General features: G+C 41.2%; 53 protein-coding genes and 1 riboswitch (2 of these 54 cut by a window edge). Of the genes, 43 read left to right on the top strand and 10 right to left on the bottom strand.

From position 1 onward, the window contains the following. The 16 genes from ACFQZJ_RS17745 to ACFQZJ_RS17670 form a co-directional block, all read left to right on the top strand. On the top strand, positions 1 to 708 hold the 3' portion of the coding sequence (locus tag ACFQZJ_RS17745; RefSeq protein ID WP_379936271.1) for a HEPN domain-containing protein. 1,395 nt of this gene lie to the left of the window's left edge; the window shows 708 of its 2,103 coding nt (coding positions 1,396-2,103); its start codon lies beyond the left edge, outside the window; the stop codon is at positions 706 to 708. Further along, positions 708 to 1,580, top strand: a complete 873-nt coding sequence (gene cobA, locus ACFQZJ_RS17740; RefSeq protein ID WP_379936270.1) for a uroporphyrinogen-III C-methyltransferase — start codon at positions 708 to 710, stop codon at positions 1,578 to 1,580. Before ACFQZJ_RS17745 ends, cobA begins: the two co-directional genes overlap by 1 nt. Continuing rightward, a complete protein-coding gene (locus ACFQZJ_RS17735; protein WP_379936269.1) occupies positions 1,580 to 2,215 on the top strand; it encodes a precorrin-2 dehydrogenase/sirohydrochlorin ferrochelatase family protein in 636 nt (211 codons plus the stop codon). The genes cobA and ACFQZJ_RS17735 overlap by 1 nt, the downstream gene beginning before the upstream one ends. Before the next feature lie 126 nt (positions 2,216 to 2,341). After that, complete coding sequence (locus tag ACFQZJ_RS17730; protein WP_379936267.1) at positions 2,342 to 3,403, top strand: NAD(P)/FAD-dependent oxidoreductase; 1,062 nt, start codon at positions 2,342 to 2,344, stop codon at positions 3,401 to 3,403. A gap of 359 nt (positions 3,404 to 3,762) precedes the next feature. Further along, positions 3,763 to 3,906, top strand: a riboswitch (SAM riboswitch). 101 nt (positions 3,907 to 4,007) lie between these two features. Continuing rightward, positions 4,008 to 5,003 (top strand): homocysteine S-methyltransferase family protein, encoded by a 996-nt coding sequence (locus ACFQZJ_RS17725; RefSeq protein ID WP_379936266.1) that lies wholly within the window; start codon positions 4,008 to 4,010, stop codon positions 5,001 to 5,003. Between the two features lie 2 nt (positions 5,004 to 5,005). Further along, a complete protein-coding gene (locus ACFQZJ_RS17720; protein ID WP_379936264.1) occupies positions 5,006 to 8,167 on the top strand; it encodes a vitamin B12 dependent-methionine synthase activation domain-containing protein in 3,162 nt (1,053 codons plus the stop codon). Between the two features lie 399 nt (positions 8,168 to 8,566). Continuing rightward, positions 8,567 to 9,520, top strand: coding sequence for a methylenetetrahydrofolate reductase [NAD(P)H] (gene metF / locus ACFQZJ_RS17715; RefSeq protein WP_379936263.1), 954 nt, complete (start codon positions 8,567 to 8,569; stop codon positions 9,518 to 9,520). Between the two features lie 185 nt (positions 9,521 to 9,705). Further along, positions 9,706 to 10,806: an acyloxyacyl hydrolase gene (locus ACFQZJ_RS17710; RefSeq protein ID WP_379936262.1), complete on the top strand. Its 1,101-nt coding sequence runs from the start codon at positions 9,706 to 9,708 to the stop codon at positions 10,804 to 10,806. Positions 10,807 to 10,938: 132 nt separating this feature from the next. Further along, positions 10,939 to 11,670 carry a head GIN domain-containing protein gene (locus ACFQZJ_RS17705; protein WP_379936261.1) on the top strand — a complete coding sequence of 244 codons (732 nt, stop codon included), beginning with the start codon at positions 10,939 to 10,941 and terminating at the stop codon, positions 11,668 to 11,670. An 18-nt stretch (positions 11,671 to 11,688) separates the two neighbouring features. After that, a complete protein-coding gene (locus ACFQZJ_RS17700; RefSeq protein ID WP_379936260.1) occupies positions 11,689 to 12,828 on the top strand; it encodes a serine hydrolase domain-containing protein in 1,140 nt (379 codons plus the stop codon). 93 nt (positions 12,829 to 12,921) lie between these two features. Then, on the top strand, positions 12,922 to 14,442 hold the full coding sequence (locus ACFQZJ_RS17695) for a M20/M25/M40 family metallo-hydrolase (RefSeq protein ID WP_379936258.1): 1,521 nt from the start codon (positions 12,922 to 12,924) through the stop codon (positions 14,440 to 14,442). A 75-nt stretch (positions 14,443 to 14,517) separates the two neighbouring features. Beyond that, the gene (locus ACFQZJ_RS17690; RefSeq protein WP_379936257.1) at positions 14,518 to 15,006 is read left to right on the top strand and encodes a hypothetical protein; all 489 of its coding nucleotides are present in this window, start codon (positions 14,518 to 14,520) and stop codon (positions 15,004 to 15,006) included. 422 nt (positions 15,007 to 15,428) lie between these two features. Next, a complete protein-coding gene (locus ACFQZJ_RS17685; RefSeq protein ID WP_379936256.1) occupies positions 15,429 to 16,256 on the top strand; it encodes a prephenate dehydratase in 828 nt (275 codons plus the stop codon). Next, the gene (locus tag ACFQZJ_RS17680) at positions 16,253 to 17,401 is read left to right on the top strand and encodes a pyridoxal phosphate-dependent aminotransferase (protein WP_379936255.1); all 1,149 of its coding nucleotides are present in this window, start codon (positions 16,253 to 16,255) and stop codon (positions 17,399 to 17,401) included. The genes ACFQZJ_RS17685 and ACFQZJ_RS17680 overlap by 4 nt, the downstream gene beginning before the upstream one ends. Before the next feature lie 326 nt (positions 17,402 to 17,727). Next, positions 17,728 to 18,606: a prephenate dehydrogenase gene (locus ACFQZJ_RS17675; RefSeq protein ID WP_379936254.1), complete on the top strand. Its 879-nt coding sequence runs from the start codon at positions 17,728 to 17,730 to the stop codon at positions 18,604 to 18,606. A gap of 101 nt (positions 18,607 to 18,707) precedes the next feature. Continuing rightward, a complete protein-coding gene (locus ACFQZJ_RS17670; protein ID WP_379936253.1) occupies positions 18,708 to 19,790 on the top strand; it encodes a chorismate mutase in 1,083 nt (360 codons plus the stop codon). An 89-nt stretch (positions 19,791 to 19,879) separates the two neighbouring features. On the opposite strand, the gene ACFQZJ_RS17665 is transcribed toward ACFQZJ_RS17670, so the two are convergent. Together ACFQZJ_RS17665 and ACFQZJ_RS17660 are read right to left on the bottom strand one after the other, a co-directional pair. Continuing rightward, positions 19,880 to 20,320 (bottom strand): hypothetical protein, encoded by a 441-nt coding sequence (locus ACFQZJ_RS17665; RefSeq protein WP_379936252.1) that lies wholly within the window; start codon positions 20,318 to 20,320, stop codon positions 19,880 to 19,882. Between the two features lie 387 nt (positions 20,321 to 20,707). After that, positions 20,708 to 21,520, bottom strand: a complete 813-nt coding sequence (locus ACFQZJ_RS17660) for a hypothetical protein (protein WP_379936251.1) — start codon at positions 21,518 to 21,520, stop codon at positions 20,708 to 20,710. Between the two features lie 90 nt (positions 21,521 to 21,610). Here ACFQZJ_RS17660 and rsgA point away from each other — a divergent pair, with 90 nt between their 5' ends. The 10 genes from rsgA (at position 21,611) to ACFQZJ_RS17610 (ending at position 31,011) form a co-directional block, all read left to right on the top strand. After that, positions 21,611 to 22,564 (top strand): ribosome small subunit-dependent GTPase A, encoded by a 954-nt coding sequence (gene rsgA / locus ACFQZJ_RS17655; protein WP_379936249.1) that lies wholly within the window; start codon positions 21,611 to 21,613, stop codon positions 22,562 to 22,564. After that, a complete protein-coding gene (gene dtd, locus ACFQZJ_RS17650; RefSeq protein WP_379936247.1) occupies positions 22,561 to 23,013 on the top strand; it encodes a D-aminoacyl-tRNA deacylase in 453 nt (150 codons plus the stop codon). Before rsgA ends, dtd begins: the two co-directional genes overlap by 4 nt. After that, a complete protein-coding gene (locus tag ACFQZJ_RS17645; RefSeq protein ID WP_379936246.1) occupies positions 23,013 to 23,339 on the top strand; it encodes a nucleotide pyrophosphohydrolase in 327 nt (108 codons plus the stop codon). Before dtd ends, ACFQZJ_RS17645 begins: the two co-directional genes overlap by 1 nt. 36 nt (positions 23,340 to 23,375) lie before the next feature. Next, positions 23,376 to 24,605 carry a 3-phosphoshikimate 1-carboxyvinyltransferase gene (locus tag ACFQZJ_RS17640; RefSeq protein WP_379936245.1) on the top strand — a complete coding sequence of 410 codons (1,230 nt, stop codon included), beginning with the start codon at positions 23,376 to 23,378 and terminating at the stop codon, positions 24,603 to 24,605. Between the two features lie 162 nt (positions 24,606 to 24,767). Further along, the gene (gene queA / locus ACFQZJ_RS17635; protein WP_379936244.1) at positions 24,768 to 25,817 is read left to right on the top strand and encodes a tRNA preQ1(34) S-adenosylmethionine ribosyltransferase-isomerase QueA; all 1,050 of its coding nucleotides are present in this window, start codon (positions 24,768 to 24,770) and stop codon (positions 25,815 to 25,817) included. 127 nt (positions 25,818 to 25,944) lie between these two features. Then, positions 25,945 to 26,985 (top strand): 23S rRNA (adenine(2503)-C(2))-methyltransferase RlmN, encoded by a 1,041-nt coding sequence (gene rlmN / locus ACFQZJ_RS17630; RefSeq protein WP_379936243.1) that lies wholly within the window; start codon positions 25,945 to 25,947, stop codon positions 26,983 to 26,985. Positions 26,986 to 27,230: 245 nt separating this feature from the next. Beyond that, positions 27,231 to 28,208, top strand: coding sequence for a polyprenyl synthetase family protein (locus ACFQZJ_RS17625; RefSeq protein ID WP_379936242.1), 978 nt, complete (start codon positions 27,231 to 27,233; stop codon positions 28,206 to 28,208). Positions 28,209 to 28,520: 312 nt separating this feature from the next. Next, positions 28,521 to 29,084: an RNA polymerase sigma factor gene (locus ACFQZJ_RS17620; protein ID WP_379936241.1), complete on the top strand. Its 564-nt coding sequence runs from the start codon at positions 28,521 to 28,523 to the stop codon at positions 29,082 to 29,084. Next, a complete protein-coding gene (locus ACFQZJ_RS17615) occupies positions 29,071 to 29,832 on the top strand; it encodes a hypothetical protein (protein WP_379936240.1) in 762 nt (253 codons plus the stop codon). Before ACFQZJ_RS17620 ends, ACFQZJ_RS17615 begins: the two co-directional genes overlap by 14 nt. A 102-nt stretch (positions 29,833 to 29,934) precedes the next feature. Further along, entirely contained in the window at positions 29,935 to 31,011 is a 1,077-nt protein-coding gene (locus ACFQZJ_RS17610) for a hypothetical protein (RefSeq protein ID WP_379936239.1), read from the top strand. Positions 31,012 to 31,061: 50 nt separating this feature from the next. Here the strand turns inward: ACFQZJ_RS17610 and ACFQZJ_RS17605 are convergent, their stop codons facing one another. The 3 genes from ACFQZJ_RS17605 to ACFQZJ_RS17595 are packed head-to-tail and all read right to left on the bottom strand — an operon-like array spanning position 31,062 to position 33,682. Continuing rightward, entirely contained in the window at positions 31,062 to 31,304 is a 243-nt protein-coding gene (locus tag ACFQZJ_RS17605; RefSeq protein WP_379936238.1) for a zinc-ribbon domain-containing protein, read from the bottom strand. A 25-nt stretch (positions 31,305 to 31,329) separates the two neighbouring features. Further along, positions 31,330 to 32,415: an aromatic ring-hydroxylating oxygenase subunit alpha gene (locus tag ACFQZJ_RS17600; protein WP_379936237.1), complete on the bottom strand. Its 1,086-nt coding sequence runs from the start codon at positions 32,413 to 32,415 to the stop codon at positions 31,330 to 31,332. Continuing rightward, positions 32,402 to 33,682 (bottom strand): amino acid permease, encoded by a 1,281-nt coding sequence (locus ACFQZJ_RS17595; protein WP_379936236.1) that lies wholly within the window; start codon positions 33,680 to 33,682, stop codon positions 32,402 to 32,404. The genes ACFQZJ_RS17600 and ACFQZJ_RS17595 overlap by 14 nt, the downstream gene beginning before the upstream one ends. A 164-nt stretch (positions 33,683 to 33,846) precedes the next feature. On the opposite strand from ACFQZJ_RS17595, the gene dnaG reads away from it, so the two are divergent. Beyond that, on the top strand, positions 33,847 to 35,826 hold the full coding sequence (gene dnaG / locus ACFQZJ_RS17590; RefSeq protein WP_379936235.1) for a DNA primase: 1,980 nt from the start codon (positions 33,847 to 33,849) through the stop codon (positions 35,824 to 35,826). A 64-nt stretch (positions 35,827 to 35,890) separates the two neighbouring features. On the opposite strand, the gene ACFQZJ_RS17585 is transcribed toward dnaG, so the two are convergent. Next, positions 35,891 to 36,520, bottom strand: coding sequence for a response regulator (locus ACFQZJ_RS17585; protein ID WP_379936234.1), 630 nt, complete (start codon positions 36,518 to 36,520; stop codon positions 35,891 to 35,893). Between the two features lie 169 nt (positions 36,521 to 36,689). Next, complete coding sequence (gene nadE / locus ACFQZJ_RS17580; protein WP_379936232.1) at positions 36,690 to 37,478, bottom strand: NAD(+) synthase; 789 nt, start codon at positions 37,476 to 37,478, stop codon at positions 36,690 to 36,692. Positions 37,479 to 37,567: 89 nt separating this feature from the next. On the opposite strand from nadE, the gene gldB reads away from it, so the two are divergent. Together gldB and gldC are read left to right on the top strand one after the other, a co-directional pair. Next, entirely contained in the window at positions 37,568 to 38,524 is a 957-nt protein-coding gene (gldB, locus tag ACFQZJ_RS17575; RefSeq protein WP_379936231.1) for a gliding motility lipoprotein GldB, read from the top strand. Then, entirely contained in the window at positions 38,525 to 38,863 is a 339-nt protein-coding gene (gene gldC, locus ACFQZJ_RS17570; protein ID WP_379936229.1) for a gliding motility protein GldC, read from the top strand. A 453-nt stretch (positions 38,864 to 39,316) separates the two neighbouring features. On the opposite strand, the gene ACFQZJ_RS17565 is transcribed toward gldC, so the two are convergent. Then, positions 39,317 to 40,852 carry an alkaline phosphatase D family protein gene (locus ACFQZJ_RS17565; protein WP_379936228.1) on the bottom strand — a complete coding sequence of 512 codons (1,536 nt, stop codon included), beginning with the start codon at positions 40,850 to 40,852 and terminating at the stop codon, positions 39,317 to 39,319. Between the two features lie 157 nt (positions 40,853 to 41,009). Between ACFQZJ_RS17565 and ACFQZJ_RS17560 the strand changes: the two genes are divergently transcribed. After that, on the top strand, positions 41,010 to 41,381 hold the full coding sequence (locus ACFQZJ_RS17560) for a GTPase (RefSeq protein ID WP_379936227.1): 372 nt from the start codon (positions 41,010 to 41,012) through the stop codon (positions 41,379 to 41,381). A gap of 174 nt (positions 41,382 to 41,555) precedes the next feature. Here the strand turns inward: ACFQZJ_RS17560 and yihA are convergent, their stop codons facing one another. Further along, positions 41,556 to 42,179, bottom strand: a complete 624-nt coding sequence (yihA, locus tag ACFQZJ_RS17555; RefSeq protein ID WP_379936225.1) for a ribosome biogenesis GTP-binding protein YihA/YsxC — start codon at positions 42,177 to 42,179, stop codon at positions 41,556 to 41,558. Positions 42,180 to 42,306: 127 nt separating this feature from the next. Then, a complete protein-coding gene (locus ACFQZJ_RS17550; protein ID WP_379936223.1) occupies positions 42,307 to 43,071 on the bottom strand; it encodes an alpha/beta fold hydrolase in 765 nt (254 codons plus the stop codon). Positions 43,072 to 43,315: 244 nt separating this feature from the next. On the opposite strand from ACFQZJ_RS17550, the gene ACFQZJ_RS17545 reads away from it, so the two are divergent. The 13 genes from ACFQZJ_RS17545 to ftsZ all read left to right on the top strand — a co-directional run. Next, the gene (locus ACFQZJ_RS17545) at positions 43,316 to 43,774 is read left to right on the top strand and encodes a division/cell wall cluster transcriptional repressor MraZ (RefSeq protein ID WP_379936221.1); all 459 of its coding nucleotides are present in this window, start codon (positions 43,316 to 43,318) and stop codon (positions 43,772 to 43,774) included. Next, positions 43,761 to 44,672, top strand: coding sequence for a 16S rRNA (cytosine(1402)-N(4))-methyltransferase RsmH (rsmH, locus tag ACFQZJ_RS17540; protein ID WP_379936309.1), 912 nt, complete (start codon positions 43,761 to 43,763; stop codon positions 44,670 to 44,672). The genes ACFQZJ_RS17545 and rsmH overlap by 14 nt, the downstream gene beginning before the upstream one ends. Before the next feature lie 5 nt (positions 44,673 to 44,677). Then, on the top strand, positions 44,678 to 45,010 hold the full coding sequence (locus ACFQZJ_RS17535) for an FtsL-like putative cell division protein (RefSeq protein WP_379936220.1): 333 nt from the start codon (positions 44,678 to 44,680) through the stop codon (positions 45,008 to 45,010). Between the two features lie 2 nt (positions 45,011 to 45,012). After that, a complete protein-coding gene (locus tag ACFQZJ_RS17530) occupies positions 45,013 to 47,019 on the top strand; it encodes a penicillin-binding protein (protein ID WP_379936219.1) in 2,007 nt (668 codons plus the stop codon). After that, the gene (locus ACFQZJ_RS17525; RefSeq protein ID WP_379936218.1) at positions 47,016 to 48,479 is read left to right on the top strand and encodes a UDP-N-acetylmuramoyl-L-alanyl-D-glutamate--2,6-diaminopimelate ligase; all 1,464 of its coding nucleotides are present in this window, start codon (positions 47,016 to 47,018) and stop codon (positions 48,477 to 48,479) included. The genes ACFQZJ_RS17530 and ACFQZJ_RS17525 overlap by 4 nt, the downstream gene beginning before the upstream one ends. A 36-nt stretch (positions 48,480 to 48,515) precedes the next feature. Then, on the top strand, positions 48,516 to 49,736 hold the full coding sequence (mraY, locus tag ACFQZJ_RS17520) for a phospho-N-acetylmuramoyl-pentapeptide-transferase (RefSeq protein ID WP_379936216.1): 1,221 nt from the start codon (positions 48,516 to 48,518) through the stop codon (positions 49,734 to 49,736). A gap of 82 nt (positions 49,737 to 49,818) precedes the next feature. After that, complete coding sequence (gene murD / locus ACFQZJ_RS17515) at positions 49,819 to 51,168, top strand: UDP-N-acetylmuramoyl-L-alanine--D-glutamate ligase (protein WP_379936308.1); 1,350 nt, start codon at positions 49,819 to 49,821, stop codon at positions 51,166 to 51,168. Next, entirely contained in the window at positions 51,169 to 52,371 is a 1,203-nt protein-coding gene (locus ACFQZJ_RS17510) for an FtsW/RodA/SpoVE family cell cycle protein (protein ID WP_379936214.1), read from the top strand. Then, positions 52,358 to 53,449: an undecaprenyldiphospho-muramoylpentapeptide beta-N-acetylglucosaminyltransferase gene (murG, locus tag ACFQZJ_RS17505; RefSeq protein ID WP_379936213.1), complete on the top strand. Its 1,092-nt coding sequence runs from the start codon at positions 52,358 to 52,360 to the stop codon at positions 53,447 to 53,449. The genes ACFQZJ_RS17510 and murG overlap by 14 nt, the downstream gene beginning before the upstream one ends. A gap of 31 nt (positions 53,450 to 53,480) precedes the next feature. Continuing rightward, complete coding sequence (gene murC / locus ACFQZJ_RS17500; protein WP_379936211.1) at positions 53,481 to 54,842, top strand: UDP-N-acetylmuramate--L-alanine ligase; 1,362 nt, start codon at positions 53,481 to 53,483, stop codon at positions 54,840 to 54,842. Further along, on the top strand, positions 54,823 to 55,542 hold the full coding sequence (locus ACFQZJ_RS17495; RefSeq protein WP_379936210.1) for a cell division protein FtsQ/DivIB: 720 nt from the start codon (positions 54,823 to 54,825) through the stop codon (positions 55,540 to 55,542). Before murC ends, ACFQZJ_RS17495 begins: the two co-directional genes overlap by 20 nt. Before the next feature lie 6 nt (positions 55,543 to 55,548). Further along, complete coding sequence (ftsA, locus tag ACFQZJ_RS17490) at positions 55,549 to 56,874, top strand: cell division protein FtsA (RefSeq protein WP_379936208.1); 1,326 nt, start codon at positions 55,549 to 55,551, stop codon at positions 56,872 to 56,874. A gap of 45 nt (positions 56,875 to 56,919) precedes the next feature. Further along, a protein-coding gene (gene ftsZ, locus ACFQZJ_RS17485) for a cell division protein FtsZ (protein WP_379936206.1) crosses the window boundary here: on the top strand, positions 56,920 to 57,671 show its beginning. The gene runs 1,156 nt beyond the window's last position; the window shows 752 of its 1,908 coding nt (coding positions 1-752); the start codon lies at positions 56,920 to 56,922; the stop codon falls past the right edge of the window.

The following is a 57,671-nucleotide window of genomic DNA, read 5'->3' as shown; positions in this document are numbered from 1 at the left end:
ACCAAGGACAAATTGGTAGCCCCTGCGCTGCAAGTGTTGTTGGGTGGTGGAAACATTGGCAATGGCGAAGGACTTTTTGCCGATAAAGTGGTAAAGGTACCCAGTAAGCGCGGTCCGCAGGCACTTAGGTTGATCTTAGACGACTATGATACAAATGGCAACGGACTGTCCTACACCGATTATTACAGGCAAAAAGGGCAGATGTATTTTTATGACTTCCTAAAACCCTTAACGGATATAGAAAACCTTGTCCAAGATGACTTTATAGATTGGGGAAATTCCGAGCGGTACGAAAAGGCCATAGGGGTAGGGGAATGCGCGGGCGTAGTAATCGATTTGATAGCTACCCTGCTGTTCGAGAGCGAGGAAAAAATTCAAAAAGCGGAAGAAGCTTTAACCGAGGGGAAATGGGCGGCAAGTATTTACCATGCCTATTCCAGTATGGTAAATTCCGCAAAAGCTTTGCTGACCGCAGAAAAGACCAAGACCAATACCCATAATAGTATCATTGCCGATTTTGATGATAAGTTTGTGGATACAGGTCGGTTTTCCTTACCGGATGGGTTTGCTGCCCTTGTGCTCCAATTAAATAAAAATGAACCTTCGGAAGCATTTGCAAAACACTATTTAAGCGATGCAAACTCATTTTTGAAGCAAGTGGAGCAATTTAGAAAATCAGAATTGGAATCGGTAACACCAAACAGCTAATGAAGAAACCAAACCAACACACAAGGAATGCCGCCCAAGAAAGCATTTTTCCCCATGTAGGGGAGCCAAAGCGAGTCGTCCGAACAGGTGTTCCACCCTTGGGGGTTAGTAGGAATGGACGGCTAACCGTGGTAGGTGCGGGCCCCGGAGACGCAGAATTGATCACGTTAAAAGCAGTGAAGGTCTTGGAAGATGCCGCCGTTGTCCTTTATGATGCTTTGGTGAATCCGGAGCTTTTGGACTATGCCCCGCAAGCAGAGAAAATTTTTGTGGGCAAACGAAAAGGCTGCTATTCGTATCAGCAGGAACAGATTAATGATTTGATCGTGAGCAGGGCCAAAACGCACGGCCATGTCGTTAGGCTTAAAGGAGGTGACCCTTTCGTTTTTGGCAGAGGAGCCGAAGAAATGGAATTTGCCGCCCAACATAGCGTACAGGTGGCCGTTGTGCCCGGTATTTCTTCTGCTCTTTCCGTTCCTGCCAGTCAACGGATACCGGTAACAAAAAGGGGGTCTTCCGAAAGTTTTTGGGTCATTACCGGTACCACAAAAGAACATAGATTATCCCAGGACATTGCCTTGGCGGCAAAATCAAACGCTACGGTCGTTATCCTTATGGGGATGTCAAAATTAAGGGAGATTACAGCGTTGTTCGTAGCGGAAGGAAAAGCTGAGCTGCCCGTTGCCATTATTCAAGAGGGTACCACGGAACGCGAAAAAATCGGAATAGGTACCATACGTACCATAGCGACCAAAGTGGGGGAACTACAGCTTACCAACCCGGCAATTATTGTAATAGGGGAGGTCGTGCACCACAGGACTCGGTTATTGGAGCTTACAAAGAAACAACATGAAGCAACTATTTTGGTCTAATGGAACGAAACAATCTTTACCCTATCTTTTTAAAGACTTCCAATCTGCATGCCCTTATTATCGGTGGGGGTAATGTGGCAGAGGAAAAACTGACCTTCTTGACCAAGTCGAGTCCAGATGCAAGGGTAACCATGGTATCGCCCATGTTCAGAAAAGCTACGGTTGATCTGGCTACGAAGTATCAGGTAGAAATGATAACCGATGTTTATAAGGATACGTATCTAAAGGGAAAACATATCGTGATCGCCACTACCGATGTTCCGGAGGTGAACGTTCAGGTATATACAGATTGTAGGGCGTTGGACAAGTTGGTGAACGTTGCGGACAACCCTCCTTATTGCGATTTTTATATGGGTGGCATCGTAACCAAGGGCAATGTTAAAATAGCGATTTCTACGAATGGAAAATCGCCTACTACCGCCAAACGTTTACGTCAGTTTTTTGAGGAGGTCATTCCGGAGGATATCAGCAAAATGGTTCAAAATCTGAACGAGTACAGAAAGACCATTAAGGGCGATTTTGAAGAAAAAGTAGATAAGATGAACCAGATCACCAGCCCTTTAGCTCCAAGATCACTTGCCCCTAAAAAGGGTATAGGAGCATTTTTTAGAAAGCGAAAGGTGAAGGAAGTATAGGAATCAAGAGAGCGTTCCTATCCGTTTTGGTAGGAAAACGGCACGGGGATACATCCCTGGTCAAAGAGAAAAAAATCTTAAATGCATTCTCGGCTTTCGCTGGAATGAAAGTAAAATTAACCATATATGATAAAAACGGATATATTGATTATTGGGGCCGGGCCAACAGGCTTGTTCACCGTATTTGAAGCGGGATTATTAAAATTAAAATGTCATTTGATAGATGCCTTACCTCAGCCTGGAGGGCAATGTTCTGAAATTTATCCTAAGAAACCTATATATGACATTCCGGCTTTTCCAGAAATCCTAGCCGGGGATCTGGTAGGTAATCTTATGGCCCAAATAAAACCTTTTGAGCCGGGATTTACCTTGGGGGAACGGGCGGAGACCTTAGATAGGCAGGAAGATGGTTCGTATGTGGTTACAACAAACAAGGGAACCGAGCATCACGCACCCGTAGTTGTCATAGCGGGAGGTTTGGGTTCTTTTGAACCCCGTAAACCGCCTATTGATACTATTGCCGATTTTGAAGATGTCGGTGTAAGCTACATGGTCAAAGATCCCGAGGTATACCGCAATAAGAAAGTGCTGATAGCGGGCGGTGGCGACTCTGCCTTGGATTGGGCCATTTTCTTGGCCAATGTTGCAGCTGAGGTGACCCTCGTGCACCGTAGGAACGAATTTAGAGGAGCTCTGGATTCGGTGGAAAAAGCAGCGGAATTGGCGAAATTGGGTAAAATTAAACTGGTAACGGAAGCGCAGGTTACAAAGTTGTACGGGGATGCCCATTTGGAAGCGGTGCTCATCAAACATAATGATGCCGCACTGGGGGAAACCTATCTGGAGGTGGACGATTTTATTCCCTTGTTCGGGCTGTCCCCAAAGCTGGGGCCGCTTGGTAATTGGGGTCTTGAGATTCATAAAAATGCCATCAAGGTAAATAATGCCAAGGATTATCAAACGAACCTGCCAGGGGTATTTGCTATTGGCGATGTAAACACATACGAAGGAAAGTTAAAATTGATCTTGTCGGGCTTTCATGAAGCCGCGGTCATGTGCCAGTATGCGTATCAAATTATCAATCCAGGAAAGAGATATGTGATGAAATACACAACCGTTGGTGGCGTAGAGGGTTTTGACGGCACTAAGAAAGTAGCCAAAAAAGAAGTGGTGCAGGCTATTTCTTAAACCGGCTCCCGTATACTTTTTAGCCATTGACCCCTTGGTTTAGTTTCTAGCTAAAAGGTTATGGCCCTACAATTTTATGGCAGCTACTTTAGTTTCTATAAATAGTTTGGCCACTTTGTTTTTTGGGTTAGTAATTAATGGGTTGTTCTGTAATTCGAAATAACTAACAGAACACCCCATTAACTCAACAACCATTTGCAATTTCATTACTTCATTAAAACCTATGGATTTTCAATCCATCGCGGTTTGGTATTTTTAAGGCTATTATCGATTTAAAACATATCAATAAATAGCTGGTTAAATTTGTTTAGTAACAAACTGTGCTGTTACTTTGTCGTTAGTTCATAAATAAATTGAAATCGTTATCAAGAAAGGCGGAGGGATTAGACCCTATGAAGCCTTAGCAACCCTTTGCGCCGGCCCTGTTCGGCGTCCAAGAAGGTGCTACATTCTAGCTTTATGCTGAACTTGTTTCAGTAACTTGTCGCCAATGCGAATAAAAATATAAAGCATAGATAACCACAAAGAAAGACGCTTCGTCAAAACTTTCCCTTGCTTGATACTTACAACGATATAAATACGTTAATAGCCTAGATATCGTACTATGATCAAAGAAATACTCCAAAAAAGAATTTTGGTATTAGATGGCGCCATGGGCACCATGTTGCAACGGTACAATTTTTCCGAGGAAGATTTCCGTGGAGAACGTTTTAAGGATTGGGAGCATCCTTTACAAGGAAACAATGATCTATTATCATTGACCCAGCCAAAAGCCATTGCCGAGGTGCACCGTAAGTATTTTGCCGCGGGTGCGGATATTGTAGAAACCAATACATTCTCCGGGACAACAATAGCCATGGCCGATTACTACATGGAAGAATTGGTGTACGAGCTTAATTTTGAATCTGCCCGCATCGCAAAGGAAGTGGCCAAAGAATTTACGTTAAAAGAGCCTAATAAACCGCGCTTTGTTGCCGGTAGTATTGGCCCTACAAATAAAACGGCAAGTATGTCGCCCGATGTCAACGACCCCGGTTTCAGGGCTATTTCGTTCGATGAATTGCGTATTGCCTATAAACAACAAGTCGAGGCGCTTTTGGACGGTGGTGCAGATATACTTTTGGTTGAAACTATTTTTGATACCCTGAATGCAAAAGCAGCACTATTTGCTATTGAAGAGGTAAAAGAAGAACGTTCTGTCGATGTGCCGATAATGGTGAGCGGTACTATAACGGACGCCTCGGGCAGGACGCTTTCCGGTCAAACAGCAGAGGCTTTTTTGATTTCTATTTCCCATATTCCCATATTGACCGTAGGTTTTAATTGTGCTCTGGGAGCTAGTCAACTAGTACCTCATTTAGAAGTATTGGCGAACAAAACTCCTTTCGGTGTTTCTGCACACCCCAATGCCGGACTGCCAAATGCCTTTGGGGAGTATGATGAAACTCCATCGCAAATGGCAGCACAAATTAAGGAATATGTAGAGAAAGGCTTGATCAACATTATTGGCGGCTGTTGTGGAACCACTCCGGAACATATTACTGCCATTGCAGAATTAGTAAAGCAATACGAACCAAGATCATTTACTGTTGAAATTTAATAATGGTAGAAATAAAACCCAAATATCTGAAACTAAGTGGTCTTGAACCCCTTGTGGTAACTCCCGAGACTAATTTTATTAATGTCGGAGAGCGTACAAATGTGGCTGGCTCCAAGAAGTTTCTTAGGCTTATTAAAGAAGAAAAGTTTGAAGAGGCCTTGGATGTTGCCCGCGACCAAGTAGAAGGTGGCGCACAGATCATAGATGTTAATATGGATGACGGACTCATTGATGGTAAAGAGGCCATGGTGAAGTTCTTGAATTTGGTTATTGCCGAACCAGATATTTCACGGGTTCCCATAATGATAGATAGCTCTAAATGGGAGATTATCGAAGCCGGATTGCAGGTAGTTCAAGGTAAATGTGTGGTGAATTCCATTAGCCTAAAAGAGGGGGAGGCCGAGTTTATACACCAGGCAAAGTTGATAAAGCGCTATGGTGCTGCGGTGATCGTCATGGCTTTTGATGAGGTGGGGCAAGCGGATAATTATGACCGGCGTATTGAAATAGCCAAACGCTCTTATGATGTTTTGGTGAACAAAGTAGGCTTTCCGCCCGAGGATATCATTTTTGATCTGAATATTTTTCCTGTTGCCACAGGAATGGACGAGCATAAGTTAAATGCACTGGATTTTATTACTGCTACAAAATGGGTTCGTGAAAATCTCCCCCATTGCAGTGTAAGTGGTGGTGTAAGTAACGTATCTTTTTCGTTTAGAGGAAATAATCCGGTGCGGGAGGCCATGCATTCTGTATTCCTTTATCACGCCATAAAAGCAGGCATGAACATGGGGATTGTAAACCCGACCATGCTTGAAATTTATGACGATATTCCCAAGGATTTGTTAGAGCGGGTGGAAGATGTGATGCTCAACCGCCGTGATGATGCTACGGAACGCTTGCTTGATTTTGCCGAATCGGTCGTTGGAAAGGCCAAAGAAAGCAAGGTAGATCTATCCTGGCGCGAAGAACCCTTGCAGGATAGGATTACAAGGGCATTGGTAAAGGGTATAGATCAATTTATAGTCGCCGATGTTGAGGAAGCAAGAAAGGCTGCCAATAAACCTATTGAAGTTATCGAAGTTAGTTTGATGACGGGAATGAACGTGGTGGGTGACCTATTCGGAAGCGGAAAAATGTTCTTGCCCCAAGTGGTGAAGTCCGCACGTGTGATGAAAAAAGCAGTTGCTTACTTATTACCGTACATAGAAGAAGAAAAATTAAAATCAGCCCCCCAACCCCCAAAGGGGGAGCAACATTGGCGAACGGCAAATCCTGTGTTATATGGTTTAATGAAAGATCACGCCAAACGTATGCGAAATCAACCTACCAATGCAGAAAAAATGCTTTGGAACGCTTTGAGCGCGAAGAATTTGGATGGATTTAAATTCAGGCGACAGCATATTATAGGGGAATATATAGCGGATTTTATCTGTTTAAAGGAAAATTTAATTGTGGAGATCGATGGGTCCATTCATCAATTACCTGAAAACAAAACAAGTGATGCCGAACGTACCGCTTGGTTAGAAAAAGAAGGATATAAAATAATAAGATTTAGTAATCATCAAGTTCTTGGAAACCTTGAAATGGTGCTAGAAAAAATACACGCCAAGTTGATGGCTCCCCCTTTGGGGGCGGGGGGGGCTGCTGGTAAAATCTTGATGGCCACCGTGAAAGGTGATGTACACGATATCGGAAAGAATATAGTGAGTGTGGTTCTGGCATGTAACAACTACGAAATAGTAGACCTAGGGGTAATGGTACCCCCGGAGAAAATTATTGCTGCGGCTATTGAACACAATGTAGACGTTATTGGTTTAAGTGGTTTGATTACGCCATCGCTGGACGAAATGGTACATTTGGCCAAGGAGATGGAGCGTAAAAATTTCACTATTCCGTTATTGATCGGTGGTGCCACAACAAGCAAGGCGCATACGGCCGTGAAAATAGATACGGAATATAGCAATGCAGTTGTACATGTTAACGACGCCTCGCGGGCGGTGACCGTGGTGGGCGATTTGCTCCAAAATGAAACTTCCGAAACGTATAAGCATTCTATTAAACAGGATTACGACATATTCAGGGATAAGTTTTTAAAACGTAGGGTAAAGAAAGAATACAAATCTATTGAAGAGGCACGAGCCAATAAGTTCAAGATCAATTGGGACACTTCTATAATCGTAAAACCCAACGCCCTTGGAATTCAGGTGATTGAAGATATGGATTTGGAAAAATTGGTTCCTTTTATCGACTGGACACCCTTTTTCAGAAGCTGGGAACTGCACGGTAAATATCCGGACATTCTTACGGACGATGTGGTTGGCGAACAGGCGACCGACCTTTTTGCCGATGCCCAAAGAATGCTTTCAGAAGTATTGACCGGCAAAAAACTTAAGGCAAAGGGTATTTTTGGTCTTTTTCCGGCCAATACCATCAATGACGATGATATTGAGGTGGAACTCCCCCAGAACGTAGGGCAAGGGTTTTCGGTATCCGATGATAACGAAAAACAATCTGAGGCTCCTTCTGTTGAAGATACTAAAGAACGCTTTGTTTTCAGGACCTTACGACAGCAACTCCAACGAAAGGAAGGCGTACCCGACTATGCCCTGGCCGATTTCATTGCGCCTAAAGAAACAGGAAAACAGGATTACATCGGGTGTTTTTGTGTTTCCACGGGCTTTGGTACTGCGGAACTGGCGGCGGAATATGAAAAAGACCTGGACGACTATAGCTCCATTATGATCAAGGCGCTTGCCGATCGCTTGGCAGAAGCTTTTGCAGAATACTTGCATAAAGAGGTGCGCACCAAACATTGGGGATACGCGGAAAATGAAGATTTAGGGAACGAAGAATTAATAAATGAGAAATATAAGGGCATTAGACCGGCACCGGGTTACCCTGCCTGTCCGGACCACTTGGAGAAATTGACGATTTGGGAAATGCTACAAGTAGAGGAAAATATAGGAGTGAAATTAACGGAAAGCCTGGCCATGTGGCCCGCGGCATCCGTTAGTGGCTACTACTTTGGGAATCCAGAGGCGCGGTACTTTGGACTGGGAAAAATAAAGGAAGATCAGGTTGCGGATTTTGCCGATAGAAAGGGAATGGAATTGGACGAGGCAAAAAAATGGCTGGCGCCGAATATTGCGGAGGCCAACTAGCTACCAAAAGCAAAATACTTTTTAAATGATGAGGAGAACCCTAGAATTTAATAGACGGATAAGGGTATGGGTTTCTTCCTATATAGGGGAATTTAGAGCGAGTGGTGTGCTAGCAAAATGGTTTACGTGACACCGAACATAAAAATGTTGAAACTGTCAACGGATGTGAGTAAAAAAATAGGAGTAAACTAGCGAGCGTTAGGGATTGCAGCGGCATCTTTTTTGTGTCACCCTGAGCGCAGTCGAAGGGCGACACAAAAAAATACAGCGGAAAGCCCGACCCTTGGGGAACACCCAAAAAAAAGAAGAATAACAACTAAAAATGTTTCGGCCTTGGCTCCTTCTACTTTGGAGTGGTCGGGGGGAGAGGACTAAGATACTGATACAAGTTTGGCATAAATGAAAGTAACAGACCACATAGAGAAGGCAAAAGGCGAAACCTTGTTTTCGTTTGAAATTATACCGCCGCTAAAAGGCCGTAATATTCAAGAACTATACGGCAATATTGATCCGTTGATGGAGTTTAAGCCTCCGTTTATTGATGTGACGACATCTAGGGAGGAATATGTATATATAGATCGGGACGGCTTGTTGGATAAAAAGCTTACGCGCATGCGACCGGGTACTGTAGGTATTTGTGCCTCAATTAAACACAAATACGATGTAGATACCGTACCGCACGTACTTTGCGGGGGATTTACGAAAGAGGAAACGGAGTATTTGTTGGTAGATTGTCATTACTTGGGCATAGATAACGTAATGGCGCTGCGTGGCGATGCCATGAGGGAACAGCAGTATTTTGAACCCACAAAAGGTGGACACCCGTTCGCCAAAAGTTTAGTAAAACAGATTCAGGACTTAAACTGCGGCAAGTACCTGCACGAGGTCATAGAAGCCGATGATTGTGCCGATTTCTGCATTGGGGTGGCCGGGTATCCGGAAAAGCACTTGGAGGCACCTTCCTTAAAGACCGATTTAAAACGGTTAAAGGAAAAGGTAGACGCCGGGGCGGATTATATTGTGACACAAATGTTCTTTGATAACAAAAAGTATTTTGAGTTTGTGGCCGCGGCAAAGGATATGGGGATCCATGTGCCTATTATCCCGGGAATAAAGCCCATTGCCGTGAAACGACACCTGCAATTATTGCCCCAGGTGTTTAGGATAGACCTGCCCCAAGATCTAATAGATGCCGTGGACGATTGCAAGAATAACAAGGAAGTAAGGCAGGTGGGTATCGATTGGGCCATACAACAAAGCAAGGAACTCAAGGCAGCGGGCGTGCCGGTGCTTCATTATTATTCTATGGGAAAATCCGATAATATAAAGGCGATCGCTAGGGAATTGTTTTAGGTGTCCGGCATCTGGCGATTCTGGTTTCACATCATAAAGATGAGTAGGTAAGAAGACCTTGTACCGTAATTTATCGGTGTTCTGTTGTCTCTTGGCTCTTGCCTCTTACTTTCTTGTTTTTGCACTCCTGAACTTCCTACTTCAAATATGAGACTTCAGCATAGAAGTGCTTACCTTTGCGCCCCATGAAACGGATTTATCTTTTTTGTGCTTTAACGTCTTTCCTTTTAGGGTTTTCCCAAGACGTTAAGGAAGTAAAAAAACATACCATAGATGCGAATCAGTTTTATGGTTCTATACTCCTGCATAATCCGGATATATCCCACTTGATTACCAACCATCCGGCAGGATTAATTCTCAGCTATAACAGGAAAACTTATGGTTCCAAAAAATGGGAGGCATTGTACGGTTACCCGGATTATGGTGTTTCGTTCATTTATCAAAACATGAACAACGAAACGCTAGGGAACAATTTTGGGCTGTACGCACATTATAACTATTACTTTTTTAAGCGAAATGTTCAGTTTAGGATAGGCCAGGGAATTGCCTATAATACGAATCCGTACAATAGGATAACCAATTTCAGGAACAATGCGTATGGTTCCGACTTCATGAGTACTACGTATTTGATGCTCAATTATCATAAGGAGAATGTTTTCAAAGGCTTAGGGTTTAAAGCAGGAATCTCTGTTGTTCACTATTCCAATGCCAATGTAAGGGCGCCAAATACATCTACCAATACGTTTGCGTTAAATGCGGGATTGATTTATGACTTGGACGGAGGAAAAGAACTAGAGTATGTTCCAAAAGAACCTAAAGAGATAGTAAGGGAACCGGTGCGCTACAACTTGGCCGTGCGCAGTGGTATTAACGAAAGCGATATCATAGGTTCGGGACAGTATGGTTTCTTGATTTTATCGGGTTACGCCGATAAGCGATTGGGTAGAAAAAGGGCCGTTCAGTTTGGGGCAGATGTGTTCTTTTCCAACTTTTTAAAGGAATTGATTCGTTTTCAAGGCACTTCTTTTCCAGAAATGGATGTAAACGTTGACGATGATTACAGAAGGGTAGGGCTTTTTCTAGGGCATGAACTGTTCATTAACAAATTGAGTATAATAACGCAATTAGGCTATTATGTGTATTACCCTTTCGACTTTGAGGGGAGGGTGTACAACAGGGTAGGTATGAAACGTTATTTTGGAAAAAAGGTTTTTGGTGCCATAACGCTAAAATCCCATGGTGCGGCGGCAGAGGCAGTAGAATTCGGTGTAGGAATTAGATTTTGAGAATTAGATTTTAGACGTGAGATGTTAGATTTTAGACGATTTTATAGAGATGTAGTAAGGCCTTACAGGTTGATGTGTTATCGCACGCAACCTAGCACTAGTTCAATTTTAGTAGTACAAATATCTTTGTTCTTGGTTCTTTCCTCTTTATTTTTCTCCTGTAATTCTGAAAATGCACCGGATTGCCTCCAAGGTGAAGGTGAGCTTGTAAGACAAGAAGTTAGTTTGCCCAATTTTGATAAAATCACCGTTTTTGAAAAAGTGGCCTTGGTGCTAAAAGAAGGACCGGAACAAAAGGTTGAAATAGAGACAGGGGAGTTTTTATTGAACGAAGTAAGTGCGGTGGTTGAAGGCGATAGATTGATACTAAGAAACGCCAACGGGTGTAATCTTTTTCGTGAATATGGGATTACCACTGTTTATGTTACCGCTCCCAATGTTTCGGAAATTCGCAGTAGCACTGGTTTATTGATTCGTAGTGACGGGGTATTGGCCTATTCCGATCTCAGTTTAATTTCCGAAAGTTTCAACAATCCCGAATCAGAAACTACCGATGGCTCTTTTGACTTGGAGTTGGCTACGGAAACCGTTTCTATAGTAGTAAACGGAATAGCCTATTTTAAGTTGTCGGGAACTACCACGGATTTTAATATCACCATTGCAGCCGGAGATTCCAGAATTGAAGCTGAGGATTTAATTGCCCGGAATGTGCAGGTAAACCATAGGGGAACCAACGATATTTTGACCAACCCACAAGTAGCTGTCCGTGGTATTATTCGGGGCAACGGGAATGTTATTTGTTTTAACCGTCCGGAAACCATAGCGGTAGAAGAAATTTTTAATGGGCGTTTGTTGTTCAATTGAATTATTGATGCATTCTAAATGGCGAATCCCTTCCTTACATACCTTAAAAATATATTTGCAAGCCAAAGAATTATTGGCGACGATAAGATGTTGAACGGTTTGGCAAAGGTTGACGGTTTGTTGCATGGGTTGATCAATGAAAAGCGAGTGCCCGGACTTTCGATTACGGTGTTAAAGGACGGAAAGCGCTTGTTTGAAAAAGGATACGGGTATGCAGATGTAGCAGATAAAAAATACATTTGTCCTAAAGAAACAATCTTTCGCGTTGCCAGTGTTTCAAAACCGATAGCGGCGACCGCTTTGGCGCATATTGTTGCGGATCGTATTATGACTTTGGATGCTTCATTTTATGAGTATGTGCCTTACTTTCCAAAAAAACAGTGGGATTTTACCATAAGACAACTCGCAAGCCATACAGCCGGAATTCGGAAGTATAAGGGTAAGGAATTTGCGTTGAACAAACCTTATTCCATTAAAGAAAGCATTGCCCTTTTTAAGGAAGACCCCTTACTTTTTGAGCCAGGTACGGGTTATGAGTACACGAGTTTTGATTGGGTGTTGCTCTCCTTGGCCATGCAGGAGGCCAGTGGCATTCCGTTTGAGGCGTATGTGTGGAATAAGGTATTACAGCCCTTAGAAATGAAATATACATTTTCCCCTGACCTTAGGAACCCGGACGAAAATGTTCTTGAGGATACTACCATAAAAAAAACTGCGATTCCGCCAGAACTAAAACGGAATCTTGCAACATGCTATACAAAAGTCCGTCTTGGTTTTAGAGAAGCAGTTCCGGTGCATAATTTTTATAAATTGGCCGGTGGCGGTTACCTAAGCACCTCCGAGGATATCGCCAAACTAGGCCAGGCCTATTTGGAAGGCTATCCCTTGGATAAAACCCTGATAAACGAGTTTTTAACCTCGGTCATGATAGTGGATAGACCCACCTATTACGGTTTGGGTTGGCAGGTAAGTCAGGATAAAATGGGAAGAGCGTACTACGGACATATAGGGAGTAGTGTGGGTGCCTATTCCAACTTTTTTGTTTACCCAGAAGAGCAAATGGTGTTCTCTATATTGATCAACTGTACCGATCCAAACGTGCAGGATGTACTGGATGAGGTGGTGCAGGAATTGCTTGGTTTGCATAAGGTGGGGTAGAACGGTTTATTTAAACCTATATGCTCGTATTCGCGCTATGCTTGAGTTATATTCGCTGCGTATTGATTATTTTTAGATTTCAATCCTTTAGCCATGAGAAACATAATTAAGCCTTTCGCTTTAGCAATCAGTTTGCTGTTTACGTTCATATTTGGTTTCGCTCAGCGCGATATCAATTTGGACAAACTATCCAAAACCTACGCGGACGAACGCCTGCCATTGTTCCTAGAATTGTTAAGCATACCCAACGATGCTTTTTATCCGGAGGATATGGAGCAAAATATACGCTGGTGCGAACAACAATTTGGACAGCGGGGTTTTGCTACCCAGCGAATTGCCACTACCCATGTGCCCTTGCTCATGGCCGAAAGAAAACACCCCAAAGCCAAAAAAACGGTATTGATTTACCTTCAACTGGACGGACAGCCAGTGGACAGTACCAAGTGGTTTCAGGAAAGTCCGTATACCCCTGTCATTAAAGAAAAAAACCATAAGGGCGAATGGAAGGAAGCTACTTGGGAATCTGCCGATTCCTTGGATGACGAGATGCGTATTTTCGCCCGTTCCGCTAGTGATGCCAAAGGTCCTGTGGTCATGTTTTTGGCAGCTTTGGACGCCGCGGCCAAGAACAACATCACCCCTAACTATAATATAAAGGTCATTATGGACTTTGAGGAAGAACTGGGTTCCCCAAGATTACCTGACGCAGTTACCAGAAATGCCGAATTATTGAAAGCCGATATGCTCATTATTTTTGATGGCCCACGGCATATCAGTAATCAACCTACCTTGACTTTTGGCGCTAGAGGTATCGCTACGATAACCCTTACTACTTATGGACCGGTGGTACCTCAGCATAGTGGTCACTTTGGGAATTATGCGCCCAATCCCGCCTTAGGGTTGTCCAAACTGCTGGCCGGTATGAAGGATGATGAGGGCCGTGTAACTATTCCCGGATTTTATGACGGTATCAGCATAGACCCCAAGACCGAGAAGATACTGCGGAACGTGCCGGATAAGGAGAATGAGATTAAAAAGCGGTTGCAAATTGTTTCTGCCGACAAGGTAGGAAGTTACTACCAAGAAGCGATTCAGTACCCTTCCTTGAACATCAGGGGGATGCAGTCCGGTTGGATAGATGAAAAAGTGCGTACCATTATACCCGGTTGGGCCCGCGCAGAGTTGGATGTCCGCCTGGTGTTGGAATCCGACCCGGAGCGATTGATACGTTTGGTAAAAAACCATGTAGCGTCTCAAGGATATTATATAACCGACACAGAACCAACGGAGCAGGAAAGACTTACCCATGAAAAGATCGCGACGTTCACTTCGGAGATTTCATATCAATCGTTTCGAACGGACTTTGATTCGGAAGTAGGGGTATGGCTTACCAACGCTTTGAAGAACGCTTTTGGCGAAGACCCCATTCGTATACGAATGAGCGGAGGCTCCATTCCCATTTCCCCTTTTGTAACGACCTTGAATATCCCTGCCGTTACCGTTCCCACGGTCAATAGGGATAATAACCAACATAGTCCGAACGAAAATTTGAGGATAGGAAATTATAGGGAAGGTGTAAAAACGATGCTGGCTATTCTTAGGGAGAAGTTGTAAATTTTTATGCTTCACAATCAAAAATCAACTATTTTTAACAGCCTTTACTAAAATTAACATTAGAAATAACTAGCTATGAAATCAGTATTTTTATTTTTTATAATTCTATTATCCTTTTTTTCAGTTTCAGGGCAAGAAGTAACCTCTTTTACTGGCTTCTGGAAAACTGAATACTATCAAGATGACAAGGAAATAACCAGAAAGGAATTTACCGCGTTAATGGAGACTAATTCTCAGGTAAATAAGTATTGGAGAAAGTCAAAGACAAACGAAACACTTGCAGGAATTACGCTCTTGGCACAACTAGGATTCTCGGTTTGGATGGCCTCGGAATTAATACGAGATGAACCTTTTTTAACGAATAGGGATAGAGTTCAAAATGCTTTAACTCCTAGTATTGGAGTAATAACGACAGGGATTGCTGGAGGTATTTTCTTGCATTTGTCCAGTAATTCTAAGAAAAAAGCAATACTCACATATAACAAACAATTTGACGATAAAACTACGTATAACCTAGTGCCAATAAGCAATCAAAACGGACTAGGTTTAGCGATACGTTTTTGAATTATTCGTATTTATATATGGTTTATGGCTTTATATTCTTAAGAGATTCAATCTTTAATTTAATATTCGAAAAAATAACTGCTTAGAACATCCTTTTTAAATTTAATTAGTACATTAGCCCCAAGTAAAAAGCAAAATGATAAAGCAATATTTCTGGAACGGTTTCTATTTTTACTTCTTTTTTATAAGAGAAGCGGGACTGTTGTAGTGTATATTCACAAAATATAAACAAATGAAGTCCCGTTGTAAACGGGGCTTTTTTTTTTGTTCAAAATCATTAGGTTTTAAATTATGCTGAACTTGATTCAGAATCTACGCGAAATTGAAAATTGAGTGTAAGATTAGCGAAGGTACTTGTACAGCGCTGGATTTTCGGAGCATTAATAACAATTGCCCTTCTAAGGAGGGGTTAGGGAATGATTATGAGTTTAAAAATAGCCATACAGGGAATACAGGGGTCCAATCACCATCAGGTGGCCTTGGATTATTTTGGCAGCGACATAGCGTTGGCCGAGTGCCTTTCGTTTGATACCTTGGTAGATACCCTGTTAAAAAAGGAAGCGGAAAAAGGCATTATGGCGATAGAGAACTCCATTGCCGGGTCTATTATTCCCAACTACGCCTTGGTCTACCATAACGATCTGCATATTATTGGGGAGCACTATTTGAACATACACCACCATTTGATGGTGCTTAAAGGACAGCAACTTTCGGATATTACCGAGGTTAGTTCACATCCTATGGCTTTACTTCAGTGTAAGGAATTTTTTAAGGCCTACCCCAATATCCGGTTAGTAGAAGACGTGGATACAGCTGAAACGGCCAAGCGTATTCAGGAGCAAAAGTTGACCCATGTAGCGGCCATAGCACCCAAGGTTGCCGCAACATTATACGGGTTGGACATCGTAGCGGACAATATACAGACCATTAAGAATAACGCTACGCGGTTTATCATTGTAAAGACAAAGAACAAGGTGCTTCCGGAGGCCGAAATCAATAAGGCTTCTTTACGGTTCATCACCGACCATAAGCGCGGTAGTTTGGCAGCGGTACTCAATGTAATGAGCGATTGCAGGATGAACCTTACGAAGATACAGTCACTTCCTGTAATAGAGACCCCTTGGAAATACGCCTTCTTTGTAGATATAACGTTTACCGCTTATGCGGATTTTAGCAAATTAAAATCCCTGTTGGATATCATGACGGAGGAATTTAAGGTTTTGGGAGAATATAAAAATGCCATGGTATGATACGGACGGCTCAACGTTTAGAAACAGTACAGGAATACTACTTCTCAAAAAAGTTGCGAGAGGTACGTGGATTAATGGTAGCGGGCAAACCCATTATCAATATGGGTATCGGTAGTCCGGATCTGGCACCATCGCCGGCGGTTATCGCCAGCATGCAAAACGCTATCTTGGAACCGGGAGCACACCAGTACCAGAGCTATCAAGGTTTGCCGGCCCTACGTTCCGCGTTCGCGTCGTTTTATCGGAGTAAGTTTAATGTGGCATTGGAGGCAGATTCCGAGATATTGCCTTTAATGGGGTCCAAGGAAGGTATTATGCACATTAGCATGGCTTTTTTGAATACAGGCGATGCCGTACTTATTCCGGATCCCGGATACCCTACGTATACCTCTGTGACTAAGTTGGTGGGGGCAATACCGCTTATGTACGACCTTACCGAGGAGAACGATTGGTTGCCTAACATGGACGCTTTGGAACAAATGGACCTGAGCAAGGTAAAATTAATGTGGATCAGTTACCCCAATATGCCTACGGGAGCACGTATTAGCATGGAAAAAATGGAGGTGATCGTGGCCTTTGCCAAAAAGCATAATATTTTGTTGGTAAACGACAATCCCTATAGTTTTGTGTTGAACGATACACCCACCAGTATCTTGCAGGTAACTGGTGCCAAAGCGGTAGCGTTGGAATTGAATTCCCTCAGTAAAACTTTTAATATGGCGGGGTGGCGCGTGGGCATGGTCTCCGGTAATGCCGAACATATTAACGCTGTACTTAAGATCAAGAGCAACATGGACTCCGGTATGTTTTACGGTGTACAACAAGGAGCCATTACAGCATTGCAAAGTGGGGAGGCATGGTTTCAGGAATTGGACCGTACCTATGGCAAAAGAAGGGCGTTGATGTTTCAACTGGTAGATCTTATAGGTGCTACCTACGACCCAAACGCAGCCGGTATGTTTATATGGGCAAAGTTGCCGGTGGGTTCAAAGTCATCCGAAGAATGTATAGATGAGCTGTTGCACGAGAAGAATATTTTTATTGCACCAGGGACTATTTTTGGCAGTAATGGAGAAGGGTATATCCGGTTTTCACTTTGTGTGACCGAAGAAAAAATTAAAGAGGCGATTAGTAGATTTGATTAGTAAGATATCAGAAGTGAGAAGTAAGAAGTATGAAATGAGAAATAAGAAATGTGAAGTGAGATTTGAGAAGTGTTTAAAGTTTTGGCTGAGTTTTATTTGAAGGCAAGTTAATTAGAAAAGGAGCTAAATGGGCAGAGAATAATATTGATAGTGTCACAATCAAGGACAAAATCATTTAAAAACGCTTTGTCAATCGTTATGTTGAATAGGATAAATATTTAGAGTTTATGTTTTTAATAGTTCTGCTTTGTTTCGAGTCTCTTTACAATATGAAGTCTAACATCTCAAATCTAACCTCTGATATCTAAGAAATATCTAAAAAAAATATGAACATTTTTGTAATTGGAATCGGTTTAATAGGAGGGTCCTTTGTAAAGGATGTAAGGGCTAAAATGTCCGCTGCTAAAATTTACGGAATAGATGCCAATGCCGCTCATGTAGCCCAGGCACTTTCCTTAGGTCTTATTGATGAAAAAGCAACCTATGAAGATTTGCATTTGGCAGAATTTGTGATGGTGAGCGTTCCGGTAGACGTTATGTTGCAAGAACTTCCCAAGATTTTAGATAAGGTGTCGGACGAATGCGTGGTCTGTGATGCGGGATCAACCAAAGAACTGTTATGTGCCGCATTGGAAGAGCACCCTAAGAGGCGTAATTTTTTGGCCTGCCACCCAATTGCAGGTACAGAATTTTCTGGTCCGTCCGCGGCCATTAACGGATTGTACCATGGGAAGACCAATATCATCTGCGAGATAGAAAAAACGGCTTTCACCTTACAGGAGCGGGCTTTGGAAATCTTTCAATTGTTGGGAATGCGCATTAGGTATATGAATCCAAAAGCGCACGATAAACATATCGCTTATGTATCGCACTTATCGCACATTAGTTCTTTTATGTTGGGAAAAACGGTCATAGAAAAGGAGAAGAACGAACGCGATATATTTGATATGGCGGGAAGTGGATTTGAAAGTACGGTGCGCTTGGCCAAAAGTTCGCCCGCTATGTGGACCCCTATTTTTAAACAGAACAAGGAAAATGTTGTAGAAACATTGGAGGAGTATATTCAAAATTTATCCGAATTCAAAGAAATGCTCTTGAAAGATGATTATGAGGGAATTTACGACCAGATGAACAATACGAATAAGATAAAGGTCATTTTAAAAGGAATGCCGGTAAGTAAAATGGTAGCTAAAGAAAAGAATTAGTAATACGAACATTTAATATTTAAATAGACGAAGTCTAAAAACTGCAAAACTAGAACACCTTTACCCTTTTGCAGTTGTAGGACTTCACCAAAAACAAAGTAATGGAGAATACAAAAGAAATGAGAACATGGTTGGACGATATGGGTTTAGATCATCCACTAGTAATAGCAGGGCCATGCAGTGCAGAAACCGAGGAACAAGTGTTGCGTATAGCGCATGACCTAAAAGATACCGATGTTAATTACTACAGGGCGGGTATTTGGAAACCAAGAACACGTCCCGGAAATTTTGAGGGTGTCGGTGCCCTTGGTCTTAAATGGTTGCAAAAGGTAAAGCAGGAGACCGGCCTTAAGACCGCAACAGAAGTTGCAAACCGCGCACATGTAGAATTGGCCTTAGAGCATGATGTAGATTTATTGTGGATCGGAGCACGATCTACCGTGAGTCCTTTTATTATGCAGGAACTGGCAGATGCCTTGGAGGGTACGGATAAGATTGTTTTGGTGAAGAATCCCGTAAATCCGGATCTGGCCTTATGGTTGGGGGGTATCGAAAGACTGCATACTGCTGGAATCAAGAGATTGGGAGCCATACACAGAGGCTTCTCAACCTACGAAAAATCGAAATATCGGAATATTCCAGAATGGCAGCTGGCCATCGAATTCCAGAACAAATTCCCTGATTTACCATTGATCAACGATCCATCTCATATTACCGGCAAGCGAGATATGATTTTTGATGTATCGCAAACCGCATTGGATCTAAATTTTGACGGGTTAATGATCGAGACCCATTTTGATCCGGACAATGCGTGGAGTGATGCCGCACAACAGGTAACACCTGATACTTTGGTACAGATCATGAGGGATCTGAAAATAAGAAAGGAATCCGATCCAGAGGCCGAGTATAACAGTCAGTTAAGCAACCTAAGAGCTCAGATAGATGTTATTGACAACCAATTAATAGAGACCTTGGGTAAACGAATGAAGATATCCGATGGTATCGGGGCACTTAAAAAGTCCAGAAACGTGGCCGTGCTGCAATCCAATCGTTGGAACGAGATTTTGGGTAAAATGATTTTGGAAGGGGAAAGCAAAGGGCTTAGCGAAGAATTTGTGCTGCGTATGTTCAAGGCGATCCACCAGGAGTCCATAAACCATCAAGAAAAAATAGTAAAGGCATAAATAGAAAACCCCAACTTTGTAAGCTGGGGTTTTTATCACTTGATAGTCAAGGTTTTAACAAAACGTTAAGCCTTGACTTTTTATTGAAATTATTTTTTGAAAATATATCTGGTAATAAAGATACCGGAGCCATCTCCTTTGCCACTGTCGCTTTCGACCGCACTAGTAACAAAAGCAAGTTCCCAACCTTCGGCAACCAGCGCATTTATTTTTGATGTGATGATGGCGTCGTTCGCTGCAATGTTCTGAAAACGTATACCGGCAATATTAAAGAAATTCAATAATTTGGTCTCGTCAAAATCCTTTACCCTTATTTCATCTCTTTTTGACTTGTTTCTGGTATTGTCCTCTTCGGTTTGAGTTGAGGTAAATTGCGCATAGTCTTTTTCTTCATTCCCATCAATGATTCTTGAACGGCCAATACCACTGGAAACAATAGATTCTACACTTGTGATAACTTTGTACTGCTGTGCGTTCATTTCAAACGTACAGGCTAATGCAACGAATGCGATAAAAATAATTTTTTTCATAAATGATTGATTTTTTTGATATAATCGGTTCAATAGATATAAGTAGAACTAAATAAAACGGAATTAATTGTTTAAAGTTCCAGAAGTATTGGTTAGGTGGGTTTTATGTTGCTTATATCTAAAAATAGTATTGCATTAACTCCGTTGATAAATTATTAGAAATGTAAGGTATTGGTAGAAGGTAGTGCTAAGGTGCTATATTGGTAGTTCTAAATAGTATAATATTTGTCCATCGTGCTTTGTTTGCTCATGATGAAACGGAGCTGTTTGGTAAAAGAAAAGTTTGGTGCCACATGGATGATACACTTTATATTTTAAATGTTGATACTGTTTAAAAATTAAAAAATCCCGGGAAACCGGGATTTTTATTATATCGTAGCAGTTTCACTACTGAATCGAAAAATCAAACACAGCTTGGTTATCTCTTCCTTGCGGTACTTGGCCTTGATAGATAAAGCAGTACTCTCCGGGTGCAAGTGAATCTGGCGTTACTTTAAATTTGTTGCCTTCAATCTCTTCGATGCTAAAATTCAAGGCGTATTTTGGATCAATACCGCTACTACTGGTAATCCAGCTACTTTTTCCCGTTATGACCTCTCTAAGATTCTTTTTCTCTTTCACTGTTAGTTTTACTAAAACAAACTCGTTAGGATTACTTGCCATTCTAAACCACCAGTTAAAAACGCCGGCTTGGTTACCTTGGTTGTTTTGCATATTATCTACCTCCGTTACGCTTGGGTCAAAAATAAAGGTGAATTCTGGCTGTGAGTTTTTAATAACGTTGTTGGATTGAGTCTTTGGTAATTGCGCTTTCTGTTTAGAGTTAATAAGTCCGGAAACTAATTTTTGAGCAACTGCATTGGAGTTGGCACCTGAAAATACACTGGGCTGAACCAATCTATCTTCCCCGTCCTCGGCTAAATAATAGATACCGGTTTTCGACTTTGTGTTCTGCCTGGATTTTTCCATGATCAACGAAAGGATCTCTGAGGACACCCCGGCTTTTTTCATACTGCTCAAGGCGGAAATGGACGCGTCAAATTTTACGTCGGAATGGGTGATTTTATCAATGATCATATAGTCGTCAAAACCGAGTTCTACCATTTGGATTACAGATTCATTGGTTACCGTTTCTTGCGCCATAGCACTAGATGTTAGAACAAGAGAAACAATTAAGAGGAATTTTTTTAGTTTTTTCATTGGTTATAGTTTGTATTTGTGTCCTAATTTATAATAATTTTCATAAATAAAGGGGTTACTTTGTACAGATTGAAATATCTAGTGCATAAAATGAAGGGAATAGTTTATAAATCGACAGGAAGCTGGTACACTGTAAAATCGGACGGAGGTGATTTTTATAACTGTAGGATCAAAGGAAAATTTAGGATCAAAGGAATTAAAAGTACCAACCCGGTTGCCGTTGGGGACGCGGTAAATTTTGATGTAGAAACTATTGGTGACGACACGATCGGTATCATAAACAAGATTGAGGAGCGCAAGAACTATATCATTAGAAAATCGGTTAACCTATCAAAGCAGACCCATATTATAGCTGCTAATCTAGACCAGGTTTTTTTGTTGGTTACCTTAAACAACCCACCTACCCATACTATTTTTATAGATCGATTTTTAGTGACGGCGAAGGCATATCAAATCCCCGCTATTTTGGTGTTCAACAAAATTGACACCTATTCGGAAGAAGAACGGGACGAGGTAAAGTACTTGGCGGCTATGTATAGGGAGATTGGGTACACGTGTGTTGGCATTTCTGCCGTAACGGGTAAAAATGTAGATACCATTAAAGAATGGATGGTAGGTAAAACCTCTATGTTTTCCGGACATTCTGGCGTGGGTAAATCAACATTGATCAACGCCATAGATCCCAATTTAAACCTCAAGACCGCTCAGATTTCACAGCAACATCTGCAAGGGCAACATACCACTACGTTTGCGGAAATGTACGATATGGATTTTGGTGCACGGATCATAGATACGCCCGGTATTAAAGGGTTTGGTATCGTGGATATGGAAAAAGAAGAAATAGGTGATTATTTTCCGGAACTCTTTAAATTGAAACAAGATTGTAAGTTTAATAATTGTATTCATATCGATGAACCAAAATGTGCGGTCAAAGATGCTTTGGAGGAAGGGAAAATTGCCTGGAGCAGGTATCAAAGTTACCTTCAGATGGTAAAAGGTGAGGATGAGAATTATAGGGTAGACATACACGAAGAAAAAAAATGAGAGCAGTAGTACAGCGCGTTTCAAGGGCTAGCGTAGGCGTATCCGGAAAGATAATTTCCGCTATACCTACGGGAGTATTGGTGCTATTGGGTATAACTAATGACGATGGAGAAGAGGATATCCGTTGGTTGGTACGTAAAATAGCCAATCTTCGTATTTTTAACGATGCCGATGGTGTTATGAACCTGTCCCTTTTGGATGTAAAGGGCGATGCCATTGTGGTTAGTCAGTTTACCCTTTATGCGGCAACCAAAAAGGGAAATCGTCCTTCCTACATAAAAGCGGCAAAACCGGATGTTGCGGTTCCCCTATACGAATCCTTTGTGGCCGAGCTGGAAAAACACTTGGGCAAAAAAGTAGGAACAGGTGTTTTTGGTGCCGATATGAAAGTGGATTTGTTAAATAACGGGCCGGTGACGATTATTATTGATACAAAGAATAAAGAATAATGAACATACAAAACGCACAAACCGCCGTAGATGATTGGATCAAGGAACACGGCGTACGCTATTTTAACGAGTTGACCAATATGGCACAGCTTACCGAAGAGGTAGGAGAGGTGGCCCGGATTATCGCACGACGTTATGGGGAGCAGAGCGAAAAAGATAGCGACAAGGACAAGGATTTGGGCGAAGAACTGGCCGATGTACTTTTTGTAGTACTCTGTTTGGCCAACCAAACGGGGATAGATCTGCAACAATCCTTTGATAAAAAGTTAGATCTAAAGACCAAGCGTGATCACGACCGGCATCACAATAATAAAAAGCTGAAATAACACTATATTTACCGCTCGTTTTTAACACATACTATCTTGAGACTTCACCTTACCGGCCCTACGGAAAAAGAATTGCGTGCACATATTAAAATTACAGGATCCAAAAGCGAATCCAATCGGTCTTTGTTGTTGGCTGCGCTGTATAAAGGCATTACCATTGAAAATACCTCCAACTCGGACGATGCAAAGGTGATGGCTCAAGGTCTCAAAAAGACCTCCGGCACAGTGGATATTCATCATGCAGGTACGGCCATGCGTTTTTTAACCGGATATTTTTCCGGTCAAGAAGGAAGGAACGTAATCCTCACAGGTTCTAAACGCATGACGGAGCGACCCATCAAAATATTAGTAGATGCATTAAGGGAGTTAGGTGCGGACATCTCTTACGAGAAGGAAGAAGGTTACCCTCCTATTAAGATAAAAGGGAAAGCGTTGATCAAGGATAGGGTAAGCCTTCCGGCGAATGTGAGCAGTCAGTATATATCATCCTTATTATTACTTGCCCCAAGTCTTAAAAGCGGACTGGAACTGGAGCTAGTAGGTAAGATTACCTCGGTGCCTTATATAAAAATGACCTTAGGGCTGTTGGATGAATTGGGCATCCCCAACTCTTTTGAAGGCAACCTGATTAAAGTGAGTCCCAAAGCATCGGTCTCGCCCACTACCTTGGTCGTAGAATCGGATTGGAGTTCGGCTTCCTACTACTATAGTATCGTTGCCATGGCGGCCATTGGTTCGGAAATTACCTTGTCTGCCTATAAAAAGGACAGTTTACAAGGTGATAGCGTTTTGGCAGAACTGTATACCCATTTTGGTGTAGAAACTAGCTTTGGAGAACACACCATAAGCTTAAAAAAGGTGACCGAGCCAAAAGAAAATACGGTAACATTTGATTTGGCAAATGCCCCTGATATTGCCCAGACCATTGCGGTTACTACTTTTGGATTGGGTATGGGATGCCATTTAACAGGACTACATACCCTAAAAATAAAGGAGACCGATAGATTGGAGGCCTTGTTTACCGAATTAAGCAAATTTGGCGCCGATATTTCGGTTACGGATAAGTCCCTTACCATAATACCGTCTAAAGGCATTAAAGAAGAGGTAGCCATAGATACTTATAATGACCATAGAATGGCCATGGCCTTTGCTCCCTTGGCAATGAAAACACCCCTGTTTGTAAACGATGCAGGCGTAGTTTCCAAGTCTTATCCGGATTTCTGGGAAGACTTAAAAGAGCTGCAATTCAAGGTCATGGAATTATAATCCCGTATTTACTTGACAACCCCCCTCCTCAGATTGTATCTTTGCACCCGCAATTCTGTACAGAAAAAAACCATGTTATGAATTAGTTGGAGCCAAAAGCGCTCAGTAATCAAGGTTTTTTTGGTAGACATACATTCACTAAAAAATAGAAACAGACAACAGATGAAATTATCGCACTTTAGTTTTGAGCTTCCAGATGAATTATTGGCAGAACATCCTTCTGAAAATAGGGACGAGTCTAAGTTGATGGTTATCCATAGAGAAACAGGAAAAATTGAGCATAGAATGTTCAAGGATATGATCGATTACTTTGATGAGGGAGATGTTATGGTGTTGAACAATACCAAAGTTTTTCCCGCCAGATTGTACGGGAACAAAGAAAAAACCGGAGCGCGTATCGAAGTCTTTTTGTTGCGAGAGCTTAACGAGGAGCAACGTTTATGGGATGTGTTGGTGGATCCTGCACGAAAAATCAGGATCGGCAATAAATTGTATTTCGGCGATGACGAAACCTTAGTGGCAGAGGTCATTGATAATACGACCTCTAGAGGACGAACATTACGCTTTTTGTATGACGGAGCCTATTTGGACTTTAGGAGAAAATTAAAGGAATTGGGGGAAACCCCATTGCCAAAATATATTAAAAGGGAGGTTGAGCCAGAAGATGCGGACCGTTACCAGACTATTTACGCAAAGCATGAGGGTGCCGTAGCTGCACCAACGGCAGGAATGCACTTTTCAAAACACCTGCTAAAGCGTTTGGAGATAAAGGGAATCGATTTTGCAGAATTGACATTACATGTAGGCCTAGGAACTTTTAATCCGGTTGAAGTAGAAGATCTTTCCAAGCATAAAATGGACAGCGAAGAGTTGTTTATTGATGAAAAAGCTACGGAAATTGTCAATAATGCCAAGTTAAATAAGAAAAGAATTTGTGCCGTAGGCACTACGGCCATGAGAGGTTTGGAAAGTGCGGTATCTTCCAATCAAACCTTAAATACATACGAAGGATGGACGAACAAGTTCATTTTTCCACCTTATGAGTTTAGTATCGCCAATGCGATGATAACAAACTTTCACTTGCCAAAATCTACATTGTTGATGATGATTTCGGCATTTATGGGTCATGATTTGATGAAAAAATCATACAAGGAAGCCATTTTGGAGCAGTATAAGTTCTATTCCTATGGTGATGCCATGTTGATCATTTAAAATTAGATCGTCGTTTTTGTAGCACGGTTGTGCTACATACCAAAATAGACGGAAATTTATTCTATTTTATAAAAGTAAATCCCTCTTACTTCAAAGTTGATACAAGAGGGATTTTTAGTATATCGTTGTGGAGATAAAAAAGAAAGACGTTAGGGCATTGACCAAGGAGCAGCTCCGAGACTTTTTTACGGGTCAGGGAGACAAGGCTTTTCGTGGCAACCAAGTGTACGAATGGCTTTGGCAAAAAGGGGCACATTCCTTTGATGTCATGACCAACCTTTCCAAGACCACACGAGATATGTTGGAGGCCAACTTTGTGATCAATCACATAAAAGTTGATTTGATGCAACGCAGTGCGGACGGCACTATAAAAAATGCGGTTCGTTTACATGACGATCTTGTCGTTGAATCCGTTTTGATTCCGACTAAAACTAGGACTACCGCTTGTGTTTCCAGTCAGGTGGGTTGTAGTTTGGATTGTCGTTTTTGTGCTACGTCCCGTTTGAAACGAATGCGAAACCTGAATCCCGATGAAATTTATGATCAAGTAGTGGCCATAGATAACGAAAGCCGTTTATACTTTGATAGGCCATTGAGCAATATCGTATTTATGGGGATGGGAGAGCCACTGATGAATTATAATAATGTACTAAAGGCCATCGAAAAAATTACTTCTCCGGAAGGCCTGGGTATGTCTCCCAAGCGTATTATCGTTTCAACATCCGGAGTGCCTAAACTTATAAAACGGATGGCCGATGAGCAAGTCCGCTTTAAATTAGCGGTATCCTTACACTCTGCTATAGATGAGATCCGCACCTCCATCATGCCTTTTAATGCTACTTTTACTTTAGCGGATTTGAGGGAATCCTTGATATATTGGTACGAGAAAACCAAAAGTAGGATTACCTATGAATACGTAGTATGGAAGGGGATCAACGATAAGAAAAAAGATGTAGATGCACTGGTGGATTTCTGTAAGTTTGCACCTTCAAAAGTAAATCTTATCGAATATAATCCTATAGACGACGGCGAATTTCAACAGGCCTCCAATGCTGCTATAGACATGTATGTAGAGACCTTGGAGAAAAATGGCATTACGGTCACCGTACGGCGTTCCAGGGGAAAGGATATCGATGCGGCATGTGGGCAATTGGCGAATAAGTCTTAAAGGGGCAACGCTTTATTTATTAGAATAGGATATTCTTGTTTAGTGTTGGTCCAATACACGAGGAATCGCTCTGTATTTATGTTTAGAATTCCCTGACGCTTCTCCAAGTGTTGGCTCTTTTGGTTATAATGAATTTGTTGTTGCTTGACCTTTCATCGGCATCGGTAATCCTTTAGATGGAATACCATCTCTATAACATCGTTAACTCCTTAGTTTTCGTTAATTTTGATGTAAAACCAACAAGGTTGAAAATAGTAGCGCAAATTAAGGAACCCGTTGCCCAAGAAATGGAACTTTTTGAGTCCAAATTTCGGGAATCCATGACTTCAAAAGTAGCGCTCCTCAACCGTATTACCCACTACATCGTTAATAGAAAAGGCAAGCAGATGCGGCCCATGTTCGTGTTTTTGACTGCCAAACTATTAAATAATGGGGAGGTAAACGAACGTACCTATCGTGGGGCGTCCGTTATCGAGCTGATTCATACGGCTACTTTGGTACATGATGATGTGGTGGATGAAAGTAACAAGCGTAGAGGCTTCTTCTCTATAAACGCCTTATGGAAAAACAAGATAGCGGTATTGGTAGGCGATTATCTGTTATCCAAGGGACTACTACTTTCTATAGATAACGGCGATTTTGATTTGTTGCGTATTATATCGGTTGCCGTTCGGGAAATGAGCGAAGGAGAACTATTACAAATTGAAAAAGCACGCCGCTTGGATATTACCGAGGACGTGTACTACGATATCATCCGCCAAAAAACTGCAACCCTGATCGCCGCTTGTTGTGGTTTAGGGGCCTGTTCCGTGAAGCCAGAAAGTGATGATGTAGAAACCTTTCGTAAATTTGGGGAGCTTTGTGGGATGGCTTTTCAGATTAAGGACGACCTGTTCGATTACGGGAATGAGCGTATAGGAAAGCCAACGGGAATCGATATAAAGGAGCAGAAAATGACACTTCCGTTGATCTATGCCCTAAATCACTGTTCAAAAAAGGAAAAAAGCTGGGTCATTAATTCGATCAAAAACCATAACAAAAATAAAACCAGGGTAAAAGAGGTCATCGCCTTTGTGAAGGCAAAAGGCGGCTTGGACTATGCGGTTGCTACCATGCTTGCCTATAGGGACGAGGCTTTGAGCCTGCTGCAAACCTACCCGGAATCGGAATACCGTAGCGCTTTGGAATTGATGGTGAACTACGTGGTGGAGCGGGATAAATAAACAAAAGACGCTTCTTTAACTGCTTCGCTTAAGATTAAGCCATAAAACTTTAAGTACGCGGTACTGCCCCTTATGAGATGATTACAAGTAGCGATAGGAAACGGTAGGTACTGCGTATATAGTATTGCGTATGAAATATCTAATCCCGCATGCCATATTCAAGCCTTTGATCTTAGCAAATTTTGTCCTAGGTTTAACTGATAGCTGTACTCGGAAACCGGTGTTTTAAAAAATAATTACATTTTTTTCTTCCCTCGGGCAACTATCTTTGGTTGCATTACGTCTATAGTAATAGAAGACTATATAAAGACCGTGAAAATTATACCATTCTATAGAAACGAAAAACAGCTTATTAAAAAGGCTATAGATGGCCATCCGGACGCCCAGCAGCGTTTGTATACTGCATATTCCTCCAAAATGTTGAGTGTTTGCAGGCAATACATAAAGGATATCCATTTTGCGGAAGACGTGATGGTATGTGGATTTTTAAAGGTTTTTGCACATTTAGGGACGTTCAAGTTTCAGGGTAGTTTTGAAGGTTGGATACGACGGATTATGATACGGGAGAGCATCTCTTATCTTAGGAAACAACAGTTTGTGGTCTATGACGATGAGGTGTACGAGAAACAGGAACAGCAAACCAATGTACAGACTACTGATTTGGATACCGCACATATACAGCAGTTAATAGACGCGCTGCCCCAAGGCTATAAGATGGTTTTTGTACTGTACACGGTAGAAGGTTATAAACACCGGGAGATAGCGGAACTATTGGATATCACCGAGAGTACTTCAAAAACACAATTATTAAAGGCTCGGAGGCTTTTACAAGAACAATTGAAGCAACAGAATATTATTGGCTATGGAAGCAGATAAATTTGAAAAACATATAAAATCGAAGTTGGATGCTAGGGAGATAGCTCCTTCATCCGACGCTTGGCAGCGTATTACCAAGGAATTGGAATCCAAGCCTAGGACTAAAAAACCGGGATATCTTTGGTTCGGTATTGCTGCCAGTATAGCGGTAATTCTTGGTATCGCTATTTTTTACAATGCTAATAAAGAAGAAACAGTAAAGGTTCCTTCGGTTTTGGTTCGGCAATCTAATACATCGCCTACCGATAAGGCAGTAGAGCCAGCATCACTAATTCCCGATACAGATACAAATGACATTGCTTTGGAAGAGGGGACAGAGCCTCATGCAAAACAGGAAGAAAAAAGAACAAGTACTCCGGGTAACGATTTAAAGTCGGACGTTATAGAACAAAAGCAGGAGGAGGCTATGGTCGTCGAAGGGCATGGACAAGAATCCAAGGCTATTGAATTACCGGCCCGGTTTTCTGAAACGCTGTTAAACGAAAAAATAGCGGAGGTGGTTGCGCAGGTGGCACTTTTGGAGCAGTCTTCCCAAGTTAGCGATGCCGAAGTGGATTCCCTTTTGCGAGACGCCCAAGAAGAGATTTATAAAGAAAAACTTTTTAGACCCGACCAAAGTGTTGACGCGATGGCCTTGTTGACACAGGTAGAGGAAGAACTGGACCAATCGTTCCGGGACCAGATATTCCAATCCTTAAAATCGGGCTTTTTAAAGGTAAGGACGGCCATTGCCGACCGAAATAATTAAACATCATCATTTTATCGCAATCTTCACGCCATTAATTCCAAATGGGGCAAGACGGAGTTTGTTCATCAATTAATCAAAATCAATCATTAAAAAATCAAAAACATGAAAACAACTATTATGTATCTAATCGCGTTGGTTACATTATTGGTAATGCAACAAACCTATGCTCAAGAAGATTATCGGTCCAAAATGGAAAAGTTGGAAAAACAAAAAGAGCGTATTACGGTTCAAGAAAAAGACGCGCTCAAAATAGAGGTAGAACAGATAAATAAACGTCTTGCTAACGGAGATATAACCAATGAGGAAGCCGAATTGTTAAAAAAGGAGGCCGCTACCGATCGTGCCCTGAACATAGAAAACCGTTTGGCTATTATAGATAACCAAGTACGCTTGTTGGAACGCAATAAAGGTATCCTATTGCCAAGTGTAGCTAACGATTCTACGGGCCCCACTAGTATTGAAATAGGTATAATGATAGACGGGGAGCCTGCAGAAAGGTTTCTTTTTAAGGATAAAACGTGGAAGCGCGATTTAAAATATGATCGTAGAACCAGTTCGGATTTTGTTTTGGCAATTGGCTTGAACAATGCTTTGGTCGACAACCGATCCCTAAACGACTCGCCCTACAAAGTGGGCGGAAGCCGCTTTTTTGAAATGGGATGGCAGTGGCGTACCCGTGTTTTTCAAAATACAAACTTTTTGAGGCTTAATTACGGTTTTTCGTTTCAATTCAACGGTTTAAAACCTGTGGACAACCAATATTTTGTATTGAACGGAGATGAAACCGAGCTACAAGAATTTCCTTTGGAACTAAATAAATCTAAACTTAGGATGGACAATTTAGTATTTCCCTTGCATTTTGAATTTGGACCTTCAAAAGTTCGTAAAACAGAAAAGTCGTTGCGCTACAATATTGACAAAAGTTTCCGTTTAGGAATTGGTGGTTATGGTGGCTTTAACATAGGAACACGTCAAAAATTAAAGTATTCTGAGAATGGAGACCGTGTGAAGGATAAACTTAAAAGAGATTACAATACTAACGACTTTATCTATGGTTTAAGTGCTTATGCGGGGTTTGGTGGAGTACAACTATACATGAAATACGACTTAAACCCTATTTTTAAAGATGCCGCTGTTGAGCAAAGAAACATCTCGTTAGGTTTACGTTTCGATTTATAATCTCAAAAGTATTCTTTGTAGTAAAAAGGATGTGTTAGCGCATCCTTTTTTTATTCGTCAATTGCCTTAAGCATCTCTTGTGTAAACTCCTCCTTATAATACACCCGTTTACAATGCTCACATTCGGCCACAACATGACTGGTAATCTTAAAAAGCTTGATCCAGAACAGGTGGGCGTAATTTGAAGTTTGGGATACCGTCAATGTCCCTATTTGCCTACAAAACGGACAGGAAGTGTGCGGTAAGTCTTTAAGAGTGGATTTTCCGGGTCGGGTTCCAAAAAATAAGATCATAATACGTAAGTTTAATCCATTGGCTTTAGTGTAGGTGTTTGGCCAACAACGAATGAAAATGATGTACTCCTTTTTCTCTGGTAGGTGAAAATCTACCCGTAGTATAAAAACGGGATTTTAATCCTTTGTGAACGCCTTCGACTACAAATTCGTCTTCCCGCTCTACTTTGTCCAAGAGTGCTCCAGCCCCCGCGTTGAGTTTGGATTCATCATAGATATAAGTAAGAAACTGCACTTTTGTTTTGTTCATGGAAAGCGGATGAACCATATTTACGGATAGGCCCCAAGGATAAAAGTTGAACATCATATTCGGGAAGACCCAATAGTAATAGGCGGCAACCGATTTTCCGTAATCGGGATGGCCGTTAGGAAGCGTAAAAATTTCTTCGCCTCCGCTAGAAATTCCTATTTGGAGGTTTACGTACTCATATACCTCGGTGGTATAACTTCCATAGTCCAAAGCCGCATTTAAGTCTTCGTGAACAAAAGGAATATGAAAGCCTTCGAGGTAATTGTCACAATACAGCGCCCAATGGCAATTTACAATGTAATCCTTGCTTAAGGTTTGGTCGAATTTAAAATTCTGTACGGGTAAAAATCCGACACGTTCAGTAAGGACATCGGAAATTTTACTAAAATCAAAATTTGGTTTTAAATTGACGAATAAGTGATTAAACCATGTTTTTACAGAAAATCGATGCAGATCGTCGCAGGCCCTAGGGAAATCTTTGGCTTTTTCAAACTCGGGCATGGCTTTAAAAGTACCATCCATATTAAAACGTCTCCCGTGATACATACAAGTCAGGTTTTTCTGCTTTCCCGGATGATGTACCACTATATTTCCGCGATGCGTGCATACGTTGCTTACACAGTGCAATTGGTCTTCCTTGTCACGGACGATCAGGATGGGTTCATCTAAATACTTCTCGCTTAAAACCAGTGGATAAACGGACTGTGTTAACGGAACAAGGGTAGCCATATCCCCGATCCAGTGCCATGAGGTCAAGAACACTTTTTCTTTAAGTTCATCAAAAACTTCTTGAGAGGAGTAAAATGTTGCCGGTAGGGTCTCGGCAGTGGTTATGTCCTTGGCTATCTTAAAGTTTTTCATTGCTGTTTTTTAAATAAACATAAGCGGGTATACCTAAAAGTAAGAGTAAAAATCCAAGAAACACAATTTCCGCACCACAACCTATTATGATCCAGAGCGAAAATAAAAAGGCAAGACACGCTAAAACCATCGATTTTATATTAGTTTTTTTGATGGCCAAGGCAAACGCCGCAATTGAGAACAAATAAGGTAGCAATACCGTTAAGGTAGATAGCTTCATCATATATGTAAAGGCTTCAACTAAGGTTTTGGAATAATTGGAAAGCATTAGTAAAGTTGCCAGTATACTTGAAAGTACGATACCTAGAATTGGAGATCCATTTGTATTGGTTTTATTAAATAGTTTAGGAAATAGCTTGTCGGCTGCCGCAGCGGCCGGGATTTGGCCTTGTAATAAAATCCAACCGTTCAATGCGCCCATGGTAGATGCCACCGCCCCGAACGCCACCAGATACTTACCTGTTACACCCCAAATTTTATAGGCCGTATCGGCAAAAGGAGCTGTGGATTGTGCTAAGGTTTCGGGTGGAATAACCCCTATAATAACGATGAAGCTAAACAGGTATAAAACCGTGGTCAATAGGGTTCCTACCAGGGTTGCTTTTGGAATCGTAGTTTCCGGTGATGTAATGGAGTTACTGGGAACGGTGGCACTTTCCATACCCAAGAAAGCAAAAAAGGTTAATGTAGTTACCGCGGTAATGTCCGGTACAATTGAACCGGAGGTGAACGGAAAAACAAAGACTTTTGAAAAATCGACATAAAATACGCCTACAAGAATCAAAAATGCAATGGGAACTACTTTTAGGACGGTAGTGGCAACCTGTACTGCTCCAATGGTTTTTATGTCCTTAGAATTTATCCATGTAAAAAACCATATAAAGAACAAGCCGGTAAAACTAGATAATGCCGCACTAGCCGTAAGTTCGGGGAAGAAAGCTCCCAAGTAGCCTACGAGCGCAACCGCTATGGCGGCATTGGTACACCATATAGAGATCCAGTAGCCCCAGGCAACCAAAAATCCTGCAAAATCACCGAGTGCTATTTTGGTGTAGGCGTAGGGGCCTCCATTAGTATTAGGATATAATTTGCTGAGATGGCCAAAGACTAGTGCAAGCATAAAGGCCCCGATCGAGGCAATGATCCAACCTATGATACCTATGCCTTGGTAAGAGGCCATAGTAGCGGGAAGCAGAAAAATACCCGCCCCGATCATATTTCCCGTTACTAAGGCTACAGAAGGCCAAAAACCTATTTTTTTAGTCAAGCTGGTGAAGTTTATTAGGTAGAAAACAATTGCACTGCTTCTCAAATGTACTTATTTTGGTTTAGCTGTGCGATTCTAAATCAATTTCAGTGTTTTCTAGTTTTACGTTTACTATATTCAATTTTCATTTTTGATTACCTTTGTAGACTACGTAAAACAGAAAATTGATAGCAAAAACCACCATAGACCAAGTATATGAAACCGCCCGTTTGGAGGAGGTCATCGGGGATTTTGTACAGCTCAAAAAATCCGGCTCCAATTTTAAGGGCCTGAGTCCGTTTACGGATGAGCGTTCGCCCAGTTTTATGGTATCACCTGTCAAACAGATATGGAAGGACTTTAGTAGTGGAAAAGGAGGTAACGTTGTGGCTTTCCTTATGGAGCACGAGCATTTTACCTATCCCGAGGCCATAAAATATTTGGCTAAAAAGTACCATATAGAAGTAGAGGAAACCGAGCAGTCCAACGAACAGAAAGAACAGGCCAGCGAGCGCGAAAGTATGTATTTGGTTTCGGAGTTTGCCCGTGACCATTTTTCGGAAATGTTGTTGGAAACCGAACTTGGAAAAGCAATTGGCCTTAGCTACTTTAAAGAACGGGGATTCACGGAGGAAACCATTAAAAAATTTGAACTTGGTTATTGTTTGGACCAATGGGACGGTTTTACAAAAGCGGCCTTGGATCAAGGTTATAAGTTAGATTACCTTAGCAAGACCGGACTCACCATTGTAAAGGAAGATGCTAATAATCCTAATAATCCAAGAACTTTTGACCGGTTTAAGGGGAGGGTCATGTTTCCTATCCATTCTCTGAGCGGTAGGGTTCTGGGCTTTGGTGGTAGAATCCTTACCAATGATAAAAAAGCGGCCAAGTATCTTAATTCTCCCGAAAGTGATATTTACCATAAGAGCAAGGTGCTATATGGTATTTACTATGCCAAACAAGCCATAGCCAAGGAGGATAATTGTTATTTGGTAGAGGGGTATACCGATGTCATCCAATTTCATCAACGCGGAATACATAATGTGGTATCGTCTAGTGGTACGGCCTTGACACCGGAACAGATTCGACTTATTAACAGGCTAACGAAGAATATTACAGTATTGTTCGATGGAGATGCCGCCGGACTACGTGCTTCCCTACGTGGTATAGATTTGATCTTGGAGCAGGGTATGAACGTAAAAATTTGCACTTTTCCCGAAGGAGAAGATCCCGATAGTTTTGCTAAAAATAATGAGTTGGAAGAGGTGCAGTCCTACTTACAGGAAAATTCTAAGGATTTTATTCAGTTTAAAGCCTCGTTATTGGTGCAAGAGGCATCAAACGACCCTATAAAGCGTGCGGATACCGTTAGGGATATAGTCAATAGTATTTCCAAGATTCCGGATCGAATTAAAAAGGAAATCTATGTTCAGGAGTGTGCTCAGATTATGAATATATCGGAGGCCGTACTTTTTAATACTTTGGCGCAAATAGGAAAGAAGGATATAGCGGAGGCCAAAAAACAGGAGAAACAAGAGGGAAAAGCCTTTGATGTGGTCCGTAACGAAGCGCTACAGGAAAAAGTAGACGTGCAATTTGAGCTGGAACGTAAAATTATCGAGTTGCTTTTGGTCTATGGAAGCAAGACCGAGGAATTTGAAGATCTTGTGCTAAAAGAGAACGAGGAAGGTGAACTTGTTATGGAACCGGAATCGGTTCAGAGTACAGTTTATGAAAAGATATTTTTAGACCTACAGGAAGATGAAATAGAGTTTACCAATGCTCAATTTAAATCTATTTATTATTTGTTGATAGAAGCACTGAGCCAAACCGAGGATTTTGCAATTCAGGCTTTTATAACGGGCATTGAGCAGGAAATGGCAAATCATATCTCTTCTATTTTAATGGAAGAAGAGCGTTATAGCCTGGATAATTGGGAAAGTAAGGACATCTACCCAAAAAGCAAGGAAAAGGGAGTTGCCCAGTTAGTAAGCGAAACGATATTAACCTTACGTTGCTTTTTGATAAAAAAAAGAATGTTGTCCTTGCAGAATGAGACTCAGGATATGCATGAAGATAACAAAGAAGTGTTGGAGGAAATCATGAATTATATTCAATTAAATAAATTATTAAACCAAAAATTGAACAGGGTGCTCTCCTGAAATGGAGAATTTTAGGAATAAAAAAACCCGCAATTGCGGGTTTTTTTGATATTAAACTCTTCTGTTAGTATAATTCTAGAGCCTTGGCCTGTTGTAATAAATCTACCATGTTGTCAACGTTCAATTTTTTCATTAAACGAGCCTTATAGGTACTAACCGTTTTTTCATTAAGGTTTAACCCTTGGGCTACCTCTTTGTTGCGTTTACCGCTCGCTAATAATTTAAGGACTTCTACCTCTCTGGTAGATAATTTTCGGAAGAACCTTCTGGGCTTTTTTGTTCCTTCGTCAAACGCTAACCTTTGTGCTAGTTCATTTGTGATGAACATACTGCCTTCACTAACTTTTTTAACTGCAGCAATGATGTAATCCGTGCTAGAGGATTTGGATAAATAACCAAATGCACCGGCGCGTATGGCGCTAAGTGCATAAACGTCCTCAGATTGTCCACTATACATTAATACTTTTACATCCGGATACTCCTTTTTGATCTTTCTTAGAGCGGCTATTCCGTTTATTTCCGGAATATCCATTTCTAGCATGACAACATCGGGGGTAACACTTTCCAGTTTTTTAAAAAGTTCGTCGGTAGTGGAAACATCTTCCACCATTTCGAATCCATTTGCGGATTCAAGAACTTGGCGTACACCCATTCTGATGATCGGGTGATTATCCGCTATTAAAACTTTAATCATTATGTAGGTTTTTCTAGACTTATAGTATAACTCTATAATGTACGAATTCGTACATGCAATGTAAGACTATTAAATCTAATTTCGAAATCAAAGTTCTGTTATTTTTGAATAAATGTAACAATTTGCTGTAATTTATTCGATTTATCTACCTGATTGTTAGGTGAGTGGTTTATTTAAAGGTTTCTGGAATCTCGCAAACGGGAATAGGTACCATCTTGTGTTGGTTTATTCCGTTGAAACGCATAAAAATGGAAAATACCTCTTTTTGCCTCCCGCTAAAATCATTTTCTGTTTTCCCTTCATCCTTCATTTGCATGGCCCATTCCAACTCCGGGTAGGATGCTCCGATCTGATCTTCGTCCGTGCGATCGTCTCCCCAAAGTCCATCCGTAGGTGCAGCTTTGATTATCTCCTCATTAACGCCTAGTACCTTGGCAATTTCGTATACCTCGGATTTCATAAGGTCCGCTATTGGGCTTAAATCTACACCGCCATCTCCATATTTTGTGTAGAAGCCTACCCCAAAATCCTCAACCTTGTTTCCGGTGCCTGCTACAAGGTAACGTTCTAAGGCCGCAAAATAATACAAACTGGTCATGCGCAATCTAGCCCTTGTATTGGCTAAAGACATGAAGCGATGCTCTTCGTTTTCTACCGGGGGGAAGGAATTGACCAAACTATCGAATACAGGTGTAAGATCAACCAATTGTCTTTTTACGGTAGTAAAATGTTCTTGGAGCCAGGCGATATGACGTGAAGCACGATCAGACTGGTTTTCTGCTTGGTGAATAGGCATTTCCAAACAAAGTAGGTCCAAACCGGTTTTAGCACAAAGTGTAGAGGTGACCGCGGAATCTATTCCTCCCGAGATGCCGATAACAAATCCTTTTTGATTTGCATTGGTCGCATAGTTCTTTAACCATGAAACAATATGGTCTATTACTTTTTCCGTTTGCATAAGAGCGTAACTATTTAGAAATCGATTAACTTTGCCATAAAATTAAGTTGTCTCAAGAGAATAAGAAAGTGTATTCCAAAAAAGCTGGTATGAAAAAACTAATTTTTACGGTATTCTCAGGTTCGTTGTTGTTTATAGCGTGTAATAACACGAATAAGGTAGCTGAGGAAATAGATAAAATTCCAATAGATCTTAAAGTAATGCGCTTTGATCGGGATTTTGCTGCTGCGACACCGGATAAATTACCGGTACTTCGTAAGGAATTTCCCTATCTCTTTCCTGCCCCGGATAGTGTATGGGTGGCCAAAATGCAAGATTCCTTACAAATAGAGCTTTTCCAAGAGGTGGGAAACACCTTTAACAGCTTTATGGACGAGGAGGACGGGCTAATACAATTGTTTAAACACATACGGTACTACTTTCCTGAACAGCAAACTCCTAAGGTTATTACCGTTACTAACGACGTGGATTATGATAATCGCATCATTCTTGCCGATACCTTATTGTTCATAGGATTGGATAATTATTTAGGCCCTGAACATCGGTTTTATGGTGGTTTTCAGCGCTACATTGCCAAAACCTTGGACAGGAAGTACATGATCAGCGATGTGGCGAGTGCCTTTGCCAAAAGGGTGGTGCCAAAACCAAGGGACCGTACGTTTTTGGCACGTATGGTTTACTTTGGTAAAGAACTATATTTAAAGGATATGCTTGTGCCCAACATACCGGACACCGAAAAGATCGGCTACACACAAGAGGAACTGGATTGGGCTATAGCAAATGAGGAACCTATATGGCGAAATTTTATAGAACAAGAACATCTGTACAGCACCAACAATAAACTAAATTCTCGGTTTTTGGATCCTGCACCATTTTCAAAATTTGGATTGGAGCTGGATAATGAATCTCCTGGTAGGTTGGGCAGGTATATTGGATGGCAAATAGTTAGGGCATTTATGGATGCGAATGAAATAGGGTTGAAGCAATTGCTTACAATGCCGGAGGAAGAAATATTTAAAAAATCGAACTACAAACCTAGAAATTAGATGGCAGATTTACATACATCGGAAATAATCTTGCGCGTTGGATTGGATGACAATCGTGTACCGGAAAAATTATCATGGTCCGCCGAGGACGGAGGTATAGACAATGAAGACGCCAAAGCAATGTTGCTTTCGGTATGGGACAGCAAAAATCAAGAATCCTTAAAGATAGATTTGTGGACAAAGGATATGCCCGTAGATGAAATGAAAACTTTTTTTCATCAAACGTTGGTTTCCTTGTCCGAAACATTCATGAAAGCTACCCAAGATGAAAAGATGACCGCTACCATGAAAGATTTTTGCGACTATTTTGCAGAAAAAATGGAGTTGAAGCAACAATAATATTTAACTATGGCATCCCCTTATTCAATCTAGAGTAATGTATTGAGGGCTATATAAAGGGCTTAGTGTTCGTAGTTTTTCCCTTAAGGTTTATGATACGTTTTTGTTTCTGTCCTTAAAATATGCTCGTGTAATCTCGAGCAATCGTGCGTATTTAACTTTAAGTGTGCCAAAGTAGCTGCCTCATTTTTTTAGCTTAAACATGCAGTCTTGCCCATTTTTTTGGATGTTTTTTATTTCTGAATTTCTAAATATAATGTTGGGTCAAAGTGTAAGTCTTGTAGGAAGTGTACAATGAATCTTTGGTAAGGTAAGCCCCAGCGTAGTTATTGGGTTGTGGCTAAATAGATTATTCTGTAATGCTAAGTAAAGAAATGAAAAACCTATTGGCACAATAACAATTTGAAATTTCATTGCGTTATTAGAATTTATGGATTTTTAATCCATGGCGGTTTAGTTTAGTGAAACGGTATAGGGCCAACCTTCGAACTGTTTCGCCGTCGGTTGGTCCACTTCAACGTCCCTTGGCCAGCATTCGAAGGTTACCGTTTTCTGTTGAGTGTTAAATCGGATTAGTCCGTAACCTGCGCCTTGAGATGTATTGTCTGGATTGGCGTAGGACATCAAACTAATTTTGTTGTCAAATCCGTCTAGGTAATCACCGGTCCAAGGAAGTGTTGTATTTGTATTAGGATCGGTTCCGGCTTTTTCATCTTCCGGCCACCACCAACGACTGTAGTAATCATTTACGATAGCAGGTACTATAAATGCCCATGGTCCGTCCCTATAGTCATCAATGCCATGTTGTATCACCGTGGCCAGATGCTGGTCGCCGGCTATATGAACGGCATTTGCTTTTTTAATTAGTTCCAATGCTTTCCTTCTACCTGTTTGCGGCCAACCGTTACTGTCCAAGTCTGCATGTAAACGATTTGTTGCTTTGCCATGTACATGTGCGCCGCCGCAAAACCCCGTTTGGGATAACACAGCTTTAAGTGAACCTGTATTTTTTTGTCTCCATTGGTCTAAAAATTGAAGTTGGCGATCACCAAGAAGTTTAAGCCCCGGTAGGTCTATAGAACCGGGGTTATACTCCGGATTTATAATATGGTCCGGTCTAGGTCCCTGCTGCGGAATTTTACCTTCAGGTCCCGATTTGAATTTACGATCTTCCAAAATGGCAAAATCCACATTGCCCAGACTTAGATTCGTGTAATAAACACCAATACCCTGTTGGATCGGGGTAGCATCAAAAGGATCTGGTAAATGTGCCGTTTGGCATCGTTCAACCATTTTAACATATTCTGGATGATAAGTGTACCCGCCATCCGAACCGCCCTTGGTGAGCGATATTTTTCCGTTTTCGCCCCAAAGGTTCCCCTGTCCAATATCATGGTCGTCCGGTATGGTGATGCAAGGTCTATGTCTGAATGTTTCACGAAACTGAAGGCCAAATTTAAGCCAAGCTGCCGTGTGCTCGGTATGATCGTAGGATTGGTCACCGGCAAAGAACATAAGATCGGGGTCTTGGTGGTTTATATTGTTAACGTATTTTTCCCTCATTCCGCGGTCTTTGTTACTGTTGCAGGAAAGTGCCGCCAAAACAATTTCCTTTTTATCTATAGGGTCTTTTCTTACCGTACCTTCATAAGAAGCTGATTTGCCATGTCGCAGACGATAGCGGTAATCTTTAGTTGTATCCCAATCTGTAATCTTAAAAACCGCGGACCAACCCAGCTCGTTGATTTTTGTTGTTTGAAGTATCTCCCATGTATCATTTCTTTTTATTTCTAAGCGTACATCCCTTGGTTCATCTGGATATAGCGGAAAAAACTGCGCACCTAGTTTTAAGGTATTGTTCGATACGGTATAAATGCCAAACGCTATTACACTATCTCTGGATACCTTTAAATTTATAATAGGATTGTTGGCTCTGTTCCACCAATCGTTGGTTGCTAGGGTGTCTAGCCCTGCAAATGGAGCTTTCATCGGTTTTTGTTCCGTTTTTTCTTTGCATCCGATCGAAAAAAGAATTAGAAATACTAATAGCACAGTTCTTACCATGATATATTGTTTGAAAAATTTAGTCAAATGGGTAGTGTTATGCCCTAAATATACTATTTTACTTATCAATTATAATTTAGGTATGTCTCAAAAATTAGTGTTTATATATAATGCCGATTCCGGACTACGAAATGCTATTGTAGATGGTGCCCATAAGATATTGAGTCCCGCAACCTACCGTTGTAGCTTATGCAATCTTACCCATGGTGTACTTTCTGAAAAAAAGGTTTGGCAGCGATTTCGTAGTGATTTAGAAGGGAAAGGTGCAAAACTGGAATTTCTACATAAAAACGAGTTCGGAAAGGTTTATCGCTCCAAATTTGGTCACAAATTTACCTATCCTATTGTTTTAATAGAAGGTAACAATGGTTTTGAAATTTTGGTGCATACCCAAGAACTGGAAGCGCTTGAAACTGCAAAACAACTTATAAAGGTAGTTGAAGAAAGGCTTTAGGACTCATAGTTCCTGTACTATGGGTTTAATGCTGAGGTTTTTTGCCGGTGACAATCTTGACAACTGCTGCCCGAAGGCGAATGAATTTGTGAGTATACAATGATAAAACGTTCGAGAAAGTGTATTGGATAAGAAGCTTGAAGCATATTTGATGTTAGCGTTCCCATTTCCGTCTCATCTTCCCTGTTTTGTTGCCTCGGTAAATTCTTTATTTATCGTATCTATATAGTCCAATACCTCTTCCCTGCCAATGTTTTTGCTTGACGAGGTGATAAGGTAGTGTGGAGCTTCTGCCCAGCTACCTTGTAACATTTGGTCTATATAGGTTTTAGCACTGCGCTCTAGAGCTTTGGGTTTTAGTTTGTCGGCCTTGGTAAAGATGATTGCAAAAGGAATTCCATTTTCGCCCATCCATTCCATAAACTCCATATCCACTTTTTGGGGTTCGTGGCGTATGTCTATGAGAATAAAGGAGCAGACGAGTTGTTCGCGTTGTAGAAAATAGTTCGTTATGTATTTTTGAAAGATATTTTTATCCCGCTTGGATACCTTGGCGTATCCATAACCGGGTAAATCTACCAAAAACCAATTGTCATTTATTTTAAAGTGATTTATAAGTTGGGTCTTGCCAGGTCTTCCAGACGTTTTTGCCAGGCTTTTGCGTTCGGTAAGCATATTGATCAAGGAAGACTTCCCTACGTTTGACCGGCCAATAAATGCATATTCCGGAATAGGTTCCTTGGGGCATTTGGCAACATCACTATTGCTCATCACAAATTCGGCAGATTTGATTTTCATAATGGTAGGGATTATGGAATTAGGTAATACTCTAAGGTATAAAAAGATATGATGAAGGACAAGGTGCGCTATGTTATGCGTTATGGCACAATTACGATTACAAAAGATTAAGCGGTGTAAACGAAATTCAGAACTTTCGTTTTTCTAGCCAAGAGTCTAAAATGGAATTGAATTCATCCGGATGTTCCATCATTGGGGCATGTCCACATTCCTTGATCCAATGCAGGTCGGAGTCGGGCAATAATTCATGAAAAAGTTCGGCTACGTCCGGAGGGGTTACGGTGTCGTTCTCTCCCCATATAATACAGGTAGGAGTGTGCATGCTTGGTAGGTCTTGCGCCATATTATGGCGAATTGCACTTTTTGCTATGGCCAAGGTCTTAACAAGTTTGATCCTATCGTTTACCGTAGCAAAAACTTCGTCCACTATTTCCTTTGTGGCAACCGCGGGATCATAAAAAACATCCTGTGCTTTTTTCTTTATAAACTCATAATCACCTCTTTTGGGATAGCCGTCTCCCATGGCACTTTCATAAAGACCGGAACTGCCTGTAATTACAAGTGCCTTTATTAGCTCTGGGTACATTTTGGTGTGTAACAGGCCAATATGTCCTCCAAGGGAATTTCCTAAGAGAATCACATCTTTCAATTCCTTGTATTGGATAAATCGCTCCACATATTTCGCAAAATTCTTTACGGTGGTCTGTAGCATTGGCATATCATAGATAGGCAGCTCTGGAACCAAAACCCTATATCCTTTTTTTGGAAAATAATCGGTTACACCATGAAAATTGCTTAGACCTCCCATTAAACCATGAAGAATAACAATAGGAGTCCCCTCTCCTTTTTCTGTATACCTGAATTTTCCTTCTTTAATTAAATCGTCTTTCATTCAGAGTGGTGCTGGTATTTGGGCAAATATAGGCATTTCATACCATTCAAAATTCTGAAAATTTTCTTTGTTAGGGGGTGTGGTTTTAATAAAAAGAGATGTTTGCCGGGTGTTTTTTTTGGTGAAAAGTGTCTAATTATGGAATTATAGGTGGAAAATTTATTAACAAAGTGGAGATTAGTGGAAATTTCTGGAAATAAAATCTATATATTTGAGTTATTATTTGCAAATAAGACCATTTCAAGTGACCACAATCGTAGGACAACATGCATGCAAGGCAGACGCAAAGGGTAGGATAAATATTCCTACTGCTTTGAAAAACAAATTGTTGCCGTTTATGAACGATGAGTTTGTGATCAAGCGAGCTGTTTTTAAAGACTGCCTAGAGCTACACCCTAAGGTTAAGTTTGATGAAGTGATGCGCAAGGTCATGAAGAAAGGTGGAAGGGGTAAGCAGTTTGATCTTTTCTTAATGAAGTTTACCGCTGGATTAAAAGAGGTTCCTATTGATTCTGATACAGGACGTTTGCAAATACCAAAAGACCTTTTTGAATTTGCCGGAATAAGTAAGGAGGTAATGCTAAACGCTCAGCACGATAAAATAGAGATTTGGGCCAAGGATAAATACGAGACCGTACTTGATTCTATGTCGGATGAAGAGTACGAAGCAATGGCTGAAGATATTTTTGATGGAGACGAATGATGCCTATCATAGTCCGGTGCTGCTTAAGGAATCGGTTGACGGTTTGGCCATAAAGGAGAATGGGGTATATGTAGATGTGACGTTCGGAGGCGGAGGACATTCCAAGGAAATATTGAAACAGTTGGGGAGTAAAGGAAGACTCTTCGCATTTGATCAAGATGAAGATGCACTGGCCAATGCGCTTGGCGATGAAAGATTTGTGTTGATAGGTGAGAATTTTAGATATATCACTCAGTTTTTGAAGTTCTATGGCATTCGGAAAGTAGATGGTATCCTAGCTGATTTTGGGGTTTCCTCGCATCAGTTCGATATGGCGGAACGTGGTTTTTCTACCCGTTTTGATGCCGATCTGGATATGCGGATGAGTAAGCGTAATCAGTTGTCGGCTCATGATGTGGTAAACACCTATTCTTATGATGACCTAAGGAATATGTTCTTTAGTTATGGTGATTTAAGGAATGCCAACGCACTTGCAAAAGCTATTGTTGAAGGTAGGGAGGGAAAAGGGATAAAGACCTCAGAGGAACTGAAATTGACATTGGATAGGTTTCTTCCTGAACATAAAAGGCATAAAATATTGGCTCAGATTTATCAGGCCATCCGTATAGAGGTAAACCAGGAGATTACTGTGATAAAAGAGTTTTTGGAACAGGTTCCCGGTATACTTGTAAAAGGTGGCAGGTTAAGTGTTATAAGTTACCACTCCTTGGAAGATCGTTTGGTAAAACGGTTTATAAGAGCAGGGCAATTTAAAGGGGAGCCAGAAAAGGATTTTTATGGAAATATCTCGGTGCCCTTAAAAAAGGTAGGCCCTTTAATAATTCCATCTAAAGAAGAAATAGCAAGAAATAATAGGGCGCGCAGCGCAAAACTCAGGATAGCGGAAAGAATAGTATAGGAGCGATGAAAGTTAAAAAAGGTATACTGGACATTTTAAAGGGTAAGTTTCTGATTAGTGGAGATGCCCCTAAGAATTGGCTTTTTATCATTTTTGCATCCTTTTTGGCCGCGGTTATGATCAGTAGTTCCCATAGTGCCGATAAAAAGGTGCACAGAATCGCGGCGTTAAACGAAGAGGTACGCGAATTAAGAAGTGAATTTGTAGATGCACGGTCAGATGTGCAGCAGCTGAAACTGGAATCTACCATTACAAAGACCGTTGCCGATAAAGGTCTTTTTCCGTCCGAAACTCCCCCTCAGAAAATTAAGGTTACATCTCAAAAGCCAATAGAATAGTTATGCCCGCAACCGATAAGAGCATATTAACACGATTGTATTTTGTGGCTGGTGTACTGGTGATTTTTGCCGGTGCAGTCCTGTTTAAGCTAGTTTCCATCCAGTATGTAGATGGGGAAAAATATATGGCTTTGGCAGAAACTCGAACGACCAAGATGTTTACCATAGCCCCCAATAGGGGCAACTTGTATTCGGATGATGGTAGTTTATTGGCGACCTCGGTGTCAAAATACACCATTAGATTCGATGCGGTAACGGTCTCGGATGCAGATTTCAAGGAAAATGTGAAGCCGCTTTCAGACGCACTTGCCAAGCTTTTTGGTAAAACATCCTCCCATTATCAGCAAATCTTAAGAAAAGCAAAGCAGAATAGGAACAGGTATACCCTAATTGCCCGTAATCTGGACTATTCTGAATACATGGCAGTAAAACAGTTTCCTTTATTCAAAAAAGGACCGTTTAAAGGAGGCCTTATCATCGAACAAAAAACAAAACGGGAGCATCCTTTAGGAAAAATAGCGGAAAGAAGTGTCGGTTATGAGCGGGTAGATGAAAATGGATACCATACCAAAGTAGGTATGGAAGGGGCTTTTAGTGAGTATTTAAGCGGTGTAGAAGGACAACGTCTAAAGCAAAAGATAGCAAAAAACCAATGGAAGCCCATAGGAACGGATAACATCGTGGAGCCTAAGGACGGTTATGACGTATACTCTACTATTGATATCAATATACAAGATATAGCACACCATGCCTTATTGGGACAATTGGAGCGCTATAAGGCAGACCATGGTACTGTAATCGTAATGGAAACAGAAACAGGGGAGGTGAAAGCTATTGCCAATCTTGGTAGAACCGAGGAAGGAAAATACTACGAACGCTTAAACTATGCCATTGGGGAGTCCCATGAGCCAGGTTCTACTTTTAAGTTAATGAATCTTGTTGCTGCCTTAGAGGATAAGGTAGCCGATACGAGTTCTGTCATAGACACGGAAAAAGGCTCTTGGAAATTGTATAGACATCGGATAAAGGATACCAAACGGGGCGGTCATGGTAAAATTTCTGTGAGCAAAGCTTTCGAGGTGTCATCAAATATAGCATTTGCCAAGATGATTCATAACGGCTACAAGGATAATCCGGAAAAATACGTGAACAGGTTAATGAGTATGGGGCTGCATAAAGAGTTAGGGCTACCGGTTAAGGGAGAAGGTGTTCCCGTGATTCGATATCCTGGTGATCAAGGGTGGTCCGGCCTTTCATTGGCTCAAATGGCCTACGGTTACGAAGTCTCTCTAACGCCTTTGCAGACTTTGGCTTTTTATAATGCCATTGCAAACGGTGGGGAATTGATTAGGCCAAGATTGATCAAAGAAGTAAAGGAGTGGAACAAGAGCATAAAGAAATTCGACAAAGAGGTGTTGAACTCCGCAATATGTTCCAAGGAAACGGCCAGTAAGGTTAGGCAATTGTTAAAAGATGTGGTAGAAAAGGAGCACGGTACAGGCCATGGCATGTACTCCAATAATTTTTCAATGGCGGGGAAAACGGGAACTACCCAAACCAATTATGTGTCAAAGGACAAGGATAAGTACGAGTACATTTCCTCATTTGCCGGGTATTTTCCTGCAGACGACCCTAAGTACTCCTGTATTGTAGTGATCCACAAACCGGATAAAAGTGTGGGCTATTACGGAGCCGATGTTTCCGGTCCTGTTTTTAAGTCGGTAGCACAAAAAGTGTATGCAGCCTCTCCTTTGATCGATGAAATAGATATGAAAGAAGGGTTTGGGAATGGTTTGGAAAAAGCCTATCAGGGGTATTTCGCATACATGCAAAAGGAATACTCTAAAGTTCCAAACTTACTTGGAATGAGCGGTATGGATGCTGTTTCTATCCTTGAGAACCTGGGAATAGAGGTAGAGGTAAAAGGGAATGGAAAGGTGTTTCGCCAATCTATATCTAAGGGAACGGATATCAAACAAGTCAAAAAAATAGTGTTGGAACTTTCATGAAGTTACTAAAGGACATATTATTTGGAGTTAGCCTGACAGCGGTGAGTGGCACTACTAATTGTAGTGTCAATGCCGTTTGTTTTGACTCTCGTAAGGTTCGGATAGATGATGTGTTCGTAGCGATCAAAGGCACACTTACAGATGGTCATAAGTACATACGTAAAGCGATCGATCTGGGAGCGAAAGCAATTATTTGTGAGCAACTCCCCAAAGAGATGGTCAACGAGATCACCTATGTAGAGGTCGCAAATAGCAATAGTGCGCTAGCTATAATGGCCTCTAACTATCATGGAAATCCTTCCAAGAACTTAAAATTGATAGGGGTTACCGGTACCAACGGTAAAACTACCGTAACCAGTCTATTATATCAACTTTTTAAAAAGGCAGGATTTAAAGTCGGCTTATTGTCAACCATTAAAATTATGGTAGATAGTACCGAGTATAAGACCACGCATACCACACCGGATGCCCTTGTGATCAATAAGCATTTAAGTTTAATGAACGATGCTGGTGTGGAGTTCTGTTTTATGGAGGTGAGTTCCCATGGCATTCATCAAAAAAGAACAGAAGGTCTAGTGTTCGAAGGCGCGATTTTTACAAACCTGTCTCATGATCATTTGGATTATCATAAAAGCTTTGCCGAGTATAGGGACACTAAGAAAATCCTGTTCGATAATCTACCTAAAAAAGCATTTGCCCTCACCAATATAGATGATAAGAACGGTCTGGTAATGCTACAGAACACCAGTGCCAAAAAATATACCTACGCCTTAAATAATTATGCGGATTATAGAGCGCAAATTTTAGAAAATCAGTTCAATGGTCAGTTATTAAAGGTTGACGATAATGAATTATGGACCAAATTAATAGGTCATTTTAATGCTTATAATATGTTGGCGATCTATGCCACCGCAGATTTGTTGGGCTTGGAAAAATTGGAGACCCTGCGTTGGTTGAGTGAGCTCGATAATGTAGACGGTAGATTTCAATATTATATATCAAAACAAAAAATTACGGCTATTGTTGATTATGCCCATACGCCGGATGCTTTAAAGAATGTGCTTGAGACGATCAACACATTGAGAACTGGAAATGAAAACGTCATCACCGTTGTGGGGTGTGGTGGCGACAGAGACAGATCAAAGCGTCCGGTAATGGGCAATATCGCCGGTGAAATGAGCAATAAGGTCATTTTTACATCGGATAATCCTAGAACGGAATCGCCCTCGGAAATTATTTTGCAGATGGAGGCCGGTGTGGCTCCGCAGCATGTCAATAAAATATTGGCCATCGAAAATAGGGAACAAGCGATTAAGACCGCCTGCCAACTAGCTGCCGCCAATGATATTATCCTAGTGGCCGGAAAAGGCCACGAGACCTATCAGGAAACCAATGGTAAGCGGGTGGATTTTGATGATTTTAAGATAGTGACCGAAGTATTACAGAGTTTAAATAAATAATTAAAGCCTTTGATATTGGGCTTCTAGCGAGTATATATGTTAACCTACCTATTCGAATATTTAGAGAATGAATACCAGTTCCCCGGAGCTTCCCTTTTTGGTTTTTTAACCTTTAGGGCGGCCATGGCTATTTTATTTTCTTTGGCGCTGGCAACGATATATGGTAAGCGTATTATTCTTTTTTTGCAAAAAAAACAAATAGGGGAAACCGTTAGGGATTTAGGCCTTGAAGGTCAAAAACAAAAGGCCGGAACACCTACGATGGGTGGTTTGATCATCATATTCGCTACGCTGATACCTGTGTTGTTGTTTGCCAAACTGCACAATATCTATATCATTCTTTTGATCATAACAATACTATGGATGGGGGCAATTGGCTTTGTAGATGATTATATTAAAATTTTTAGGAAGAACAAGGAAGGTTTAAAGGGCAGGTTCAAGGTCTTAGGTCAGGTCGTATTGGGGCTGGTTGTTGGGGCTACGCTGTATTTTCATCCGGAGGTTACGATGCGGGAACATACCAAAACCATAATCACGGAAAGTTTTACTGTGGAGGAGGTAAAAGGTGCCGACATTAAATCGACCATGACAACGGTTCCTTTTTTTAAGAATAATGAGTTGGATTATAGCACTTTTATTTCTTGGATGGGCGATGGTTTGGAGGCATATACCTGGTTGATATTCATACCGATTATCATCTTGATCGTTACCGCGGTTTCCAATGGGGCCAATCTAACGGATGGTATAGACGGACTAGCAGCGGGCAGTTCTGCGATTATTGCAATAACCCTCGGGATTTTTGCATGGGTTTCCAGTAATATTATTTTTTCCGAGTACTTGGATATCATGTATATAAAAGGGGTAGAGGAGTTGGTGGTTTTTATAACCGCATTTACCGGGGCCTTAGTTGGTTTTTTATGGTATAACGCATTTCCCGCCCAAGTATTTATGGGCGATACGGGAAGTCTTACCATAGGAGGCGTCATCGCCGTAATTGCGATTATCGTTCGTAAGGAGCTGTTGATACCTATCCTATGTGGAATTTTCTTTGCGGAGTCTATCTCAGTGATGTTGCAAGTAGGCTATTTCAAGTATACCAAGAATAAATACGGAGAAGGGAAACGTATTTTTTTAATGGCGCCCTTGCATCATCATTATCAGAAAAAAGGATACCACGAAAGTAAAATAGTGACCCGTTTTTGGATTATTGGAATTTTGTTGGCCATCGTTACCATTGTGACCTTAAAATTAAGATAACCATACATTGGTGAAGTCGCAAAAACAAGGAAGGTTGAATGTGAAACAGAAAAATGATGGTATTGGAGAAGAGCTTTCCTCCTTGGGAGGAACCGAGGGAGGACTTTTGGTAATTCTTGGAGGTGGGGAAAGTGGAGTAGGTACCGCTATTTTGGGTCAAAAACAGGGATATGATGTTTTTGTATCCGATAAAGGAAAAATAAAAAGGAAGTACAAGGACGTTCTTTCACATTATGGAATTGATTGGGAAGAGGAAATGCACTCCGAGCAACGCATTTTAAAAGCGGATATCGTAATGAAAAGTCCGGGTATTCCAGATACGGTGCCCCTGGTAAAACAGTTGTTGACCAATGGAGTTCAAGTAGTTTCGGAAATAGAGTTCGCATCCAAATATACCGATGCAAAGATCATTGGTATAACGGGAAGTAACGGTAAAACTACGACCACAATGCTTACGAACCATTTGTTGGTAGGCGGTGGCCTTAATGTGGGAATGGCAGGTAATATTGGGGATAGTTTCGCAAAAATGGTTGCGGATAACGATTTTGAGTATTACGTTTTGGAGATCAGTAGTTTTCAGTTGGACGGCATACAAGGGTTTAGACCGGATATCGCAGTAATAACCAACATTACACAAGATCATTTAGATCGGTACGATTATAAGTTCGAGAACTATATAGCGTCCAAGTTCAGGATTGCAATGAACCAAACGGAAAAGGACTATCTGATATATGATGCAGATGATGAGGTAATCGTATCCTGGCTCAAAACCCACCCGGTCAAATCCAAATTAATGCCATTTTCCTTAAAGAAGGAATTTAAAGAAGGAACATATTTAGAAGATAATAGTATAACAATAAGAACACTAACGGATAAGATGACTATGACGACAGACGCTTTAGCACTGGAAGGACAACATAATGTGAAGAATACAATGGCTGCGGCTACCATTGCAAAATTGGTAAGTATCCGTAAGGAGACCATACGGGATTGTATCTCTACTTTTCAGGGGGCACCGCACCGTTTGGAGAAGGTGTTAAAAATAAGTCATGTGCAATACATCAACGATTCTAAGGCAACCAATGTGAATGCCACCTATTTTGCACTTGATAGTGTAAAGACCCAAACGGTCTGGATAGTTGGTGGCGTTGACAAAGGAAACGACTATAGGGCGTTAATGCCCTTGGTAAGGGAAAAAGTGAAGGCTATCGTTTGTTTAGGAGCCGATAATACCAAAATCAAGGAGACTTTTGGTAACGTGGTAGATTTAGTGGTAGAAACGTATGCTATGGAAGAAGCGGTAAAAGTAGCTTACAAGATCGCAGAACGTGGCGATACTGTGTTGTTGTCTCCGGCCTGTGCTAGTTTTGATTTGTTCGAGAGTTACGAGGATCGTGGCAATCAGTTCAAGAACTGTGTAAAAAATTTATAAGTGCTAAAATTATTCCAAAATATTAAAGGAGATAAAGCTATATGGGCCATAGCGGCGCTGTTGGCATTGTTTTCCTTTTTGCCGGTGTACAGTGCCAGTAGTAATCTGGTGTATGTGGTTGGTAATGGCACCACGGCCGGTCATTTGATAAAGCATGCCTTATTGTTGTTTTTAGGATTTGGGATTATTTATGGTATTCATAAAATCCCGACCCATTTTTTTAAAGGACTTTCCCTAATTGCCTTACCAATTGTCTTGGTATTGTTGGTGTTCGTCTTAGCCCAGGGAACAACCAGTGGGGAGACCAATGCAAGTAGATGGATCCGTATTCCCTTTGTTGGTTTTGGGTTTCAGCCTTCCAATTTGGCAGCGGTCGTACTCCTTATTTATGTGGCGCGCTATCTATCTAAAATAAGAGAGGTCACGGTCTCGTTTAGCGAAAGTATCCTGCCCTTATGGCTTCCGGTGTTTTTAGTTGTGGTATTGATTTTGCCCGCTAACTTTTCTACCGCGGCGATCATATTTACAATGGTGCTCATGCTTTGTTTTTTGGGAGGGTATCCAACAAAATATTTAATAGGAATTATAGGCACGGGACTCGTTTGTTTGACTTTGTTCGTAGTAACGGCAAAAGCATTTCCAGATTTGTTTCCGAACAGGGTAGACACGTGGATGAGTCGTATAGATAGTTTTACAAGTCCGGAGGATACAGAGTCCAATTATCAAATAGAAAGGGCAAAAATTGCGATTGCTACGGGTGGTATTTTTGGAAAAGGGGCGGGTAAAAGCGTGCAAAAACATGTATTGCCACAGAGTTCGTCGGATTTTATATATGCGATTATAGTAGAAGAGTATGGACTCATAGGTGGTTTTGGACTGATGTTCTTTTACCTGTTCTTGTTGTTTCGAATTGTGGTTGTTGCTAATAGTGCTACCTCCATTTTTAGTAAGCTATTGGTTTTGGGCGTAGGGCTTCCCATCGTGTTCCAGGCATTGATCAATATGGCGGTAGCGGTAGAACTGTTTCCGGTAACCGGACAGAATCTGCCATTGATTAGTAGTGGTGGTACATCCAGTTGGATGACCTGTTTGGCCATAGGAATAATTTTGAGTGCCAGCAATAAGAGTTTGGTGCAGGATACTAATGGCCCTACGGATTTTGATGAGAACAATCCTTTAGAAGTACTAAGTGGACAACTATAGGTTTATCATTTCCGGAGGTGGTACAGGCGGACATATTTATCCGGCAATAGCCATAGCCAACGAATTAAAAAGACGATATCCAAAAGCGGAATTCTTGTTCGTAGGCGCAAAGGACCGCATGGAAATGGAAAAAGTACCGCAGGCCGGCTATAAAATAGAAGGCTTGTGGATAACCGGGATACAGCGAAAGCTTACATTTAAAAATGTACTGTTTCCCTTTAAATTAATTAGTAGTTTGATAAAGGCAGGTAACATAGTAAAACGGGTTAAACCCCATGCCGTTATTGGTACTGGAGGTTTTGCTAGTGGACCTTTGTTGCGTGTTGCATCTGGGAAGGGTATTCCTTGTGTGCTGCAAGAGCAAAACTCGTATGCGGGCATTACAAATAAACTGCTTAAGAATAGGGTACAGAAAATATGTGTGGCCTATGATGGTATGGAACAATTTTTTCCGGCGGATAAAATAGTAAAAACAGGTAACCCTGTTCGTGCAGATTTAATAAGGTTAAACGTAGATAAAAAACTTGCCTTGGATTTTTTTCAACTTGACCCAACAAAAAAAACCGTATTGGTCTTAGGGGGAAGTTTGGGTGCTGGGCGCATAAACAAGCTAATAGCAGATAAACAACCTTATTTTAAGGAGTTGGGCATACAGGTTTTGTGGCAGTGTGGAAAAGGGTATATAGAGACGTATAAAGACTATAGTTCGGAAACCGCAAAAGTACATGCTTTCTTGAATGACATGGATAAAGCGTATGCCGTGGCAGATTTTATAGTATCCAGAGCTGGGGCGGGTTCGGTATCGGAATTGTGTATCGTGGGGAAACCTACGTTTTTTATCCCATCGCCAAATGTTGCAGAGGACCATCAGACCAAGAATGCCCTGGCATTAGAAAATGAATCGGCAGCAATATTGATTAGAGAGACGGACTTGGATGTTGATTTTGAAGCACGTTTCTCCGAAGTTTTTAACTCGGAAAAGAAGCAAATGGAACTAGCAAAAAATATGAAGGCCTTGGCATTGCCAAATGCAACCAGTGCCATTTGTGACGAGGTAGAGAAGCTTTTAAAGAAATGAATTAGGGAATATTAAATTTTAGAATACGATTTTGGATTTGAAAAATATACATAGCGTTTACTTTATTGGTATTGGAGGCATTGGTATGTCTGCCTTGGCTAGGTATTTCAGGTTTATAGATATTCCCGTTTCTGGATATGACAAAACAGAGACCCCGTTAACAAAAGAATTGGTAAAGACAGGAATTTCTATTCATTACGTCGATGATATAGGGCTGGTTTCAAAACCGTTTTTGAACGCAGAAAAAACTTTAATAGTGTATACACCTGCGGTAGCGGAATCGCACAGCGAATACCAATACTTTAGAAAGCATGGATTTGTAATTAAAAAGCGCTCTGAAGTGCTAGGACTTATTACAAAAGAATCCTTTTGTTTTGCAGTTGCGGGAACGCATGGCAAAACTACCACGTCTTCTATATTGGCGCACTTATTAAAGGAAACCGGCACGCCCTTAACCGCATTTTTAGGTGGTATTTCGGAAGATTTTAATAGTAATTTCCTGTTAGAGGGAACCGACTTTTCCGTAGTAGAGGCAGATGAGTTTGATCGTTCGTTTTTGCGGTTAAGCCCCAATGTTGCATGTATTACGTCTATGGATGCGGATCATTTGGATATTTATGGAAACCCGGATGAATTAACGGCTTCCTTCATCGAATTTACCAAACGCATAAAACCGGGAGGTAAACTTTTTGTTCGCAAAGGTCTGCCTTTGGAGGGTGTAACTTATGGTATAGAGGACGATTCGGATTTTTGTATCCGAAATATAAAAATAGAACAAGGTACCTACATATTTGATTTGGTTGCCCCGAACATTGTTTTGAACGGGGTAAAGTTCAGTAAACCGGGCAGACATAACTTGCTTAATGGTTTGGTTGCTTTTGCCATGGCGATCGAAGCCGGTTCCCCACCGGATCGCCTGGCAAGTGCATTAGGGACATTTAAAGGGGTACAGCGCAGGTTTTCATATAAAATAAACACTTCTGGGTTTGTTTTTATTGATGATTATGCACATCACCCAACGGAAATAGATGCCGTTTTTGATGCGGTTAAAGAAATGCATCCGAACAGGAAGGTATTGGCAGTTTTTCAACCACATCTTTTTTCAAGGACACGCGATTTTGGTGATGAATTTGCGAGAAGTCTATCAAGATTCGATAATGTGTTGTTACTTGAGATTTATCCGGCAAGGGAAATACCGATTGCGGGAATAGATTCGGAATGGTTGCTGGGAAAAATGACGAACACCAATAAACAAAGGGTAAAAAAAGAAGATTTATTGACCGAAATACAGCGTCAAAATCCTGAGGTTCTCATTACTATGGGAGCCGGGGATATTGGTCTAGAAATTGAAAGAATTAAAAATGAACTGACGTATGAGAACGAAATGGAATAACATAAAGTTAATAGCCCTACTATTGGCTATTATGGGAATGTACGCGTTTTCTAACCATAGGAACAATAGGAAAAGTATTGTTAAAATGAAGGTAGAGTTTGAGGGTGACGAGAATCTCTACCTAACCGAGGGATCGGTTAATAAATTGTTAATACAAAATTTTGGTGGGCTGGAAAATGTCCCTAAAGAAAAGATAGCTTTGAATACTGTAGAAAAGGCTATCGAAGCCAATGAAATGGTGAAAAGTGCCCAAGTGTATCTTACTATAGATGGTGAACTTACGTCAAAAATCGTTCAACGTAAACCAATCGGTCGCATAGAGGGAAATTCGAAGTTCTATTTGGATGACGAAGGAAAACGTATGCCGTTTTCGTCTAATCATTCCGCTAGGGTTCCTATAATTACAGGGAATATAACCGGTGAAAGCCTTGAGGATGTATATGTGATTTTGGAATTTATCAATGAGGATAGCTTTTTACGAAAAAATGTAATTGGAATCCATGTTGAGGAAAAGGACAATTATAAGTTGAAATTTAGATTGAATCAATTTGTGGTGAATTTGGGAACTATAGAGAACCTAGAAATAAAGTTCAGCAATTTTAAAGCGTTTTACGCCAAAGCGAACAGGGATAAAACCTTGGAAAATTTTGCCGTTGTAAGTTTAGAATTCAATAATCAGGTAGTGTGCACTAAAATTTAAATGGGAATGGAACAAGCTAATTATTCTGTCGGGTTAGACATCGGAACAACTAAAATCGTTGCCATCATTGGTAAGGAAAACGAATATGGCAAGATCGAGATTTTGGGAATTGGCAAATCCAAAAGCTTGGGTGTTCATCGTGGCGTTGTAAACAATATCACACAAACCATAAAATCCATTCAGCAGGCCGTAGAGGAGGCGGAGGCGAATTCTGGTCTTAAAATCGGTAATGTAGTGGTTGGCATAGCTGGTCAGCACATACGAAGTTTGCAGCATAGCGATTATATCACCAGACCAGATTCCGAAGAGGTTATCGGGGATTTGGATTTGGACAAGCTTGTAAATCAAGTACATAAATTAATTATGCTGCCCGGTGAGGAAATCATTCATGTGCTCCCCCAAGAGTACAAAGTTGATGGTCAGGCAGAGATAAAGCAGCCTATCGGAATGTATGGTGGTCGTTTAGAGGCTAATTTCCATGTAGTTGTCGGGCAGGTAACATCCATTAAAAATGTAGGGCGTTGTATCAAAAGTGCCGGCCTCGGACTAGGTAACATTACCTTGGAGCCATTGGCATCGTCCGATGCGGTTTTAAGTCAGGAAGAAAAAGAAGCAGGTGTAGCGCTTATCGATATAGGAGGTGGTACGACAGATTTAGCCATTTTTAAAGATGGTATTATCAGGCATACGGCAGTTATTCCTTTTGGTGGAGGCATCATTACGGAAGATATTAAAGAAGGCTGTTCAATAATAGAGAAACAGGCAGAATTATTAAAGATGAAATTTGGTTCTGCTTGGCCCGGGGAGAATAGGGATAACGAGATTGTTTCGATTCCTGGTTTACGCGGTAGGGAGCCAAAGGAAATTTCATTGAAAAATCTTTCAAAGATTATTCATGCAAGAGTTGTGGAGATTATTGAGCAGGTCTATGTAGAGGTAAAGAATTACGGGCACGACGAACAAAAGAAAAAGTTAATAGCAGGTATTGTTCTTACCGGTGGTGGAAGTCAGTTAAAGCATTTAAAGCAATTGGTAGAATATATTACGGGAATGGACACCAGAATTGGGTATCCAAACGAGCATTTGGCAGGTGATTCCGATGCGGAAATTGCTAGTCCACTTTACGCGACTGCGGTAGGTTTGCTAATGAACGCCGTAAAAAACCAATCAAAGATGCAAGCCGAGGTTACCTCGGTTGCAGATACTCCCATAGTTGAGGAAGAGGAACGTGAGCATGAACTTCAAACGAACGAACAAAAAAGAAAGGAGCGGAAATCCGTCTTTGATAAATGGTCTGAAAAATTAAAGGAATTTTTAGACAACGCAGAATAGAACAACCTTAGAACATAGCATACAATAACCAGTAATAATAACAATATGAGCAACAGCAGCGAATTTGACAATATCTCTTTTGATCTTCCAAAGAATCAAAGCAATGTAATCAAAGTTATCGGAGTAGGTGGCGGTGGTAGTAATGCCATTAACCACATGTTCCAAGCAGGAATAAACGGAGTGGACTTCGTAATCTGTAATACAGATTCCCAAGCTTTGGACAATAGTCCGGTACCGAATAAAATCCAACTGGGGGTTTCATTGACAGAAGGATTGGGCGCTGGTGCCAACCCGGAAGTCGGGGAGCAAGCCGCTATGGAAAGTATGGAAGACATAAAACGTATGTTGGACAATACCACAAAGATGATATTCATTACCGCAGGAATGGGTGGGGGAACAGGAACTGGTGCTGCTCCCGTAATCGCCAAATTTGCTAAAGAGATGGATGTCCTAACCGTAGGTATCGTAACCATGCCGTTTAATTTTGAAGGGAAAATGCGCTGCGATCAGGCTCAGAAAGGGATAGAAAAACTTAGGAATAACGTAGATTCCTTAATTGTCATCAACAACAACAAACTACGGGAGGTGTACGGTAACCTTGGTTTTAAGGCCGGTTTCTCAAAAGCGGATGAAGTGCTGGCTACAGCTGCAAGGGGAATAGCAGAGGTGATTACACATCATTATACCCAGAACATAGATTTACGGGATGCTAAAACCGTACTTTCCAATAGTGGTACGGCCATTATGGGATCCGCAATTTCTTCTGGTTCCGCAAGGGCGAACGAGGCCATTATGAA

This window comes from Maribacter chungangensis (assembly GCF_042676845.1).
Taxonomy (GTDB): Bacteria; Bacteroidota; Bacteroidia; order Flavobacteriales; family Flavobacteriaceae; genus Maribacter; species Maribacter chungangensis.
This window is presented reverse-complemented; position numbering and strand designations above follow the sequence as displayed.

Excerpts from the sequence above, each read along its gene's own strand:
- cobA (WP_379936270.1), top strand. The coding sequence starts at position 708 with ATGAAGAAACCAAACCAACACACAAGGAATGCCGCCCAAGAAAGCATT.
- ACFQZJ_RS17735 (WP_379936269.1), top strand. The coding sequence starts at position 1,580 with ATGGAACGAAACAATCTTTACCCTATCTTTTTAAAGACTTCCAATCTG.
- ACFQZJ_RS17730 (WP_379936267.1), top strand. The coding sequence starts at position 2,342 with ATGATAAAAACGGATATATTGATTATTGGGGCCGGGCCAACAGGCTTG.
- ACFQZJ_RS17725 (WP_379936266.1), top strand. The coding sequence starts at position 4,008 with ATGATCAAAGAAATACTCCAAAAAAGAATTTTGGTATTAGATGGCGCC.
- ACFQZJ_RS17720 (WP_379936264.1), top strand. The coding sequence starts at position 5,006 with ATGGTAGAAATAAAACCCAAATATCTGAAACTAAGTGGTCTTGAACCC.
- metF (WP_379936263.1), top strand. The coding sequence starts at position 8,567 with ATGAAAGTAACAGACCACATAGAGAAGGCAAAAGGCGAAACCTTGTTT.
- ACFQZJ_RS17710 (WP_379936262.1), top strand. The coding sequence starts at position 9,706 with ATGAAACGGATTTATCTTTTTTGTGCTTTAACGTCTTTCCTTTTAGGG.
- ACFQZJ_RS17700 (WP_379936260.1), top strand. The coding sequence starts at position 11,689 with ATGGCGAATCCCTTCCTTACATACCTTAAAAATATATTTGCAAGCCAA.
- ACFQZJ_RS17695 (WP_379936258.1), top strand. The coding sequence starts at position 12,922 with ATGAGAAACATAATTAAGCCTTTCGCTTTAGCAATCAGTTTGCTGTTT.
- ACFQZJ_RS17690 (WP_379936257.1), top strand. The coding sequence starts at position 14,518 with ATGAAATCAGTATTTTTATTTTTTATAATTCTATTATCCTTTTTTTCA.
- ACFQZJ_RS17685 (WP_379936256.1), top strand. The coding sequence starts at position 15,429 with ATGAGTTTAAAAATAGCCATACAGGGAATACAGGGGTCCAATCACCAT.
- ACFQZJ_RS17680 (WP_379936255.1), top strand. The coding sequence starts at position 16,253 with ATGATACGGACGGCTCAACGTTTAGAAACAGTACAGGAATACTACTTC.
- ACFQZJ_RS17675 (WP_379936254.1), top strand. The coding sequence starts at position 17,728 with ATGAACATTTTTGTAATTGGAATCGGTTTAATAGGAGGGTCCTTTGTA.
- ACFQZJ_RS17670 (WP_379936253.1), top strand. The coding sequence starts at position 18,708 with ATGGAGAATACAAAAGAAATGAGAACATGGTTGGACGATATGGGTTTA.
- ACFQZJ_RS17665 (WP_379936252.1), bottom strand. The coding sequence starts at position 20,320 with ATGAAAAAAATTATTTTTATCGCATTCGTTGCATTAGCCTGTACGTTT.
- ACFQZJ_RS17660 (WP_379936251.1), bottom strand. The coding sequence starts at position 21,520 with ATGAAAAAACTAAAAAAATTCCTCTTAATTGTTTCTCTTGTTCTAACA.
- rsgA (WP_379936249.1), top strand. The coding sequence starts at position 21,611 with ATGAAGGGAATAGTTTATAAATCGACAGGAAGCTGGTACACTGTAAAA.
- dtd (WP_379936247.1), top strand. The coding sequence starts at position 22,561 with ATGAGAGCAGTAGTACAGCGCGTTTCAAGGGCTAGCGTAGGCGTATCC.
- ACFQZJ_RS17645 (WP_379936246.1), top strand. The coding sequence starts at position 23,013 with ATGAACATACAAAACGCACAAACCGCCGTAGATGATTGGATCAAGGAA.
- queA (WP_379936244.1), top strand. The coding sequence starts at position 24,768 with ATGAAATTATCGCACTTTAGTTTTGAGCTTCCAGATGAATTATTGGCA.
- ACFQZJ_RS17615 (WP_379936240.1), top strand. The coding sequence starts at position 29,071 with ATGGAAGCAGATAAATTTGAAAAACATATAAAATCGAAGTTGGATGCT.
- ACFQZJ_RS17610 (WP_379936239.1), top strand. The coding sequence starts at position 29,935 with ATGAAAACAACTATTATGTATCTAATCGCGTTGGTTACATTATTGGTA.
- ACFQZJ_RS17605 (WP_379936238.1), bottom strand. The coding sequence starts at position 31,304 with ATGATCTTATTTTTTGGAACCCGACCCGGAAAATCCACTCTTAAAGAC.
- ACFQZJ_RS17600 (WP_379936237.1), bottom strand. The coding sequence starts at position 32,415 with ATGAAAAACTTTAAGATAGCCAAGGACATAACCACTGCCGAGACCCTA.
- ACFQZJ_RS17585 (WP_379936234.1), bottom strand. The coding sequence starts at position 36,520 with ATGATTAAAGTTTTAATAGCGGATAATCACCCGATCATCAGAATGGGT.
- nadE (WP_379936232.1), bottom strand. The coding sequence starts at position 37,478 with ATGCAAACGGAAAAAGTAATAGACCATATTGTTTCATGGTTAAAGAAC.
- gldB (WP_379936231.1), top strand. The coding sequence starts at position 37,568 with ATGAAAAAACTAATTTTTACGGTATTCTCAGGTTCGTTGTTGTTTATA.
- gldC (WP_379936229.1), top strand. The coding sequence starts at position 38,525 with ATGGCAGATTTACATACATCGGAAATAATCTTGCGCGTTGGATTGGAT.
- ACFQZJ_RS17565 (WP_379936228.1), bottom strand. The coding sequence starts at position 40,852 with ATGAAAGCTCCATTTGCAGGGCTAGACACCCTAGCAACCAACGATTGG.
- ACFQZJ_RS17560 (WP_379936227.1), top strand. The coding sequence starts at position 41,010 with ATGTCTCAAAAATTAGTGTTTATATATAATGCCGATTCCGGACTACGA.
- yihA (WP_379936225.1), bottom strand. The coding sequence starts at position 42,179 with ATGAAAATCAAATCTGCCGAATTTGTGATGAGCAATAGTGATGTTGCC.
- ACFQZJ_RS17550 (WP_379936223.1), bottom strand. The coding sequence starts at position 43,071 with ATGAAAGACGATTTAATTAAAGAAGGAAAATTCAGGTATACAGAAAAA.
- rsmH (WP_379936309.1), top strand. The coding sequence starts at position 43,761 with ATGGAGACGAATGATGCCTATCATAGTCCGGTGCTGCTTAAGGAATCG.
- ACFQZJ_RS17535 (WP_379936220.1), top strand. The coding sequence starts at position 44,678 with ATGAAAGTTAAAAAAGGTATACTGGACATTTTAAAGGGTAAGTTTCTG.
- ACFQZJ_RS17530 (WP_379936219.1), top strand. The coding sequence starts at position 45,013 with ATGCCCGCAACCGATAAGAGCATATTAACACGATTGTATTTTGTGGCT.
- ACFQZJ_RS17525 (WP_379936218.1), top strand. The coding sequence starts at position 47,016 with ATGAAGTTACTAAAGGACATATTATTTGGAGTTAGCCTGACAGCGGTG.
- mraY (WP_379936216.1), top strand. The coding sequence starts at position 48,516 with ATGTTAACCTACCTATTCGAATATTTAGAGAATGAATACCAGTTCCCC.
- ACFQZJ_RS17495 (WP_379936210.1), top strand. The coding sequence starts at position 54,823 with ATGAGAACGAAATGGAATAACATAAAGTTAATAGCCCTACTATTGGCT.
- ftsA (WP_379936208.1), top strand. The coding sequence starts at position 55,549 with ATGGAACAAGCTAATTATTCTGTCGGGTTAGACATCGGAACAACTAAA.